Origin of the sequence: Nostocoides jenkinsii Ben 74, assembly GCF_001046875.1 — a bacterium.
Taxonomy (GTDB): Bacteria; Actinomycetota; Actinomycetes; order Actinomycetales; family Dermatophilaceae; genus Nostocoides_A; species Nostocoides_A jenkinsii.
Genome location: NZ_HF571038.1, coordinates 693,609 through 751,279, shown reverse-complemented (window position 1 = coordinate 751,279; position 57,671 = coordinate 693,609). Strand labels below are relative to the sequence as shown.

The following is a 57,671-nucleotide window of genomic DNA, read 5'->3' as shown; positions in this document are numbered from 1 at the left end:
CCCGCTCGACCATGCGCCGCAGCCGGATCATCAATGCGATCGGCGCCGCGATGTCGGGCACCGTCTTGATCGTCGTCCTCGCGACCAAGTTCATCCACGGCGCGGGCTATGCCATCGCCGCCATGGCGGTGCTGTTCGCGATCATGACCGCGATCCACAAGCACTACACGATGGTGGCCCGGGAACTTGAGGTGACCGACGCCGCCGCTCAGATGCTGCCCGCCCGCGTGCACGCCCTGGTCCTGGTTTCCAAGCTCCACAAGCCGACGCTCCGCGCCCTGGCGTATGCCCGAGCCACGCGACCCAACACCCTCGAAGCCATCACCGTCGATGCGGACCCCGAGGCGACGCACGCCTTGCAGGAGGAGTGGGAGCGGCGCGGCATACCCGTGACATTGAAGGCACTCGAGTCGCCCTATCGGGAGGTGACGAGCCCGATCGTGAAATACGTGAAGTCGATCCGGCGCGCGTCGCCGCGCGAGTTGGTCGTCGTCTATGTCCCGGAGTATGTGGTCGGCCACTGGTATGAGCAGATCCTGCACAACCAGACGGCGCTGCGACTGCGGACGCGACTGCACTTCACTCCCGGGGTGATGGTGGCGTCGGTTCCGTGGCAGTTGCGCAGCTCGGAGGGTCAGGAGGAGCGGCTGGCATCCGACGGCTCCTCCGCGCCCGGCTCGGTCAGGATGGGCCGGTGACCGCACCCGCGCCTGAGCCCGGCCTGAGCGTCGGCGAGGTCGTCACCGTCGACATCGGACCGATCGCCCATGGCGGGCACTGCGTGGCCCGGCACGAGGGGCAAGTGCTGTTCGTGCGGCATACGTTGCCAGGGGAGCGGGTTCGGGCGCGTGTCACCGAGGTGGGGTCGGGGTCGCGTTTCGTCCGGGCGGACGCCATCGAGGTGGTGTCGGCGTCGCCCGATCGGGTGCCCGCCCCGTGCCGGTATGCCGGTGTTTGCGGCGGCTGCGACTTCCAGCACGTCGACTTGGCGGCGCAGCGGCGGTTGAAGGCCACCGTCGTTCGCGAGCAACTGCAGCGGCTGGCCCGGCTGGATATCCCGGTCGAGGTCGAGGCGCTGGCGGGGCATCGGGACGGACTGCGCTGGCGGACCCGGACCGAGTTCGCGGTCGGCCCGGAGCGGGAGATCGGGATGCGGCCGCACCGCTCCCATCACGTGTTGCCGGTGGATGACTGCCTCATAGCCCGGGAGGAGGTCATCGCCACGGGCGTGCTGCACCGTCCGGCCGAGCGGGTGCCTGCCGATGTCGTTGCCTTCGACGTGATCGCGCCGAGTGTGGGCGAGCCGGTAGTGGTCCCGGTGACGGCCCAGGGGGCCACCGAGGCTGCGGTGGCCGTGACGGAGGTGGTCGAGGCCGGCGGATTCCGCGGCGAGTTCGAGGTGGCGGCCCGCGGCTTCTGGCAGGTGCACCCCGGCGCCGCCGGGCGCTTCGTCGAATTGGCTGTGGAGATGCTGGCGCCGCGGGCGGGCGAGCGGGTCCTTGACCTCTACAGCGGGGTCGGCGTGTTCGCGGCCGCGCTCGCCGAGGCGGTGGGCCCGACCGGGGAGGTCATCGCGGTCGAGTCCGACGTGGAGGCGAGCGCGCACGCCCAAGCCAACCTCGCGGCATACGACAACGCGGTGGTGGTGCGGGCTCGCGTGGACGAGGCGTTCGGCATCACCGCCCGCCGCTCGCGCGGTCCGCAACGTCGGGGGAGCCGAGGGGGTCGGGGGCGCCCCGGCACCCGGCACCCCCTCATCCCGCCCACGGCCGATCTCGTCCTGCTGGATCCCCCGAGGACCGGGGCCGCTGCCGACGTATGCCGCGCCGTCGCCGCACTCTCACCGCGGGCGATCGTCTACGTCGCCTGTGACCCGGCCGCCCTAGCCCGGGACCTGGCTACCTTCGCCGACTCCGGGTATGCCGTGCGCACCCTCCGCGCGTTCGATGCCTTCCCGATGACCCACCACGTGGAGTGCATCGTCTTGTTGGAAAGGTGACCGGCAGGACCGCCAACTGGTCCGCGGCGCGAGCTGAGGTCAGGGCTTCCGGTTGAGATGGTCGGGCCCTGCCGTTGAGTGGGCCCGGGGAATGCGGAAGGATCGACAGCAGGACCCCACCTGAGATATCTTGACGTCAAGATACTTCAGGCAATTGACGCGTGGCGTCGGAAGGAGCCAATGGTGGCCAGCACGAATAGCTTCGGAGCCCAGGGCGAGCTGAAGGTCGGTGAGCAGAGCTATCAGATCTTCCGCGTCAACACCGTCGAGGGACACGAGAGCCTGCCCTACAGCCTGAAGGTCCTGCTGGAGAACCTCCTGCGCACCGAGGACGGCGCGAATATCACCGCCGACCACATCCGCGCCCTCGGCGGCTGGGACGAGAACGCCGAGCCCGACACCGAGATCCAGTTCACGCCGGCGCGCGTGATCATGCAGGACTTCACCGGCGTACCCTGCATCGTCGACCTCGCCACGATGCGCGAGGCCGTCGCCGACCTCGGCGGCGACCCGGCCAAGATCAACCCGCTGGCCCCCGCCGAACTGGTCATCGACCACTCCGTCCAGATCGACGTCTTCGGGCGCGCCGATGCCTTCGCCCGCAATGTCGAATTCGAGTACCAGCGCAATGGCGAGCGCTACAAGTTCCTGCGCTGGGGCCAGACCGCCTTCGACGACTTCAAGGTCGTCCCGCCGGGCACCGGCATCGTCCACCAGGTCAACATCGAGCGGCTCGCCCGCGTGACGATGGTCCGCGATGGCCTCGCCTATCCCGACACCTGCGTCGGCACCGACAGTCACACCACGATGGTCAACGGTCTGGGTGTCCTCGGCTGGGGCGTCGGCGGCATCGAGGCCGAGGCGGCCATGCTCGGACAGCCCGTCTCGATGCTCATCCCGCGCGTCGTCGGCTTCAAGCTGACCGGCGAGATGAACCCCGGCGTCACCGCCACCGATGTCGTCCTGACGATCACCGACCTGCTGCGCAAGCACGGCGTCGTCGGCAAGTTCGTCGAGTTCTATGGCCAAGGCGTCGCGGCCCTCCCGCTCGCCAACCGCGCCACCATCGGCAATATGAGCCCGGAGTTCGGCTCGACCTGCGCGATCTTCCCGATCGACCAGATCACCCTCGACTACCTGCGCCTCACCGGCCGCTCCGAAGAGTCCATCGCTCTCGTCGAGGCGTATGCCAAGGAGCAGGGCATGTGGCTCGACCCGCAGGCCGAGCCCCGCTTCTCCGAGAAGCTCGAACTCGACCTCGGCACTGTCGTCCCGTCCATCGCCGGCCCGAAGCGCCCGCAGGACCGAATCGTGTTGTCCGACGCCAAGTCTCAGTTCGCGCTCGATGTCAAGAACTATGGCGTCGACGGCGACCTGCGCGAGGAAGCGGTCACCGGACCGACCGGGGCATACGGCCTGAAGGATGGCGCCGTCGTGATCGCCTCGATCACCTCGTGCACCAACACCTCCAACCCGAGCGTGATGATGGCCGCGGGCATGCTCGCCAAGAATGCCGCCGAGAAGGGCCTGACCGTCAAGCCGTGGGTCAAGACCTCCATGGCGCCCGGCTCCAAGGTCGTCACCGGCTACTACGAGGCCGCCGGCCTGTGGCCCTATCTCGACAAGCTCGGCTTCAACCTCGTCGGCTACGGCTGCGCCACCTGCATCGGCAACTCTGGACCGCTGCCCGAAGAGGTCTCGGCCGCCGTCAACAAGGGCGACCTCGCCGTCACCGCGGTGCTCTCGGGCAACCGCAACTTCGAGGGCCGTATCAACCCCGACGTGAAGATGAACTACCTCGCGTCCCCGCCGCTGGTCATCGCCTATGCGCTCGCCGGCACGATGAACTTCGACTTCGATCTCGAGCCGCTCGGCCAGGACGAGGCCGGCAATGACGTCTTCCTCAAGGACATCTGGCCCTCGCCCGAGGATGTCGAGGCCACCATCGGCGCCTCCCTCTCGCGCGAGCTCTTCGAGAAGGACTATGCCGACGTCTTCGCCGGCGACGAGCGCTGGCAGGGCCTGGAGACCCCCGAGGGCGACACCTTCGCCTGGGAGTCGGACTCGACCTACGTCCGCAAGCCTCCTTACTTCGAGGGCATGGGTATGACGCCCGCTCCCGTCGCCGATATCGCCGGAGCGCGCGTGCTGGCCAAGTTGGGTGACTCGGTGACCACCGACCACATCAGCCCGGCCGGCTCGATCAAAGCGGACTCGCCGGCGGGGGTCTACCTCACCGAGCACGGCATCGACAAGCGCGACTTCAACTCCTACGGCTCGCGCCGCGGCAACCACGAGGTCATGATCCGCGGCACCTTCGCCAACATCCGCCTGCGCAACCAACTCCTGACCGATGTCGAGGGCGGTTTCACCCGCAACTTCCTCGAGGCGGACGCGCCGCAGACGACGATCTATGACGCGTCCGCGGCATACCAGGCAGTTGGCGTCCCGCTCGTCGTCCTGGCGGGCAAGGAGTATGGCTCGGGTTCCTCGCGCGACTGGGCGGCCAAGGGCACGGCGCTGCTCGGCGTCCGTGCGGTCATCGCGGAGTCCTACGAGCGCATCCACCGCTCCAACCTGATCGGGATGGGCGTGCTGCCGCTGCAGTACCCCAAGGGCCAGAACGCCGAGTCGCTCGGCCTGTCGGGCACCGAGACCTTCTCGGTCAGTGGCGTGGAGGCGCTCAATGAGGGCGCCACGCCCAAGACGGTCAAGGTCGTCGCGACCCGCGAGGACGGCTCGACCTCGCAGTTCGACGCGGTCGTGCGCATCGACACCCCCGGTGAGGCCGACTACTACCGCAATGGCGGCATCCTGCAGTACGTCCTGCGCCAAATCAGCGGTAGTTGAGCTGGCCAACTCCAGAACGAGGCATCGGGACGCTGACACGCCCGGCGTTACTCACTTGAGATTCTCGCACCACGCGCCCCGTCAGGCTTCGGTCTGACGGGGCGCGTGGTGCACCCACGGCGCACGAAGCCTTGGCTCAAGGGGTTCGAATCGGCCCCCAAGGAGCCAGCCGGCCTGAGATCCTGTTGCGGGGACGCCTGGTGAGCACACAATCGACATTGGCCAAGCCCGTCGGGGAACTGAACCGACCGACTTAGCTGGGGGATTTCGCATGATGCTTCGTAGACTTCGGATCGAGCATTTCCGCGGTATCGAGCGTGCGGATTGGAAGATCGACCGACGGCTGGTGGCACTCGTCGGTGCGGGCGACAGTACTAAGACGACGCTGCTGGATGCGATCGGACTGGTGCTCAGCCCGAGCTACAACCCACAGTTCACCGACGCGGACTTCTACAACTTCGACTTGGCGAGTGAGATTGTTATCGAGGCAGTCGTTACCGAGCTTCCGGACAACCTGGTCAAGGAGAGCCAGCTCGGCAAGGACCGCTCGGGACTGATGCCTGATGGCAAGCTCGTACATGATCCCGTCGATGATGCCGAGGAGTGCCTCGTCGTTCGATTGACGGTGACTCCGGATCTCGACCCCATTTGGGAAGTCATACGCCCTCAGTCCGATGACGCTCGCCCGATCTCGGCGAGCCAGAGGCGGCAGCTCGGCTTCTTCCGGCTCGGTGAACGACCCGATTTCCACTTCCGGTGGGCTCGTGGTTCGGCACTGTCTGGGCTTACCGCCGGCGGCGATGGCGCTTCGTCGGTGATTCTCGATGCGCATCGCGACGCGCGCACTGCGGTTTTCAAAGCTGAACCGAACGCGCTCCACCAGGCAGCCGCGGCAGCGCAGGAGTCGGCCAGCACCTTCGGGGCGGCGTCGTTTGGTGAACTGCGACCCGGCCTTGAGCCGGGCTCCTCGACTTCTACCCACGCGCTGCTTTTGCACGACGGTGAGGTGCCACTGTCGAGCCTTGGGCTCGGGACTCGACGGCTGACGAGCCTGGCCATCCAGGACAAGTCTATGAAAGATGGCTCGATCATCGCGATCGATGAGATCGAGCACGGGCTTGAGCCTCATCGACTGGCTCAGGCCCTTCACCGTCTGCGGCAGCGAACGCAGGCCGACAAGCTCCAGATCATCATGACGACCCACTCGCCCGTAGCGGTGACGGCCCTGAGTGCTGTGGACATCGAAGTCGTCCATGCCGATGGGGCCGGTAGCACCAGTTGCAGGTCTGTTCCGGATGACCTCGACAATGTCCAAGGAGCGCTGCGAAGTGCGCCGGATGCACTGCTCGGCCGACGAGTCATGGTGATGGAAGGAGCGACAGAAGTCGGCGTCCTGCGGGCTCTGCTTCGGCACTGGGACGAGCAGCGTTTGAGCGCGGGAATGGACAGCTCAGTGGCCACAGGTGCCGTCCTCGTAGACGGCGGAGGTGGAGCCCAGTCGCTGCAGCGAGCCCGGAACTTCCAGTGCCTCGGCTACCTAACGTGTGCACTGCTGGACAATGACGACCGGGGGATCGACCCCCGCGTAACCAGCACCGAGGCGGCGGGAGTCGCAGTGCATCGATGGTCTGAGGGTTGCAACATCGAGCACGAGATTGTCCGGGTGCTCCCACTAGCGGGAGTCCAGGAAGTGGTTGATCTCGCAGTGGAGTTCCGAGGCGAGCAATCTGTAGTGGCCGCAGTTGCTGCGAAGCTCGACGGCGCTGGGCTGACAGGAACCCAAGTCGCTACCTGGCTGCAACAAGCCCTAGGTGACGAGTGCGCGCTGCGTTCGGCGATCGCCGACGCGGCGGTCGTGAAGAAGAAGGAGTGGTTCAAGAGACAAGACCGCGGCGAAGAGTTGGCCGGCGTCGTCATCGCGCACTGGGCTGAGCTGGCTGATACGCACGTGATGAGCGTGTTCGAGGGGCTCCGTGACTTCGCGTACCCGGACGCTGCCACCTCTGGTGCCGCAGACTACGTGGTTCCGTCCTCCGATGAATGACGACCCTTGCATCGAAGATGCCGTGGCAGCCGTGCTTGCTGTGCAGCCCTGCTCGGTTACGCTGCCTGCTGGTGCAGGGAAAACCGAGCTCATTGCCGCGTCCGTCGCGGAAGCCGTGCACCGTGGCGGGACGAGTCTGGTCCTCACGCACACGCACGCCGGAGTGGACGCGCTTCGTCGGCGTATGAAGAAGTTCGGCGTGATGAGGGACCGGTTCGTCGTCCGGACGATCGACTCGTGGTCTTACGACCTGATCGCGCATTTTCCTGACTTGGCCGGCCTCGCTGTGCCGACGATTCCAGATTGGACCAGGTCCACTGAGTACCACCTCGCCGCTGCTCGGGCGGCGGGCACCCCTGCAGTGGCCAAGATGTTGCGGCTCAGTTACACGAACTTGTTCGTGGACGAGTATCACGACTGTGTGCTCGATCAGCACAACCTCGTTCTCTCGCTGTCTGGCTCGATACCAACCACTGTCCTCGGCGATCCGCTCCAGAGCCTCCTGACGTTCGGTGAGACGCCGCCCGTGGACTGGGACTCGGACGTGCTTCCAAACTTTCCCGAAGTCGTCGTGGACCACCGGCCGCGTAGGTGGGAGCCGGATCATGCCGAGCTCGGCCAGTGGCTCGTCGACATTCGAACCGAGCTGACGGACGGGATGCCGATCAGCTTCAGCGGAACGCCTGTCCGTTGGGTGCGGAAGTCGGATGATCGGACCTTCGTCTCTGAGTGCATGAAGGCGCTCGGACAAGAGGGCACTATCGCAGTGTTGGGCCGATTCCGTCACGACTGCGTCTCGGCGGCGAGCAAGCTGAGCGGTCGCTACACAGTCATGGAAGCACTCGACGAGAAGGCGACCTTGGCATTCGCGGCGAAGGTGGATACGGGAAGCGGGGCCGCGGTCGCCCATGCAGTGGTCGAGTTCGCCGCAAAGTGCAGTGTTGGCATACCGACTCACATAAGCTCCGCCAAGCGCAAGCGGCTCCTCAACGGCCTTTCCTTCGTCACGCGGGACGAAGATCTGAAACCCACCTACGAGGCCGTAGTCCGTGTCCGCGAACAGCCCACTCCCACAACAGTGCGCACAGCCTTCGAGCTGCTCGGCGATCTTCAGGGAGTCTCGATTCACTGCCGTGAAGCGTGGAACGAGGTCTCCCGCTCACTCGCCGCCGCGGCCGCGGACGGATGCACGGTGACCGAGGCGCTCCACCTGGCGAGGAGCCATACAAGGGCCGCCGGTCGCCAAGCAGCAGCGAGAGTGGTCTCCCGGCCGCTACTCGTCAAGGGCCTCGAATACGACCATGTGATCATTCTCGACCCGACGGCGTACGGAGCGCAGGAACTGTACGTAGCACTCACAAGAGGGTCGAAGTCGGTGACGGTCATAAGCGACTCCAGCACTCTTCCGGTCGCGCGCATGCAAGCGCACAAGAAATCACCAACCCGCGGCTGACCTTGTTGCACTCGACGTTCGGGGTGGCTCAGTGCACGGAGATGTCCGTGACGAGAGTGCCGGGTGCGTGGCCTGATGTGATCAACTTTCCGCGCGACGCCAGGGCGCATCGGGATCGGCGAGCGTCTCGAGCATGAGCTGGCACCAGACTTGGGCGGCCCCGACGACGAGGCGGGCGTGTCGCGGGCGAACCCATCTCGGTACCTCTTCCGCTCCGTGGTCGATGCCGACGCTGTTCCTGAGCTCGGTGACGCTCTGGGTGAGCGTGACCAGTGACTGGAGGGCCTGGCGGAGCGCGCGGTCTTCGTCGCTGACCGACTTCGGGGCGAGGCCGAGCGAGTCCTGGGCGGCGTTGACCAGGCCGGGGACTTTCGCTGCCCTGGTGTAAGTCTGCCCGCGGGCGGTGAGCACGCACTTGGCGGTGGACTCGATCAGTGCCTTGGCCGTGCTTACGGCGAGCCGCGGATCCGTGTCGACGCTGTCGCCGAGCCTGTGCAGGTGGTCCTGGATGGACTGCGGGTCGGGGAGGGCGTTGAGCGCGTGCTCGGTTAACTTCGTCCCGGCTCGGCCGAGGCGGACTGTGCCAGTAGCCTCGTCGACTTCAAAGCCATCCTCGCGCAGGATCCGGACCCATTTCTCGCGCTGGCTGTTGTCATTGCCCCAGCCAACCGACCCATCCTGGATGATTGTCTGCAGCATGTCGCCGAGCACGGCAGTCAGCCGCTGAGCGTCAGCGGCGTCGCGCAGGTCCAGGGTGACGAGGTAGCGGCGCATCCGCTCGCGCCGGATGCTCTCGTCGTTCTCCATGGGCTGCGGCGGGCCGAGGGCGACGCCTCGGTCGTCGAACAGTGCGTCTATCTCGCGCACGGACGTGCCGGTCAGCTGGTCGGAGAGTAGTCGCATCACGCGCGGGGTGAAGCTTCCCATTCCCGCCTACTTCGTCTCGTTGGGGTGTGCAGTGTGGATCTGTTCCAGGTAGACGGTGTTGCCGTCGACGTAGAACCACACTCGTGCGGTGCCCTTCAGCGTGGGCTTGTGCTGCCAGCGCTGGAAGGTCCGACCGCTCCGGGTGATCACGCCCAGCGGCCCCTCGAGCGGGTAATTGGTCGGAGTCCTCATCAGGGGCGTGCGAGTGAGAAAGTCCCAGGTCTCGCTCATGGAGTTCCTGATCGTGGCCACGAGGTCGCGCCAGCCCTTCTCGGACTGCTTGGTGGCGTATTTCAGCACGTACTCCGACTTCTTCGCTGGTCGGGGGACCGTGGACTCCTTGGACATGCTTAGGGGCGCTCTACGACCGTGTCGGCGGAGTCGTAGTCCTCGTCGAGCCACTCGACGGGCTGCGTGCCCAGGCCGGCGGCGATAGCCGTGGCGGTCTCGCGCCAGCTGGTGAGCTGGGCGATCGCCAGATGCGGCTGCTGCGTCGAGAAGGACGCCCTGGCTGCGTCGATGAGATCCCGGGCACACTGTTCCCGGTCTTGGGCGCTGAGCGCGTACATCCACGGGTAGCGACTCGCCATGCGCTCGGTCAGGGGTCCGTCTTCGAGGGTGACCGAGATGAGCGTGGCGGCAATGTGCAGGAGCTCGGCGCGCGCGTCGGCCTCGCGCTGGGACATCAGGACCAGCGTCTCGCCGTCGCGGCGGGTCACCGTGACGGGGTGGTCTTCGGCCTCGGCGAAGACCTCGGCCGAGTGCTTGCTCAGGTCCGATGAGCGCCGGGTGGCCTTGGGGGAGTCGGCTGCGATGGTCATGCCACCCATCGTATTCGGAACGTATTCGGAAGTCCATCCAGCCCAGGGCTTCTCACAGTTCGTACGTATCGACTTTCCTGCACAGCTCCTCGTTGCGCGCTGATGCCGGCGATGTTGTCAGGGGGCCCATTCATGAGTCTGCTGGTCTTGTCCTGTGCGGTAGCCAGACGGTCAGGCAAGAGAGAGCGCAGCAGCTTCCCGTCGATGGGTTCGGCCCGTCAACGTGCTGCCCTAGCGGTACTGGGTCGATATACCTCTGACCTGGGCGTTTACGAAATCGAGTCTGTCTGTGAGCCGTCCAGGGGCCCGAACTTCCGCTTACGGAAGCAGGTCGCAGTACGTCCTCCGCTCGTTGGTGAGCTGACACCCCGCCCAAACCTCGGTCGACGGGCAGAGACACGCCGTATGTCGGGACGACATACGGCGTGTATCTGCCCGTCGACCTGTTTGTGGCGACCTGTTTGCGGGAGCGGCATCTGCCCGCCCTCGTATGCTGCCGGACATGAGCGAGTACCAGCAGATCCCGGTCCCGCAGCAGCCCGGCTCGTCCACTGGCAGTGGGCCCGCCCGTCGTTCGGACGCTGCCGTATGCCCGTGGTGTAGCGGTACGAACTTCGAGCCCGGCTTCGTGGAGGACACCGGTCAGTCCGCTCAAGGATTCGCCCGCTGGATCCCGGGCGAGATGAACAAGGGCCTATTCGGCGGCGCGCAACGCTTCGGTCGCGAACGCATCGACATCACTGGGCAACGCTGTATCGCCTGCGGCTACCTCTGTCTGTTCGCCCGCTAAGCCCTGCCGAGAACCCCGGACCAAGGAGAAACCAATGGCTGACGTCTTGATCCCGCACTCCGCCCTCGGCCTGCGACCCGCAGTGGCCGCGCTGGCCGACGACCTGCGGGCAGCCGGCCACGCCGCCACCGCGCCAGACCCTTTCGAAGGTCGCACTTTCGAGGGTGGCGAGGCCGGGTATGCCGAGGCAGTCGCCTTTACCGGTGGCCGCCGGGAGGAGATCCAGGCGGCGGCGGACGCGGCATACGACAGCATCACGGGACCACGGATCGTCCTCGGCTTCTCCATGGGAGCTGGGATGGCGCAGGAGTATGCCCAGCAAAAGCCCGAGGTTGTCGGCGCGATCCTCGTCGGCGGGGGCGGCTTCTATGAGGGCTGGACCGAGCCCGTGTGGCGCGCGGGGGTGCCGCTCGCGCTGCACCATACGATCGATGACCCGTGGATGGACGGCGATGTCGCCGGGATGGTGCAGGTGGCGACCCGCGCGGGCTCGGACGCCTCGGACTACACCTACCCCGGCAATGGTCACCTGTTCTTCGATGAGAGGCTGCCTCTGGAGTATGACGCCGCTTCCGCCGCCCTGCTCCGCGCCCGCCTTCACGGCTTCCTGGGGCGGTTCGACAACGAGCTGCGGGGCGGGGCCATGGGCGGGATCGCGCCCGCCAAAGACCCGACGAAATCTCTCGCGGGGTTGGCCGAGCCCGAGTCGTGGACAACCTCCGAAGCCATTGAGGACCTGCGCGGCGATCGGTGACAGCGAGCGACAGGAGTCAGTAGGCTCGGCGGGATGCCCACGTACATCGCCTTCTTGCGCGCGATCAATCTCGGCGCAACGCGGAAGTTCCCGAAAGATGCGGTCAAGCTGGCCACCGAGGCTGCGGGCGGGACCGACGTCGAGACCTATCTCAACACCGGCAACGTCCGGCTGACCTCCACGCGGCGCTCCGCCGCCGCCGTGGCCAGGGACCTAGAGCAGGCGTATGCCGCAGACCGCGGCTTCGAGGTGCCAACCGTCGTTTTCACCCCAGCAGAGGTGGTCGCGATCGTCGCCCGCGCAACGGCTTTGGCCGATCAGTACGGCCCGGTGAAGAATCACTACATCGCGCTCTACGCGGACGCGCCGAGCGCCGCTACGGCCACCGCCGTTCAGGCCCTGGAGGTCGAGGGGGAGCGGTGCGTCGTAGACGGACGCGCCGCACATGCGCTGCTCCACGGTAACATTCACTCGGCAAAACTCTTCCGCGCCAAGCAATTCAGCGCGCTTGGGGTGGGCACGTCCCGCACCCGAGCGGTCCTGACGACCGTTGCCGAGAAGTGGTGCACCGATGTCGACTGACTCGACCGACGAGGCAACGCATGCCGATCTGATCCGCGGGGCCGCGGCATACCTCAATCCGATAGAGATCGCTGGCCGGCTCTTCGGCAATGTCGCCGCCATCGCCGAGACGCCGGACGGGCGACGCTTCCCGGGAGTCTGCATCGACACGCCATGCGGCACCGGCTTCTGCGCCGAGGCGGCGGCCATTGGGGCGATGGTCACGGCAGGCGAGCAGCGGATCGCCCGCATCGTCGCGGTCTGGCGCGACCCAGGTACCGGCCGCCTGCATGTCTTGCCGCCGTGCGGTCGGTGCCGGCTTTTCGTCAGCCAGGTCCACCCCGACAACCTCCACCGGACCCGCGTCATCCTCGGGGACCACGAGGCGACGGCTCTGGCCGACCTCATCCCCAGCCACGAGTGGCCCGCGCCACTGGACGCCGCGTTCTGACTGCCCGGGCGGACTAGATTCGGAGAAGCCACTCACGGACGAAGGAGTCCCGCAATGTCCATCCCCCACCGCACCGTCGGCCACGGCCCGAAGACGGTCTTCCTGCTGCACGGCTGGCTGGGGTCGGCCGACGGTTGGGGGCTCTTCCCCGACTATCTCGACCCGGAGGCCGCGACCTGGGTCTTCACCGACAATCGGGGGTATGGCGCGCGCCTCGCTGAGACGGGCGACTTCACCCTCGACGAAGTCGCCGATGATGTCCTGGCGCTCGCGGACGAGCTTGGCGCGCAGACGTTTTCGCTCGTCGGCCACTCCATGGGTGGCGCGGAAGTGCTGCGCGTCCTGGCCAAAGCGCCCGAGCGCGTCGACAAGCTCATCGGGATCACCCCGGTCGGCGCCGCCCCCACCCCCCTGGACGAGGCCGGTCACGATCTCTTCTTCGGCGCGCCGGACGACGACGGCAAGCGGTTCAGCATCGTCGACTTCACGACCGGCAATCGCCTGACGCCGCAGTTCATCCAGTCGATCGTCAACTGGTCCCGGGAGCACTCCACGGTGGAGGCATTCCGTGGCGCCGTCGACGCGTGGGTCAACGCCGACTTCCTCGCCGAGGTCGCAGGTGATGAGACGCCGATTCTGGTCATCCCCGGCGAACACGACCCAGCCCTGGGCGCGGAGACCGTCAATCAAACGTGGAAGCCCCACTTCCCCAACGCGACGGTCGACGTTATGCCCAACGCCGGCCACTATCCGATGTTCGAGACCCCCGTCGCCCTCGCCACCCGGGTCAACGCCTTCATCGCTGACTGAGACCGCGCGCCCGTAATGCCTCCCGGCGGCGGGCCTGGGCAGCCAGCCAAGTCTCGACGGTCGCCCTCACCCACTCCGGACGGTGCATGACGTCGGTCCAGACGAACGGCAGGACGTGCCAGCCGAGCGCGGTCAGGCCGGCATAGCGTCGCCGATCGCGGACGAACCCGGATGGGTCGCCATGGTGCTCGTAGCTGTCGGCCTCCAGCACCAGGCCCACCGATGGGTCCGCCAAGTCGACCACGGCCAAGAAGCCCGCACTCTCGATGCGGAGTTGCGGCTGCAGCCGCAGCCCCGGAATCCCGATGCCGATCGCCCGCAAACACGACTCAAAAGGATTGTCGGCGCGGCCATCGACGTGCTGTGCCACCAGGCGAACCTGCCCACAGCCCGGTCCTCGGGTACGCACCGCGGCGCGTTGGAACGTGGCAACCTCGACACTGCCGGACCGAACGGCCGAGTCCGCCACCGCCAGGGCTTCGTCGAAGGGCAGGATTCGGGCACAGTCGATCACCGTGCGCAGCGGCGACGTCAGTCCGTTCGCCCGCTCCCACGGGCTGGTGGGCGAGTGCCGGAATCTCGCGACGCGCGGATCACGAACGACCCTGCCCGGCGGGACGATCAACCGAGGCAGTGCCGGCGGAAACGTCACTTTCCACGACCACGCCTGGGCGGCGCTCAAGTCCGACAAGACTGCCGTATGCCGCTGCGCCACCACGGCGTGTCCCGCGATAGCCGCGAGCGCGTACCGACCGTGGCCGGTCCGCAGGATCCCCTCGCCGACCAATGCCGCCCGGATCTCCCGGCGCGAGTGCACGGCATTGAGTTCGCCGAAGGAGGCGAGCCCGCCCATCCGCACGAGGGTGTCATACACGGCCATACGACAAGAGTGGGCCGGGGAGCGCCCCGGGTCACCCTCTCCCGCCGCCCCCTGTGGACAGCCGCCAATCCTCGCCTCCCGGACTCTGGGGACAACTGCCCGGACATTTGGAATACGTATGCCGCGCCGTCGCCTCCAGGGGCGCGGCGGCGCGGCATACGGACGTGCATTGGTATCCCAAATGTCCGCGATAGGTCGCGCGCGGGGCAATTTGCGCACTATAGTTCTCATCATGAGCACTCAGGCGGTACTTCCCCCCTTCCACCTGGCCATCCCCGTCGGCGACATCGATGCCGCCCGCGCGTTCTACGGCGACGTCATGGGCTTCGGCCGCGGCCGGTCCGACGAGCGCTGGACCGACTGGAATGTCGACGGCCACCAGGTCGTCACGCACATGGTCGACGACTACACCGCGCCCGTCGCGGGCCACAACTTCGTCGACGGGCATCAGGTGCCGGTCCCGCATTTCGGCCTCGTCCTCAGCGTCGAGCGCTTCCAGGAACTCGCCAGCCGCATGACCGAGCGCGGTACCGACTTCGTCATCAAGCCCTACGTCCGCTTCCAAGGCGAGCCGGGGGAGCAGTGGACGATGTTCTTCCTCGACCCGTCCGGCAACGCGATGGAGTTCAAGGCGTTCGCCGACCTCGACCAGCTTTTTGCCGTATGACGATTCCCGCCTCCCCGGGCCGGCTCCAGAACGATTTTCTCACCCTCGTCGGGAGCCGGATCCGGGATCGGCGCAAGCTGGCCAGCCAAACAGTCCAGGAACTCGCGGATCGGGCCGGGATCAGCCGGCGACTGCTCACCCAGATCGAGCATGGGCAGGCCAACCCCAGCCTGGTCACGGTGACTGGGATTGCCCGAGCCCTCGGCGTCGACTTCACCGACCTGCTTGACGAAGGTCCCGCCGAGTCGCCGGTCACTGTCGTCGGGGCAGCACACCACCGGCTGGTGTGGCACAGCCCGGGTGGGAGCGCGGCCTACCTCCTCGTCGCCACGAGTGGACAGCGGACCGCGGACCTGTGGCACTGGAGGCTCGCTCCGGGTGAGTCCTATTCGGGCCGCCCCGACCCCACCGGGTCACAGGAGTTGTTCGCGGTCCTCAGCGGCACCCTGACCCTGGTCGCGGAGGGCGCAGACCAGCGCGTCCACCAAGGTGAGTCGGCTCGCCTGCTGAGCGACCGGGCCTACGCCTATCGCAACGACACGGACGAGGCCTATCGCAACGACACGGACGAGGTGGTCACCTTCGTCCGTGTCGTTGCGCTCGCCCCGCCGTCCGACAGGGCCGTGACCTGATCAGCCCTTGTCGGCCCCCGCATTGGCGCCCTGGGTGAAGAACCGCTGGAAGACGATGAACACGATCGCGGTCGGAATCGTCATGATCAACGCCCCGGCCATCTTGATGGGGAACTCCGTGCCCGAGCCCAGACCGCCGGTCGTGAAGCTGGCGATGCCGCGGGTCAGGGTGTAGAGGTTCTCCTTGTCGGTGGCAATGATGAAGTGCCCCAACTCATTCCACGATCCTTGGAAGGACAGGATCGTTAAGGTGATCAGGGCTGGCTTCGCCATCGGCAGCACGATCGACCAGAAGGTTCGGAGGGTCCCGGCCCCGTCGATGCGGGCGGCCTCCTCCACTGACGGCGGGATCGACTCGAAGAACTGCTTCATGATGAAGACCCCGGCGGCGTCACACATCAAGGGCACGACGAGTGCCGCGGGGGTGTTGTAGATCCCGAAATACTTCAGCGCCAGGAACTTTGGCAGCAGGAGCACGATCCCGGGCACCGACATCACGGCGAGTATGGCCGTGAACAGCGCCTCCCGTCCGCGGAACTTCAACCGCGCCAGCGCATAGCCGGCCATCGAGTTGAAGAACACCCGCGCGAGGGTCACGATCACCGCGACCCACACCGAGTTGAAGAACCACATCGGGAAGTTGGTTTGGAACAGCCGCTCGATGGCCCCTGTCGTGAACGGCTGCGGCACCAGGTTCAGCGGGTGCTTGTCGGCATCGGAGTTGGTCTTGAAGGAGGTGACCAACTGGATGATGAACGGGAAGATGTAGGTCAGCGCGAAAATGACCAGCATTGTGTAGAAGAGTGCCTTCTTGGTCCCGCTGGAGCGGTTGGCGACCTGCCCCCCATCCACGGCATTGCTGGTCTTGAGGACCGCCTGGGTCTCGGCCGCGACCAACTTCGCGTCTGGTGCCATATCGCTCATGCCGCCACCGCCTTCTTGGCCGCCTTGGCCTGGGCCTTGGCGACCTTCTTGGCCGCCGCTTCGTCCTTGTCGCGCAACAACCAGCGCTGCGCCTGGGTCATGAGGAAGATGAGCAGGAACAGCAGGAAGGCCATCGCCGCGCCACGGCCCCACTTCTGGGACTCAAAAGCTGCCTGATACGACAGATATGCCGGGGTCAAGGTCGTCTTCGCCGGGCCACCCTTGCTCATGACGTACATCTGGTCGAAGACCTGCCAGGTGCCGATGATGCCGAGGGTGATGACGAGGAAGATCGTCGGGCGCAGGTGCGGGACGGTGACATTCCAGAAACGCTGGCGCGCGTTGGCGCCGTCCACCATGGCGGCCTCCTCGACCTCGGTGGGCAAGTCCTGCAGCGCCGCGAGGAACATCAGCATGAACGTGCCAGCAGTGGTCCAGATGACCTGGAACATGATGGCGCTCATCGCGACGCTGGGACCCTTGACCCACTCCCAGAGCGACAGGTTCATGATTTTCGTGTCGGCCAATCCCGACGGCGGCTTGTTCATGTCCCACAGGCCAAGCCCGTCACCGGCAAGGTGAATCAGGCCACGCGGGTCCTGGAACCAGTTCGGCCCGTGCACCCCCATCCAGCTCAGCATCGCATTGACGGCCCCGGAGCCGGCGAAGAGGTACAGGAAGACCAGGGAGATCGCCACCGATGACACAACCGACGGGAAGTAGAACGCCGTCCGGAAAAAGGTGCGCCCCTTGAGCCACTTCTGGTTGACCAGCACTGCCAGCAGAAGCGCCAACACCGTCTGCAGCGGCACGACGCCGATCACGTAGTAGAAGGTGTTGCGCAGCGACATCATGAAGTCTTGCCGCGCGAGGCCCTGACGGGTCAGCAAATCGGAGTAATTCTTCAACCCGATGAACTGGGTGTTACCGCCGAAGGGGGTGCCGCGGCCGGACCAGTTGCTGACCGAGACCCACAGCGCCATGAAGATCGGCACGACAAGGAACAGGCCGACGATGACGATCATCGGCGTGACAAACAGCCAGCCCGCAGCGGGCTGACGCATCGGATCGCCGGATTTGGTTCGGCTCATGGGGGACTCCCGAGGGACAGATCACGGGTGGGGGCTGATCGCGGGGCCCAGGGAAGGACCAACGCGACGGTATGTCGCTGGGGGACCACGCCGGGCCGGTCCGCAGGGGAAGGCCGGCCCGGCGTGGCCGTGCGGGGGCGTCAGCCGCCGAGGGCGGAGGCCGCGTTCTCGTCGAAGGACTTGGTCACTGCGGCCAGGTCCGCGTCGCCGAACTTCTCCAGCTGGCTGTTGAGGTCGGCGACGACCTCCGTCAGGCCGGGAACGTTGATCGGGCCGTGGCCGTACTCGCCACCGGCGACGAAGGCGGCGTCATCCGGGTACTTCGCCTTGTACTCCTCGGCTGCGTCGGTGCGCGACGGCATGACACCGAAGGCGTCGGCGAAGGCCATCTGCTGCTGGGACGTCGTCAGGAACTTGATGAGGTCCTTAGCCGCGTCCTTGTTCTTGCTGTCGGCGGCCAAGCCCCAGCACTGCGTGAACATCAGCGTGCCCTTGCCGGCCGGGCCCGCGGGGAGCTCGACGGACTTGTACTTCACGTTGGGGGCGTCGTTCTTGAGCGCGCCCTTGATCCAGTTGCCCTCGATGACCATGGCGGCCTTCTCCTTGGTGAAGGCCTCACCGCCCCAGCCGACGCCGAGGTCGTTGGACATCTTGAAGTTGCCGGCCTTGACGTTGTCCTGGACATACTTCAGGCCGTCGACGACCTTCGCGTCGCCCGCGGTCGCGGTCTTGCCGTCCTCGGACAGCCACCAGCCGCCGTTCTCGACGACGAACGCGCCGAGACGGTCGATACCGACACCGATGCCGAGGCCCGCGACGTCCTTGGTCGTGAGCTTCTTGGAGACCTCGGTGAGCTGGTCCCAGGTGGTCGGGATGTCAGCGTCGGTCAAGCCGGCCTTGGACCACATGTCGGTGTTGATCTGCAGGGCGAGGGCCGAGAAGTCCTTGGGCACGCAGTACTGCTTGCCGTCCCAGGTGAAGGTCTTGCGCAGGGACTCGAAGAACTTGTCGTTGTCGGGGAAGCCGTCGCCGTAGGCCTCGAGCGAGCCCTGCTGCGCGAAGGTCGCGAACTTGCCGGCATCCATGTACATGACGTCGGCAGGGTCGCCACCGGCGAAGCCCTGCGCGAGCTCCTGGTCCATGTTGGAGGCCGCAGTGACCTCGACGGTGTTGCCGGTGGACTTGCCCCAGGCGTCCGTCGCTGCCTTGACCGCAGCGGTTTCGGCGTCGCCGGAGGAGGCGATGAGCATGCGCAGCGCGACGCCGCTGGGCACCGCTGCGGAGGTCTCGCTGGACGAGCCCGTGGCGCTGGAGCTCGCCCCGGCGGAGGTCGTGGAGGACAACGAGCTGTCGAAGCCGCCCCCGCCGCACGCGGCCAGGGTGAGGCTGCCGGCCGTCGCAAAGATGAGTGCGGCGAAGCGGCGGTGGTTGCGCATCATGTGGTGTTTCCCATTCAGGGCGGTGCGTTGCGGCATCGAGGACCCGATGCCGCGGGTGGTGGTGGGGAGAAGGTCGCTCAGGTGTTGGGATCGGACGAAGCCCGCGTCACCAGCGCCGGCCGGAACAGCGCCCCGGACTCCGGCGGCGGGCCGCCTTCGAGCCGTTTGTGAACCAGGCCGAGCAGGTAGTCCGCGATCGTGGTCACCGGCTGCGACACGCTGGTGAGCTTGAGCATGCCGGCGTAGCTCGAGTCGTCGATTCCGGTCATTCCGACATCGCGACCGGGCACCCAGCCCCGCCGTCGCGCGGCGCGCTCCACACCCATGGCGAGCAGATCCGAGGCGCAGGCGATCGCGCCACCCCGGCCCACCTGCTCGATCAAGTCGTATGCCGCGTCCGTCGCCGCGTCGAGGTCCTGCTCTGCCTGCGCCTCAGGACCGAGGGATCGGCCCGACGCGGTCGTCGCCTCGATCCAGCCGCGCCGGCGTTCGTCGCCGATCGAGGAGCCGAACGGCCAGCCGAGGTAGCCGCCCTGGGCGTATCCCACCGCGAAGAGATGGTTGGTCGCGTCGCGGAGGCCGGCCGCGCCGTCCACGTCTGCCCACGACGTGATGTCGGGGCGACCCCAGACCCGGCCGAACGCGGCATACGGCACTCCCGCCTTGTCGAGCCAAGCCGGGCGCGGGTCGCCCTTGTGCGTGTCGGCGATGATGAAGGCGTCGACCACTTGGGCGCGAATCATGTCCTCGTAGCCCTCGGTGGGGCTCTGCGCACCCGCCGCGCTGAAGGTGACAACGTGGCAGTTGTGGCCGATGGCCATCTCGGACAAGGCGACTGTGAACGGGTAGATGATCTCGTTGCGATTGGCCGAGCCGATCGCGAGCAATTCGAAGCCGACGGCTCCGGTGCGCTGAGAACGCAGTGACTGCGCCGCGCTGGAGGGGCGGTAGCCGAGTTCCGCGATGACGCTTTGGACCTTCTCCAAGGTCGGGGCCTTGAGCCGCTCCGGGTGGACCAGGGCATTGGAGACCGTCTGCCGTGACACTCCAGCAGCCTCGGCCACGTGGCGAATAGTCACCCGGCTAACGGTCACCCGTGCTCCCTCTTCATTGACGGATCGCAGGCTATGGTCCAAATTTGGCTCTGACTCTGAGGCGTTCAAACACTTTTCCGCGGTATTTGAACGATCAGATTTGCTCACTTTGGACCGTCCGTGCCCGTCTGTCAAGCCCCCTTGCGAGAAGAGTTCCCGTGTCTGCATCGGCCCGCCAACCTGGCTGCACGCCCTCGAGATCGCCGTCGACGGCCCGGCCACAATGCTGTCGGCACGCACCGGCAGCTTGCGGCAACCGGGTTGCGGGCTGATGGTCGACGACCGACGGGTTCTCAGCCTCGACGAACTCCACCTGGACGAGGAGGCGCCGGTCGCTATCCAGGCGGCCTCCATGGGCAACCGCACCCGCATCTGGAGCTGCGCGCGTAATGTCGGCGCCGAGAGGCCAGATCCGAGCGTCGAGGTCCATGTCGACCGGGGGCTGGCCTGGCCGGTGTTGACCGAGACCATCACGCTGATCTCCCGCGCCGCCGACCTGGTGAGCACCACACTACGTCTGGAACTGGGCGGCGACGGGGCGGAGCTGTCCCGGATCAAGGGCGGCTACCTGCGAGGCGAGCTGTTACCGGCGACTCTGGTCACGCAAGGGGACGGGTTTGCGTTGACGTGGGCGGACGCGCGGCATACGACCACCGTTGCCGTCGATCCGGTCCCCGCCAGCCACGCACTCGGCACCGCCGACGCTCCGTCGGTAGTGGAGATTCCGCTGCAGCTCACTCTCGGAACTCCAGTCACCGTCACCGTGACGGTGACTGCCGAACGACGCTCCGGCTCGCACTTCGACGCCGATGCGGGCTCAAGTGAAGTCGACTGGTCCCAGGTTGCCGTGGATTCGGATGACCGGCGACTGACGCAACTCTTCGCGACCAGCCTCACCGACCTGCGCCACTTGCTTCTGACCGACCCCGAGGCACCGGACGAGGTCTTCGCGGCAGCCGGAACCCCTTGGTATCTCACGCTTTTCGGCCGCGACTCCATCTGGGCCGCGCGCTTTCTGCTGCCTTTCGACACCACCCTCGCGAGAGGGACCCTGCGCACCCTCGCGCGCCGGCAGGGCACGGTCGTCGACTCGAATGCCGCGGAGGAGCCGGGCAAGATCCTGCACGAAATCCGGCGGGGACAGTTCGTCGACCACGGCGGCGGCCTCGACCTCACGCCGACCTACTACGGCACCGTGGACGCAACCCCCTTGTGGCTGATCCTCCTGCACGACGCCTGGCGCTGGGGCTTGGCCGACGACGACGTCCGGGCGCTGCTGCCGAACCTGCATGCCGCCATGGAGTGGATCATCGGTGCCGCGGACAACGACCTCGGTCTGCTGCGCTACGTCGACACCACCGGTCACGGCTTGAGCAACCAAGGGTGGAAGGACTCCGGCGACTCGATGCGCTTCCATGACGGCCGGATCGCGTCCGCGCCGATCGCGCTTCTTGAGGCGCAGACGTATGCCGTGGAGGCCGCCCGCGGGGCCGCTGCCCTCGTCGAGGCGATGGGGGAGGGCGACGCGAGCGCGTGGCGCGCGTGGGCGGACGCGCTCGCGCAGCGGATTCGGGAGAACTATTGGGTCGACCGCGACGGGCAGCGCTTCCTGGCGATGGCGTTGGATGGCGATGGGCGGGCCATCGACGGACTCGGCAGCAATATGGGGCACGCTCTCGGCAGCGGCGCGCTGACTCCGGCCGAGGCGAGCTCCGTCGTGGAGATGTTGTCGGCGCCGAATCTGTTGGGAGAGTTCGGGATCAGCACCTTGTCGCGGGACAACGCGGCATACAACCCGATCGGTTATCACACGGGTTCGGTGTGGACGCACGACACGGCAATCGCGCTGTTGGGGATGGTCAAGGAGGGGCTGTCGACGCAGGCCGCGCCGATCGCCCTCGGGCTGGTTGCCTCCGCCGTTCCGCTCGACTACCGGGCGCCGGAGTTGTTTGCCGGAGACGCCATCGGTCACAAGCCCGCGCCCTATCCGGCGTCCTGCCGGCCGCAGGCCTGGGCCGCCGCCTCGGCCGCCACAATCGTCACCGCGGTGCTCGGCATTTCGGCCGACGTCCCCTCCGGTCGATTGCGACTGCGCCCGATGCGGCCGAGCCCGTTTGGGACGCTCCGGGTCGACGGGCTGAGGTGGGGGGCGACCCCCTTCAGCGTCGAACTGGATCGGCATGGGGTGCCGACCGTGACCGGGTTGCCGGACGAGGTCAACGTCGACATCGCCTGATCGTTGCCAGACTGTCAGCGGCGCGCGGTAATATCGATGTTGTGTTCGACAGTCGACCGCAGGCGGGACCCCCGGGGTGGCCCGGCGCCGTGCCCCCACCGCAGGTCGAGGGGTGGGAGGTCCCGGCGGTCTCCTGGCTGCTCGATCACTGTCCCGCCGACTACCGGGCGTATGCCGGGTGGCGCCGCTACCCGGTGGCCCTTGCCTGGTTGACGGGTCGGCATATCGATGCCCAACTCGTCGCGATGCGGCAGGCCTACCGCGAGGCCCGCGTGGAGATGGCCGATTTCGTGCCACCTGAAGGAGTTGCGGCGTTGATGAACGGACTGGAGCACGAGGGCGTGCGCCTGCTCGCGGCTGCTCGTGGTGCTCGGCTGATCCACGAGGCCTTGCAGGGCAAGAGCTTTGTGCCGAAGTTGTGAGGAGCGTGGGCGAACTCCGTGCCGATTGCGCGGCTTGGGGCGCGGTCGCCATCGGGTGACGACCGGGTGAACCTAGACTGAACTGGTGAGTTTGTTGGAGCAGATCGGCGGCCCGGCCGACCTCAAGGCCGTGCCCGCCGACCAGATCGGTGACCTGGCCCAAGAAATCCGAGACTTCTTGGTCAACGCGGTCTCGCGCACGGGTGGCCACCTCGGGCCCAACCTCGGCGTCGTCGAGTTGACCATCGCGCTGCACCGGGTCTTCGACTCCCCGCGCGATGCCATCATCTTCGACACCGGCCATCAGTCCTATGTTCACAAGATCCTCACCGGACGGCAGGACTTCTCCGCACTGCGCAGCCGAGGCGGCCTCTCGGGCTACCCGAGCCGTGCCGAGTCCCCGCACGACGTCGTCGAGAACTCCCACGCGAGCACCTCGCTCTCCTGGGCCCACGGCATCGCCAAGGGGCGCGCCATCGCCGGGCACCGGCGGCATACGGTTGCCGTGATCGGAGACGGCGCCCTCACCGGGGGGATGGCCTGGGAAGCCCTCAACAACATCGCCGCCGACAAGTCCCTGCCGCTCGTGCTGGTGGTCAACGACAACGAGCGCTCGTATGCCCCGACGATCGGCGGACTCGCCGAGCACTTGTCGACGCTGCGCACGACCCAGGGCTACGAGCAGTTCCTCGACTGGGGCAAGCACACCCTTCGGCGGGCGCCGGTGGTCGGCGGCGCCATGGAGCGAGCTCTCCATGGGGTCAAGAAGGGCATCAAGGATGTCGTTGCGCCGCAAGGACTTTTCGAGGATCTGGGGCTGAAATACATCGGCCCGATCGACGGGCACGACAGTGCGGCGCTCGAGGCGGCGTTGCGCCGGGCCAAGGCCTTCGGCGGCCCGGTGCTGGTGCACGTCCTGACCCAGAAGGGCCGCGGCTACGAGCCGGCCCGCCAGGATGAGGCCGATCAGTTCCACGCGGTCGGGGTCATCAACCCCGAGACCGGCCTGCCCTTCGAGATCGCCGGGCGCAGTTGGACCGACGAGTTCAGTGACGCGATGGTCGAGATCGGCGCCGAGCGACGAGATGTGGTCGGCGTGACCGCCGCGATGCTCATCCCGGTCGGGCTCGGTGCCTTCGCCAAGGCCTACCCGGATCGCATCATCGACGTCGGCATCGCCGAGCAGCATGCGGTGACGATGGCCAGCGGTATGGCGTTTGCCGGGCTCCACCCGGTCGTCGCGGTCTATGCGACCTTCCTCAATCGCGCCTTCGATCAACTCCTGATGGACGCCGCCCTCCATCAAGCGGGAGTGACGATCGTCCTCGACCGAGCCGGGATCACCGGCCCCGACGGCGCCTCGCATCACGGCATGTGGGATATGTCGATTTGCGGGGTCATCCCGGGGCTGCGGCTGAACGCTCCCCGCGACGGACAGTCGGTGGCCCGGGCCCTGCGCGAGGCCGTCGATGTCGCCGACGGGCCGACGGTCATCCGCTTCCCCAAGGGAAGTGTGGCTGCGCCGATCGAGGCGGTGCGCTCGATCGGGCCGTTGGATGTGGTCGCGGATCACACCGATGGCGCCGAGGCGGACATGCTGATCGTGGCGGTTGGGTCGATGGTGGCGACCGCGATCACCGTGGCCGGCAAGCTCGCGGCCGAGGGCCAGAAGGTCATGGTGGTCGATCCCCGGTGGGTCGTCCCGGTGGCCCCGGAACTTGTTGACCTGGCGCGGGGCGTCGGTCGCATCGCGGTCATCGAGGACAACGTCGCGGTCGGCGGCGTGGGGGAGCAGGTCGTCGCCGCGCTGCGCGCCGACGGCAACCCCGCGACCACGTCCGTCTTTGCGATCCCGCGCGAGTTCCTGCACCACGCCACCCGTGGTCAGGTGCTCGACCAGATCGGGCTGACCCCCGACGCGATCGCCGCCGCGCTGGCCCGCTGACCGATGTGGTACTGGTTCTTCAAGTTCGTCGGTCTCGGTCCGCTCGCCTGGTGGTTCCTGGGACTTCGCTGGCGGGGGCGGGAGAACCTGCCGAAAAGCGGGCCCTTCATCCTGGCGTCCAACCACATCGCCTTCATCGATCCGGTCGGGATCAGTATGGGCGTGCCGCGCAAGGTCATCTTCGTTGCCAAGTCGAAGTACTACTCCGGCAAGGGAATTGGCGGTCGATTGCTGGGCTGGTTCCTCTCGGCGATCGGTCAGGTGCCGATCGACCCGCAGAGCGCCAGCGCCGCCAATCCGGCCCTGGAGACCTCACGACGACTGCTGGCCGAAGGCGGTGTCGTCGCGATCTTTCCCGAAGGAACCCGCTCACCTGACGGCCGGCTCTATCGGGGTCGAACCGGGGTCGCCCGTCTCGCGCTGCCAACGGGCGTGCCCATCGTTCCCGTCGGGGTCACCGGCACCCGGGACGTCCGGCTCCCGGGCAGCAAGGGCGGCATCCGACGCGGTCCGGTCACCATCGACTACGGCACGCCGCTGGACCTGTCGGCGTGGGCGGGCCGCGAGGAGGACCCGGCGGCCTGGCGCGAGGTAACCGATCTGCTGATGAGCCGGATCGCCGGCCTCACCGGTCAGGCGCAGGTCGATCGCTATCCGAGCGACGAGGAGACCCGGGCGCGCGACGCTGCCTAGGGAGTGCGCACCTCGATAGCCTGCGCCCATGACGGATTCGGCCCTCCCTGACGGAGTAGCACTCGACGAGAGCGGGGGCAGCGCCCGACTGCGCATCGCCACTCCCGCTGTCGCCGGAGAGATCAGCCTCAACGGTGCCACCGTCACCTCGTGGCGACCGACCGGCCAGTCCGCGGACGTGCTCTTTGTCTCGCCGCACACGAGCTTCTCACCAGGGAAAGCCATCCGCGGCGGCATTCCGCTCTGCGGGCCGTGGTTCGGCCCGGGCCGCAATGGCGACCGGACCCCGGCCCACGGGTTCCTGCGCACCTCGGCGTGGCGCGTCGCCGACGTCACCCGGGACGAGGACGACGTGCGCGTCATCCTGCGCCTCACCAGCGGTGAGTATGCCGCGGCGCCGGGCGGCGCGGCATACGACCAGGACGCGGTGTTCACTCTCTCGGTGACGATGGGGAGCACGCTCACTGTGGTGCTCGCCGTGCAGGCGGGGGAGCGGGCCCTCGACGTCGAGTGGGCGCTTCACACGTACCTACGCGTGGGTGATGTGCGCGACGTCCGTCTGGACGGTCTCGATGGTGCCGGCTACGTGGACAAGGTGGCCGGGGGAGTCCGGAAGCGGCAGGAGGGCCCCGTCGTGCTCGTGGGCGAGACCGATCGGGTGTATGCCCGGGCGACCCCGGTGAGCGTGCACGACCCCGGACTGAGTCGGACTGTGCTGGCGACGGGGGTCGGCAATGCCCAGACGGTGGTGTGGAATCCGTTCGGGGACAAGGCAGCCGGGATGGCCGATCTCGGCGACGCGTGGCCGCACTTCGTGTGCGTCGAGTCCGCCCGCGTCCTCGACGACCACCTCACGGTGGCGCCGGGGACGCGCGCCGAGATCGGCCAGCGACTCAGCGCCGAGTGACCTGGACGATGCTCGGTCGGGGGCCGGCGAACTTCCCGGCCCCCGGGGGGGGTCGAGCCCGGGGTGACGAAGTCGGGGAAGAGCGACTGTGGTGCCTCCCACGAGCCGTCCTCACCGGGGTGCTGCACCGCCACGAAGACAGACCCATCCTTGTCGTGGATCACCGGACCACATGTCTCGGCGCCAGCGGGGACCGCCAAGAACTGACGGACGCGGCCGCGTTCCGGTCCCGCGAGTGCGACGTGGTGGAGGGCGTCGGCGAGGCCGATCGACCCCGGCTGACCGTCGGTGCTGATCCACAGGTGACCAGTGGAGTCGAAGGCCAGATTGTCGGGGCAGGAGATCGGCGACACCGGCCCGGTGTAGCCACCGAAGTAAGTGCCCGCCGACAAGGCGTCACCACAGATGAGCAGCAGGTTCCACCGGAAGGTCGAGGCGGTGTTGGAGTTGTTGGTCTCGATGATCTCGACGATGTGCCCGTCCTTGTTAGCCGGCCGCGGGTTCGCCTCATCGATATCGGTGGCGGTGCGCTTGCTGTTGTTGGTGCAGGCGACATAGATGCGCCGGGACTTCAGGCTCGGCTGCACGTCCTCCGGGCGGTCCATCTTGGTCGGCATGACCGTGTCGGCCGCCAGGCGGGTGTAGACGAGGACCTCCTCAATCGACATACCCGGCACGACGGACGCGCCGGCCTTCGTGAGCGGCAACCACACGCCGGTGCCGTCGCTGATGCCGTCCTCGAGGCCATCACCGGTGAAGCGCGCGACGAACAAATCGCCATTGCTCAGCAGGCGCTTGTTCTTGGCGCGCGCCGCGGCCGTGCCGGAGCCGTCGTAGCGGTCGCGCGAGACGAACTTGTAGACGTATTCGAAGCGCTCGTCATCACCCATGTAGGCCACGACCTTGCCATTCGCGGCGATGATGACATTGGCGCCCTCGTGCTTGAGTCGGCCCATCGCCGTGTGCTTGACCGGGGTCGACGTCGGATTCTGCGGGTCGACCTCGACGATCCAACCGAAGCGGTTGGGCTCATTGGCACCGGCGGCGGATGTGGCGTCCCAGCGATGGTCGAAGTCGCGCCACCGGCGACTGTCACCGGAGGTGCCGAGGCCATAGCGGGCTTCTTGGGGCGTGGTGCCGGCCGCGTAGAAGTACTGGTGGAAATTCTCTTCGCCCGAGAGCACCGTTCCCCAGGGAGTCGTGCCGCCGGAGCAGTTGTTCATCGTGCCGATGACGGCCTTGCCGGTCGGGTCTGCCGGAGTCTGCAGCAGGGTCGACCCGGCCGCCGGACCGTCGACGGCAAAGGTGGTGCTGTCCAGGGTGATCCGGCGGTTGCGGCGACCGCCCACGACATAACGCCACGGCTTGCCTGCAGCGGCGCGACGCAGTTCCACGACGGACAGGCCATGGGCTGCCCAGGCCGTGCGCGCGATCGTCTCGGCGTCAGTGTCGGGCGCGAACATGATGTTCTCGTTGGTGTATTCGTGATTCGCCACGAGCACGGCCTTGGTCGTGCTGCCCTTGTCGACGATGATGTCGAGGTAGTCGCAGTTATAGCCGAACTGCTTGGCTTGATCGGCCGCGGTGGTGCCGGTGGCCGTGAGATTTGGGACGCCCGGGAACAACGGGTCGCCCCAGCGCAGGATCGCGTCCCAGCGATAGCCACGCGGGACCGTGACGTCGTCAACGTCGGCGGCCACCGGAGCGATGGTCGCGAAGGCAAGCGGTGCGGCTGTGCGCTGATCCTCGCTGGCCATGGCCGGGGCGGCGAGCAACGACAGGCTCAGGCCGCCCGCTCCGGTCAGCGCCGCTCGGCGGCTGAGGGCGGATGCCGCGATGTCGCGGAAGGTTGGGTTGCTCGTCGGGTTGGGCGCCGCGTGGGCGCACTGGTTGCCGCACCGCAGGGCACAGGTCAGCGGGCTGCGCTTGCCGTGGGTCAGACCGGCCATGGGCAGGTCGCGGCGAAGGGGAATCGTCATGGGATGCCTCCGAAGGGGGACGGACGGGGCCGAAGTGGCCCGGTCAGCGTGTCAAGAAGGCGGGGTCGAGGTGGGGAACGGAAAATGACACGCGGGCGGCAACCGGTTGACGTTTTCTGTCAAACTCGGCCACCGCCCGCGTTGGGCGGAGCAGGCGATCAGATGTCGCGGAAGGTCTCGATCGTCGCGCCGAGGGCGTTGAGACGCTGGGCCAGATCCTCATACCCACGGTTGATGACGTAGACATTGCGCAGCACCGACGTACCGGGCGCGGCCAACATCGCCAGCAGGACGACCACGCCGGGACGCAGGGCCGGCGGGCAGACGACCTCGGCGGCACGGAACTTCGGCGTGGGGCCCGAGATCATGACGCGGTGGGGGTCGAGCAACTGCACCCGCACGCCGATTTTGGTGAGCTCGGTGAGATAGATGGCGCGGTTCTCATAGACCCAGTCGTGGATCATCGTCGTGCCATCGGCCTTGGCGGCTATGAGGGCAAAGAACGGCAGATTGTCGATATTGAGACCCGGGAAGGGCATGGGGTGGATCTTGTCGGCTGGCGCCTTCAGCGGCCCCGGCACGGTGGTGAGATCCACCAGGCGCGTATGGCCGTTCGCCGAGGTGTATTCGGGAGTCACCTCGTATTGCATCCCCATCGTCTCCAAGGTCGCCATCTCGATCTCAAGGAACTCGATGGGGACGCGCTTGATGGTGATGGCGGAATCGGTGACGACCGCGGCGGCTAGGAGGCTCATCGCCTCGATGGGGTCCTCGCTGGGCTGGTATTCGACGTCGACGTCGATCTCACGCTTGCCGTGCACGGTCAGCGTCGTCGTGCCGATCCCGTCGATCTGCACCCCGAGCTTCTGCAGGAAGAAGCAAAGGTCTTGGACCATGTAGTTGGAGGAGGCGTTGCGCAAGACGGTGACACCGTCATGGCGCGCCGCCGCCATCAGGACGTTCTCGGTGACCGTGTCGCCGCGCTCGGTGAGGACGATCGGCTTCGCCGGACCGGCGCCGATATCGGCACTGCAGTCATAAAAACCGTGTGTCGCAACGACATTGAGTCCGAAGTGACGCAGTGCGATGAGGTGCGGCTCGATGGTGCGGGTGCCGAGGTCGCAGCCACCGGCATACGGCAGGCGGAAAGAGTCGAACTCGTGCAGCAGCGGCCCGAGGAACATGATGACCGTGCGGGTGCGACGAGCCGCGTCGACGTCGATCGCGTCGAGGTCCACGCGCGCCGGCGGGATGATCTCCAGGTCGCTGGAGCCCGGGAGCCACCGCGTCTTGACTCCGATCGAGCCCAGCACCTCGATGATCCGGTTGACCTCCTCGATGCGGGCGAGGCTGCGCAGGGTCGTGCGGCCCTTGTTGAGCAGCGCGGCGCAGAGCAGGGCGACCGCGGCGTTCTTGGAGGTCTTGACCTCGATCGAGCCGGACAGCTGTGCCCCGCCGACAACGCGAAGGTGCTGCGGCTGCGAATGCCCGAGCGAGACGAACTCGCTGTCGAGCGCCTCGCCGATGCGCGCGAGCATCTCCAGGCTGAGGTTCTGGCCACCCTGCTCGATGCGCGCAACGGCGCTCTGGCTGGTGCCGAGTGAGGTGGCGAGGTCGGTCTGGGTCATTCCCTTATGACGCCGCGCATCCCGGATGAGGTTGCCGATGCGGTTCAAGTAATCGTCGGACACAGTCACCAAGCATACCTCACATATGAGATTGGCGCCGTGACCTCGCCTATCGTGGCGTCGCGCCCCCGCCCCCGCACGCTCGCCCCTCCCATCGAACTTGAGCACGCCTTACGAACTTGAGCACGTCTTCCAAGACGTGCTCAAGTTCGTAAGGCGTGCTCAAGTTCGGGTCCGGGGGGGCGAGCGACCTAGCCGGCGGGGACGCTGGCCACTCCGGCGGGGAGGAGGCGACGGCCGAGTACCTTTTCGGAGACGCCCTCCCGGTCCAGGAGCGGGCAGATGCCGCCATTCCAGAACTGGAATCCGGCGCCCGTGATCATCGCCAGGTCGATGTCCATCGGCGCCTGCGCGACGCCATCGGCCAGCATGATGCCGATCTCGTCCGCAATCGCCGACAGGATCCGCTCGCGAGCTTCCGGCGAGCTCAACTCGACGGGCGACTCCGCCGGCACCTGCATCGACACATCGAAGGTCGGCTTCTTGGCCGCCACCAGGGCCTCGATGGTTGGCGAGATATAGAAGCGGTCACCGAACGCCCTGACCAGCGTCTGTGCGTTGTGCAGCGCGATCGCGGGTCCCACCAGGCCAAGCAGCACGTATGGCGGCATGGGTGCGATCCCCGCGACCGCGCGGTCGGCGGTGGCCACCGGGGTGCCCTCGTCGACGATGCGGCTGTATTCGCCCATGAATCGCCCGAGCAGGCGGTTGACGATAAAGCTCGCGCTGTCCTTCACGCGGATTGTGGTCTTGCGCAGCGCCTTCCCGACCGCGAACGCCGTGGCCAGGGCGGCATCGTCGGTCTGCTCGCCCGGGATGATCTCCAGCAGCGGCATCACCGCAACGGGGTTGAAGAAGTGGAAGCCGACGACCCGCTCCGGGTGCACCAGGTCCGCGGCCATCTCACTGATCGACAGCGAGGAGGTATTGGACGCCAGCACGCACTCGGCGCTCACGACGGCCTCGACTTCGGCGAAGACCTGCTTCTTGACGCTCATCTCCTCGAACACCGCTTCGATGACGAAGTCGGCGTCCGCGAAGCCCGCCTTGTCGGTGGCGCCCGTGACCAGGGCACCGATCTTGTTGGCGGTGTCCTGACCCATTCGGCCCTTGCCGACCTGATCGCTCAGTTGCGCGGCAACATAGGCCAGGCCCTTGTCGACGCGCTCCTGGTCCAGGTCGGTCATCACGACCGGGACCTCCAGGCTCTTGGCGAACAGCAGGGCCAACTGTGCCGCCATCAACCCGGCGCCCACGATCCCGACCTTCGTCACCGGCCGCGCGAGCGCCTTGTCCGGCGCTCCGGCCGGTCGCTTCGCCCGCTTTTGCACCAGGTCGAAGGAGTAGAGCCCGGCCCGCAGCGGGTCTCCCATGAGGAGGTCGGCCAGCGCCTCGTCCTCGGCTGCAAAGGCGTCGGCGCGCTCGGCCGTGCGCGCCGCGGAGACCAGCTCCAAGGCGCGGTATGGCGCGGGCGAAGTCCCGCCCGTCTTCACATCGACGAGGGCTTTGGCCATCGCGACGGCGGTATTCCAGGTGGTTTCGTCACGATCAACGGGCGCCCGCTCGACGGTCACGGTGCCGGCGAGAACCCCGGCTGCCCAGGCGATCGAGGCCTCGAGGAAGTCGGCCGGCGCGAACATCGTGTCGGCGATCCCAAGCTTGACCGCCTCGGGTCCCTTCATCATCTTGTTGGTGTTCATCGGGTTCTCGATGATCACCTTCAGTGCCTTCTGCGCGCCGATCAGGTTAGGCAAGAGGAAGCACCCACCCCACCCGGGCACGAGTCCGAGGAATGCCTCCGGGAGAGCCAGCGCAGGGACTCCGGCAGAGATCGTCCGGTAGTCGCACGCGAGCGCGATCTCCACGCCGCCGCCCATGGCTGCACCGTTGACGAAGGCGAACGTCGGCACCGGCAGATCCATGATCCGCGCGAACACCGCGTGCCCGGCTTGGGCGATCTCCAGCGCCTGGGCGCGTTGCGTGATGAACGGGACGCCCGTCAGGTCGGCCCCGACAGCGAAGATGAACGGCTTGCCCGTGATCGCAACAGCCGCGATCTCGCCCGCACCGGCCCGCTGTTCCAGGGTGGACACGACCTCGGCGAGCCCGGCCAGCGTCGCCGGCCCAAAGGTGTTGGGCTTGGTGTGATCGAACCCGTTGTCGAGCGTGATCAGGGCGAGCACGCCACCGTCACCCGGCAGTCGGACGTCCTGCACCAGCGCCTTGGTCACCACCTCGCCCGTGAAGTCTGCGGCAGCCTTGTCAGTCGTGGTCTGGCTCATGGCTCAGGCCTCCTTGCCGTAGTCGGGGTGGTTGACGTTCTCCCAGATGACGGCGCCGCCCATCCCGATGCCGATGCACATGGCGGTCATCCCATAGCGCACCTGGGGGTGCTCCTCGAACTGCCGCGCCAGCTGCGTCATCAGCCGCACCCCGGAGGAGGCGAGGGGATGACCGGTGGCGATGGCACCGCCATACGGATTGACGCGAGGATCGTCGTCGGCGATGCCGAAGTGGTCGAGGAAGGCGAGCACCTGGACGGCGAACGCCTCGTTGAGCTCGAACAGGCCGATGTCGTCGATGGTGAGGCCTGCCTTGGCCAGCGCCTTCTCGGCCGCGGGGACCGGACCGATGCCCATGACCTCCGGTTCAACGCCGACGAAAGCGAACTCCACCAGCCGCATCCGTACCGGGAGGCCGAGTTCCTTCGCGGTCTCTTCCTCGGCCAGTAGGCAGGCGGTGGCACCGTCATTGAGGCCGGCGGCATTGCCTGCGGTGACCCGACCGTGGGCCCGGAAGGGAGTCTTCAGCGCGGCCAGATCCGCCATCGTCGTGCCGGGGCGGGGTGGCTCGTCGGCGGTCGCGAGGCCGTAGCCCTTGGTGGCGCTTCGGGTGGCCATCGTCACCAAGTCGGGCTGGATCTTGCCCTCGGCGTATGCCGCGGCGAGCTTGTCCTGCGACGCCACGGCGTACGCATCGCAACGCTCCTTGGTCAGCTGCGGGAAGCGATCGTGGAGGTTCTCGGCGGTCTTGCCCATGACGAGCGCGGAGGGATCCACGAGCTTCTCGGCGACGATCCGCGGGTTGGGGTCGACGCCCTCACCCATGGGGTGGCGGCCCATGTGCTCGACACCGCCGGCGATCGCAATATCGATGGCGCCGAACGAGATTGCGCCCGCGGTCGTCGTCACCGCCGTCATCGCGCCCGCGCACATCCGGTCGATCGAGTAGCCCGGGGTGGTCTTGGGAAGCCCGGAGAGCAACGCGGCGATGCGTCCCAGCGTCAGGCCCTGGTCGCCGATCTGCGTGGTCGCCGCGACGGCGACCTCCTCGACGCGCTCCGGCGGCAGTTGTGGGTTGCGCGCCAACAGCTCACGAATGCACCGGACAACCAAATCGTCCGCGCGGGTCTCGGCATACATGCCATTGGCGCCGGCCTTGCCGAACGGGGTCCGAACCCCGTCGACGAAGACGACCTCACGACGTTGACGCGCCACAGCGCTCCTCCTCGTTGGGATTGGTCCGGGCGCACAGGGGCGTCCCCGGGTTCATCCCGAGGATACTAAGCGATCGCTTAGTGCGGGCCTGGTGCCACGGTGACGACGCTCACGTCCACGACTGCTGCAAGATCGGTACCACAATCTCTCGCTGCCAGGCACGCACGCCCTGGGCGGCGAGCGCGGCATCGAACGCACCGGCCTCGGGGGCATCGTCCGGGGGTGACCACACGACCCGCCGCAGCGGTTCGGGGGAGCAGACATTCTCGATCGGTATGTCGTGCTCCTCCCCGAACGTTGTCAGCAGCGCCCGGGCTTGGGCGAGCCGGCGGGCCGCGACCGGATTCTTGTCCGCCCACGCGCGCGCGGGCGGGGGCCCGTCGTTGGGCAAGGACGGCGGGGGCAACTCGCTTTCGGGCAGTGCATCGGCGCGGTTCAGGGCGGCCAGCCAATTGTGCCGGGCACGCGCGATCGAGCGCGGCCCGTCGGGAAGGGTGCCGGGGGAGGCGACCGCGTGGTGCGCAATTTCCAGCAGCACCGCGTCGGGGGTCACCCGCCCGGGTGCGGTGTCGCGCTCGGCCGCCATCCGGTCGCGCTCGAACCACAGTTCACGGACGTAGGCCAGCCCGCGGGCGCCGCGGACCTTGTGTAGCCCCGAGGTCCGGCGCCACGGGTCGACCTTGACGGCCGGTGCCCACGTGATCAGCGCGGCGAACTCCTGCCGGGCCCACTCCGCCTTCCCGGATCGAGCGAGGTCGACGCCCATGAGGTTGCGCACTTCCCCGAGGACTTCGACGTCGAGGGCCGCGTACTTCAACCAGTCCGTCGGCAGGGGCCTGGTCGACCAGTCGACGGCCGAGTGCTCCTTGGCGAGGGTCAGCCCGAGATAGTGCTCGACGACGGCGGCGAGGCCGACGCGCGGCATACCGAGAAGTCGGGCAGCCAACTCCGTGTCGAACAGTTGCTTCGGACGCAACCCGACCTCTGCCAGGCAGGCGAGATCCTGGGTGGCCGCGTGGAGGATCCACTCAGCGCCGTTGATGGCGGTGTTGAGCGGAGCCAAGTCGGGGACGGCCATCGGGTCGATCAGCGCCGTGCCCGACCCCTCGCGCCGCACCTGCACGAGATAGGCCCGCTGGCCATAGCGATAGCCGGACGCGCGCTCGGCGTCGATGGCCACCGAGCCCGATCCCGCCGCGATCGCGGCAGCCGTCTCATCGAGAGCCCGTTCGGAGGCCACGATCGCGGGCACACCGTCCGCGGGCTCGGCCAGCGGCCGCACGGAGTCCGCGGGCGGGAGCGTCGCCGAAATCGGAGGTTGGGTCATCTGGTCACCGGCGCCTTCCCGGAAGGGCGACGACTCCCTCCGGCAGCGGCGGGAGTCCCGCGATGGTGCACAACAAGTCACTCCAGGCCTCAAGGTGGGCGGCCGGGTCATCGTCCGTCGGCGTCCAGGATGCCCGGACCTCTAACTCCACCACCCGGGCGCGCTCGCGCAGGCCGCCGAAGCTCTCCGAGACCACGGTCGTGACGGTGCCGGCCTCCGCCGTGAACTCCACGGCATACGACTCCAACGACTCGACCAGCCACGACCAACCGACCTCGCTGAGGAACGGATCGATGCCCATCTCGGGCTCCAATTCCGCGCGCGCGAAGGTCACGATGCGCCAGGGCCCGCCCCACGGCTCCGGGCACGCAGGGTCGTGAAGCAGCACGAACCGGCCAGACGCCAGGTCATCGTCGTCGTCAGAGCCACCGATCACCTCGGCCGTGAGGGCCACAGCGTGCGGGGCGATCCGGGCCGGGGGTGGCACCTCGGTCAACCGCAACTCGGGACGAATCCGGGCGGCACGCAAGGACGCCAGCGCCGCGGCGAAGGCCGCCGGCGCCGCGGAAGGAAGGGAGCGGCTCGCCACATCTTGCAGGTTAGGGCGTGTCTTCGGCCCAGCGCCGGTATTGATGAAACGAGCGGCAGCGTGTCGCCGGCCACCGATAACCTCGCCCGGTGACCGCGTTGCTCGCCCTGTTGTCCTCACTCGTTTGGGGGACATCGGATTTCGCCGCGGGCCTGGTGGCGAAGCGCCGCCCCGCGGCCGCCGTCGTCGGCTGGTCGCAGGCACTGAGCCTGGTGGTGATGACGAGCCTCGTCGTCGCCTCGGGGGAGTTGCCCGACGGATCCTGGCCTGTCTGGGCCCTGCTGTCGGGGTTCAGCGGGGCCTGCGCCCTCGTCTGCTTCTATGCCGCCCTCAGCACCGGCACGATGGGCGTGGTCGCCCCGATCGCCTCCCTCGGCGTCGTCGTCCCCGTCCTCCTCGGGGTCCTCGGCGGTGAAGAACCCTCGGGCGTCACCTGGGGGGGTATGGCGCTCGCCGCCACCGGCGTCCTGCTCGCCTCCGGCCCGGAACTCGATGCGGGCCTCGCGCGTCGCCCCGTCCTCTTGGCCTGCTGCGCCGGTCTCGGTTTCGGGATCACGCTCTACAGCCTCGACCGTGGCGGCCGCTCCTCCATCATGCACACGCTTTGGGGTATGCGGCTCACCTCCGTCCTGCTCTTCGCCATCGTCGCGCTGGTGTTGCGTCGTGCCGGCGGGATGACCCGCCGCGACGTTCCGGCCCTCGCCTTCATCGGCCTGGCCGACCTGACTGCCAACGCACTGTTCGCCTACGCCTCGTCCCATGGCTATGTCAGCGTCGCCGCCGTCCTCGGCTCCCTCTATCCCGTGGTCACAGCGCTGTGGGCGTATGCCGTGCTCCGCGAGCGCCTCCGCCCCATCCAGACCGCGGGGGTCGTCGTGACGATGCTGGGCGTGGTCCTGATCGCCGCGGCTTAGCCGCCCGCCAGCTGCCTCAGTCCCGGCCTTGTGCCACCCCTCCCGGGCGTACGATTCGGGCCGTGACTTCCGGACCCACGCTCGACGCGACCGCCCCTGACTTGACTACACCTGACGTGACCGCGCCCGGCACCCCAGCTCGCGATCGGCTCGCCGACGCCCCGCTACTGCGCGCCGCGCGGGGGGAGGCGACGCGGCATACGCCCGTGTGGTTCATGCGCCAGGCCGGACGCTCGTTGCCGGAATACCGCGCGCTGCGGGAAGGCGTCGCCATGCTGGAGAGCTGCCGCCGGCCAGACCTGGTCACCGAGATCACGCTGCAACCGGTCCGCCGGCACGGCGTCGACGCCGCAATCTTCTTCTCCGACATCGTCGTTCCCGTCGCGGCGGTCGGGCTCGGCATCGACATCGTCCCCGGGGTGGGTCCCGTCGTCGCCGAGCCCATTCGCACACGCGCCGACCTCGACCGGCTCCCGCCGCTGACCCCCGACCTGGTTCCGGACATCACTGAGTCGGTGCGACTCCTGGTCGCCGAACTGGGCGAGACCCCCTTGATCGGCTTCGCCGGCGCCCCGTTCACGCTGGCCAGCTATCTGGTCGAGGGCGGCCCAAGCCGCAATCACGTCAAGACCAAGGCGCTGATGCACGGCGACCCGCAGCTCTGGCATGACCTGTGCGAGCGGCTGGCGACGATCTCCGGGGCCTTCCTCACCGTCCAGGTCGAGGCCGGGGCCAGCGCCGTGCAACTGTTCGACTCCTGGGCCGGCGCGCTGTCCCGCGCGGATTACGATCAGCACGTGCGCCCCCATAGCGCGCGCGTCCTCACCGAGATCGGCCGCCTCGGCGTGCCGCGCATCCACTTCGGCGTCGGCACCGGGGAGTTGCTCGAATCGATGGCGACCGCCGGCGCCGATGTCATCGGCGTCGACTACCGCGTGAACCTTGGCGAGGCGATCGGTCGCGTCGGCGGCTCGTATGCCGTGCAGGGCAATCTCGACCCGGCCCTCCTCTTCGCCCCGTGGGAGGTGCTCGAAGCCCAAACCCGGCGGATCCTCCACGAGGGCGAGGCGGCTCCGGGCCACGTCTTCAACCTCGGCCACGGCGTGCTGCCCGAGACCGACCCGACGGTCTTGACCCGCCTGGTCGCCCTCGTGCACGAACTCACGAACCGCGCGTAGCCGATTCGGCCGACTCGGTCGCCTCGGGCGACGTCTTCCTCGGCGACGTACCCGGCTGCGGTGAGGACGCCGCATACACCCGGCTGGGCTTGGCGGCCGCACGCCGGCGCCGCCACACCCAGGCGAACGGCAGCGCCACGATGCCGAGCAGGATCAGGAACGGCAGGACGGCCCCGAGCACGGTCAGCAGCGCGACCATGGAGGCGACGAAGGCCTTCCATCCCTTCTTCAGGCCGCCGAGGAATCCGCTGGCGGGCGTCTCTTCGACCTCGACCAGCGTGGGGTCGGTGGTCACATTGATGGTGATCGGCGAGCGGGCCGTCTGCCGCTCCAGGCTCGCCAGCCGCGCCTGAATCGCCTCCAAATTGGCCTGCCGGGTCGAGAGTTCGTCCTCAAGCCTCACCAACTGGTCGATATTGGACGTCTTGTCGATGAGGTCCTGGATGCGCGCGACGGACTTCTTCATCGAGGTGACGCGCGCCTGCACATCGACATACTCCTCAGTGACGTTCTCGGTTTCGGAATGCCGGTCGAGGACGGTCCCGATCGCCTGGAGCTTGTCGAGCGTCGGATCGAGGGCATCGACCGGGACCGAGATCACCAGCACGGCGTAGGTGCTCGGGTTGACTCCTACCTTCGAGGGGCTGTCGGAGGTACTGCTCGCCGGGTAGCTGCCGATGTTCTCCGACAGGACGAACCCTTGGGCCGCGAGATTGATGGCGCGCACCTTGGCGGTCGCCTCGCCGATGTCCTTGACCTTCAGCGACAACGTGGCGGTGCGCACGAGTTTCTGATCGGCGACGTCGACGCCACTCTCCGTCTTTGTGTCACCGTCCTTGCCCACTGCCGAACCGACGGCCGACCGGGTCGCGTTGTCTTGGGCGTATGCCGTATTCGGCGATGACGCAGCGGCTCCACCAACCGATGCACTCTGGTCTCCGCTGCCGCTGCAGCCACCAACGAGGGCGACGGCGGCCAGGATCGCGGCGGCTCCGGCAAGGCGGGGACGGGTGGACGATGCTGATCGGGTCATGGCGGAGGCTCCCTAGTCGCGGTGCGATGGCGGCGGTGATGGAGAGTCGACGTCAGGCCGGGGGTCGGCGGTTCCAGCTTCGCGTGCAATCGTGGGGTATGTGCGTCGAATCGTTATCGTCGGTGGTGGCATCGCCGGGCTGAGTGCGGCCTGGGAACTCGTCTCGCGGTGGCGAGGCGACGTCGACGTCACCGTTCTCGACGGCGCGGACCGGGTCGGCGGGAAGCTGCGCCGGGAAGTCATCGGTGGTCGGTTGGTCGACGTGGGGGCGGAGTCCATGTTGGCGACGCGGCCGGAGGCCGTGGACCTGATCACCGAAATCGGTGCCGCCGACCTCTTGGTCACGCCCGCCACGTCATCGGCGTCGGTCCTCTCCCGTGGCCGCCTCCATCCGCTGCCGCGCGGCACCCTCATGGGCATCCCCGGCGATGCCGCAGATGCCCGCGGCATCCTGGATGAGGCCGAGGAGGCGCGGGCGCGGGACGAGTGGCCCCACCCGCGCCTCGACTCCGATGTCAGCGTCGGCGACTTCGTCGGCGCCGCGCTCGGCCCCGCCGTGGTCGACCGGCTGGTCGAGCCGCTCCTCGGCGGGGTGTATGCCGGGCATGCCGCCTCCCTCTCGCTCGCCGCGACCATGCCGACGGTGTATGCCGCGGCCTCCCGTGCCCGGCCTCTGCTCGACCTCGTTGCCGAGCACCGACAAGCCGTCCTGAGTGGCACTGGAGCGAGTCCGTTTGTCGGGATCCGGGGAGGAGTGGGTCACCTGCCTGGTTTGGTCGAGCAGGCCATCCGGGACGCAGGCGGAGCCGTTCGCTCTCACCAGATGGTCCGCGCGGTGGAGTCCACCGGCTCGGCGTGGCACGTGACGTCCGGACCGGTTCCGGATGCCCGGGTGACCGAGTGCGATGGCGTCATCCTCGCCACGCCGGCCGCGGCGACCCGACGGCTGCTCGGCCCGTTGGCTCCGTCCGCTGGCGAGGCCTTAAGTGAGATCGAGACGGCCTCGGTGGCGCTGGTGACCTTCGCCTTCCCGACAACCGGGACGCCGGAACTGTCCGGCTCGGGCTTCCTCGTCCCGCCCATCGAAGGCCTCGCTATCAAGGCCGCCACCTTCAGCAGCCAGAAGTGGGGCTGGCTGGCCGACGCCGCACGAACGGTGCGCTACGTCCGCGTGTCCCTCGGCCGGCATGGAGACGAGGCCGACTTGCAGCAGCACGACGACGACTTGGCCGATCTCGCGCTGCGCGAACTGGGTCAGGTCACCGGGCTGAGCTTCCCGGCACCGCTCGACATCCATGTTCAGCGGTGGGGTGGGGGACTGCCGCAGTATGCCGTCGGTCACCTCACCCGCGTCGCCCGGATCCGGGCCGCCATGTCGGCGCTGCCACGGCTCGAGGTGGCCGGCGCGGCATACACCGGGGTGGGAATCCCGGCCGTCATCGCCTCCGGCCGCGAGGCGGCCCGGGCGTTGGCCACCGATCTCGGGTTGAGAGACTGAGGCCATGTCGAGCAGTCCCAACCCCGCTACGTCCACCCCTGCCAAGCCCAATCCCGGCAAGCCCAGCCCCGCACGCATGCGCGAGATCAACGACACCATCCGGTATGCCATGTGGTCGGTCTTCGCCGTCGACACGCCCATCGGCGAGGGGGATCGCGACGCCTTGGCACTGGAGGCCGAGACCTTCCTCGGCGCCCTCGCCGCCGAGGATGTCGTGGTCCGCGGGTGTTATGACGTCGCCGGGTTGCGGGCCGACGCCGATCTGATGATCTGGTGGCACGCGGAGGACGCCGAGTCGCTGCAGCGGGCCTACAAGGCGTTCCTGCGCACGGGTGTGGGGCGGCACCTGAAGCCGGTGTGGTCCAACCTGGCCCTGCACCGACCCGCGGAGTTCAACAAAAGCCACATCCCGGCCTTCCTCGCCGACGAGCACGCCCGCAACTTCGTGTGCGTCTATCCCTTCGTCCGCTCCTACGACTGGTACGTGCTTGAGGATGCCGAACGTCGCGACATGCTGCGGGAGCACGGGCAGATGGCCCGCGACTATCCCGACGTGCGCGCCAACACGATCGCGTCCTTCGCGCTCGGTGACTACGAGTGGGTGTTGGCGTTCGAGGCAGACAAACTCCACCGCATTGTCGATCTCATGCGCGAGTTGCGAGCCTCGCGGGCCCGCCTGCACGTGCGCGAAGAGATCCCGTTCTTCACCGGCCCGCGCCGCGAGATCACCGATCTCGTCCGCGAGTTGCGTTGAGGCGCAACCCGGTTCGCGCGTCGCTCAGTCGGCGCCGGCGTCGCGGAAGGTCATCGAGATCGAGTTGATGCAGTAGCGCTGGTCGGTCGGCGTCGCATACCCCTCGCCTTCGAAGACGTGGCCGAGATGGCTACCGCAGTTGGCACAGCGCACCTCGACCCGGGGGCGTCCGGGCAGGGACCGGTCCTCGATGTATTCGACCCGGTCCCCGGCCAGCGGGGCATAGAAGGACGGCCAACCGCAGTGACTCTCGAACTTCTCGGTCGAGGTGAACAACTCCGCGCCGCACGCGCGGCAGGCGTAGACGCCCGAGGCCTTGCTGTCCGTGAACTCGCCGGTGAAGGGTCGCTCGGTCCCGGCCTCCCGCAGGACATGGAACTCCGCGGGGGTCAGTCGCGCCCGCCACTCGTCCTCGGGAAGATTCACCGCATACTGCTTGCTGCCGCCCGCCAATCCGCTCATAGCACTGCACAATAGATTGTTCATGGTCGTGGCGGGCCTCGGCGTAGCCGCCGCTTATCCCGGGAGGCGCGATGCCCGATTCGCTGCTCGACGGTGACAACGGAGCAGTCGGCAGACCCATCGGTCGCCTGGTCGCCGGAGCGGCCGCGCTCTCGGCGGGGGCGGTCGTGGGCACCGGTGCTGCCTCCCTGGCCGGCGCGGCCTACTTCGCCCGCAAGGTCCTGACCCCGGATCGCCACCGACCCGATGACGTCGAGATTGCGAGCGTCACCTCGGCGGAGGTCGAGTTCGTCGCTGGCCCGGAAACCCTCGTCCCCGGTCGGTATGGCGTGTGGTTCGACGCCGGCGCCGGTCATGCCCGCGTGGGGGAGATCCGGTGGACGTCGGCGGATGGGACCCGGGTTGCCCGGGACCTGCTTGCGGTCGATGCCGGTGAGCTCGCGCCCGGGCCGGCGCGCTGGAATCCTTACTTCTATTGGGGTCCACCTCCGGTCAGCCTGGGCTTGGCAGCCGAGGACGTCCTGATCGACAGCGACGTCGGGCCGATGCCCGCCTGGCTCCTGCCGGGGGAGGACCCGCAACGATGGGCGATCCTCGTCCACGGCCGCGGGGCGTTGCGGGAGGAGTGCCTGCGCGCGGTGGCGCCGCTGCGGGCCACGCGGCATACGATCCTCATCCCTGCCTATCGCAACGACGAGGACGCCCCGCCCGGCCCCGACGGGCGCTACAACCTGGGCCTGTCCGAGTGGCGCGATATCGACGCTGCTTTGGCGTATGCCGTGGCCCACGGCGCGCGGTCAGTCGTCCTCGTCGGGTGGTCGATGGGCGGTGCCATCGTCCTGCAGACCCTCGACCGGTCGGAGTTGGCCGCGATGGTGAGCGCCGTCGTCCTCGATGGGCCGGTGGTCGACTGGGGCGACGTCCTGCAGCACCATGCCCGGCTCAACCACGTGCCCGCGCCGATCCACCACTTGAGCCATACGATCATGGGCCGGCACTGGTCGCGACGGATCGTCGGGGTGCACGAGAGCGTCGATGTGGCGCGCACCAATTGGGTGGCGCGGGCGGCGGAACTGCGGCACCGCATGCTGCTGATTCACAGTGCGGACGACGAATTCGTGCCGTTCGGACCGTCGCTGGCGCTGGCCAGGGCTCGGCCCGACCTGGTCACGTGGGTTCCGTGGGACACCGCCCGGCACTGCAAGGAGTGGAACACCGACCCGCAGCGCTGGGATGCGGCAGTGACAAGCTTCCTCGACGACCTGGCTCAGTAGCTCACGTCCCACAACCCGATCAAGGTCCCATCGATGTCGAGCAGGTGGCGACGCGTGAGATGCGCGTCGCTCGGGCGCCCCTCGGTGATGCGCGGGTGATGGTCGCCGCTGATGAGCCGCGCGACATACGACAGGGCCAACTCGTCAACGAGCCCCTCGGCGAGCAGTGCGGAGAAGAACCGCGGACCGCCCTCGGAAAGGATGCGCGTCCAGCCCGCGGCCACGAGCCGAGCCTTCATCGCGGCGAGGTCGACCTCGTGGTCGCCGAGCACCCATACGTGCTCCTCTCCGAGGAGATCGCGAGCGTCCGTCAGCGTCGCGGCGTCGGCGCAGGTGACCAGGATCGCTCCGCCCCCGGCGGCGTCGGGGGAGGTGCGCCACTCGCGCGGGATGAGGCCGGAGCGGGTGACGGCCACCACCGGTGGTTCGCCGTCGACGGCTGGCCGGAATCCCTCGACATGCGCCGTTTGAGCCCCGACCAAAACGACCTGGGAGAGTTCGCGATTGAGGTTGTAGACCAGCTTGTCGGCGGGGTTGTTGATCGACCCCGACCGTCCGTCGCTGCCATTGGCGGCCCCGTCGAGGGTGGCCACGAAGTTCATCCTCAGGGTCGGGTGGTCGGGATACGCATAGAGCTCACGGAGGTCGTCCGTGCTGATCGAGGAGGCGTGCAGGAGTCTCAAGTCCATCTGGGCATTGTCTCGCGCGAGACCTGCCATGATGCCGCCATGGGCAAGGACAAGAAGGCCAAGAAGAAGGACAAGAAGAAGTCCCGCGAGGACAAGGTCAAGCTCGCGGCGGCCAAGGGCGTCGTCGAAGAAGTGGCGGCCAAGAACGCGGCCCTGAAGTCGGCTGCCAAGGCCGAAGCCAAGGCCGTGGTGGCCGCAGCCGCCGAGGCCGCCAAGGTCGCCACGACCAAGGCTGCCAAGGCCGCGAAGAGCGACTCCCCATCACCGGCCGATTTCGAGCGGGCGCTGCGGGTAGGGCCCGACTTCGTCCTCGCCGACCTCGATCCGGAATCCCACCCCGGGTTCGAGGGCGATCGGGCCGAGGGGGAGGCCATGATGGCCGGCCTCGCCGATAGGGTCGCCGATCTCCAAGAGCGGCTATATGCCGATTCCAAAGCCGGCGGCAAGCGCTCGGTCCTGCTCGTGGTTCAGGGAATGGACACCTCCGGCAAGGGCGGCATCATGCGCCACGTCGTGGGAGCGGTCGACCCCCAGGGCGTGGACATCACCGCCTTCAAGGCGCCCACGGCCGAGGAGCGCGAGCACCCGTTCCTGTGGCGCATCGAGAGGGCGCTGCCGACGCCCGGGGTGGTCGGGGTTTTCGACCGCTCGCAGTACGAGGACGTGCTCATCGTCCGGGTGCACGACTTGGTGCCGCGGGCTCAATGGGCGCGCCGCTATGCCCAGATCAACGCCTTCGAGAAGCGCGCCGCGGCTGCTGGCATCACGATCGTCAAGGTGATGTTGCACATCTCGAAGGACGAGCAGAAGGCCCGGCTCGCCGAGCGGCTGGCCAACCCGGAGAAATACTGGAAGTTCAACCCGGGAGACATCGACGAGCGCGGCCATTGGGACGCCTACATGGAGGCCTACCAGGCGGTTTTGGACAAGTGCTCGACGGAGGTTGCGCCCTGGTATGTCGTGCCGGCCAACGCCAAGTGGTACGCCCGCCTGGCCGTGATGAACCTCCTCCTCGACGCCCTGACCCGACTCGACCCGCAGTGGCCGGCGGCGGAGTTCGACGTGGCCGAGCAGCAGGCTCGGCTGGCTGAGAGCTGAATCGCGGGACGACTCAGCGGCGAGGCGTGGCCCGGTCGATCAGGATTCGACCGGGCGCGCCCGACGCGATCGCGGCGGGCAGCGTCCCGAAGGTCAGGCCGCGGTCCGGGCCGAGCCGGGTGAGCGCGAACGCCTCGGCAACTTCCGGTGGGGCGTAGCGCACAAGCAAGCTCGCCTGCAGGGTGAGGGCGAGCCGCTCGACAAGGGAACGTGCCAGCCAGGGCGCGTCCGCGGCATACGCCTGGGTGGAGACGCTCTCGATCTCGTCAATGGCGGTGTCCACCAACGAGATCGCTCCGCGAGCCAAGGCGCACTCCTTGGCGAGGGCAGCGAGGCTGGCGGGCTCACGCGTGATAGCCCGCAGGACATCGAGCGCGTTGACATTGCCCGAGCCCTCCCAGATCGAGTTCAGCGGCGCCTCGCGATAGAGGCGGGCGAGGCCGTTCTCCTCGATGTAGCCCAGCCCGCCGAGGCATTCCAGGGCCTCGGCGACGGCGGGGGAGGTGCGCTTGCAGACCCAGAACTTGCCGATCGCCACGCCGAGGCGGGCGAAGTCGCTCTCGCCCTCGTCGATCGCGTGCGCCAGGCGCAGCGCCAATAGCGTCGCTGCCTCCGACTCCACGGCCAGGTCCGCTAGGACGTTACGCATGAGCGGCTGGTCGATGAGAGTCGCGCCGAAGGCTGCCCGATGCTGTGTATGGTGCACCGCCCGCGCCAGCGCCTGCCGGATCGTCGCCGCCGAGCCCAGGATGCAGTCGAGTCGCGTCGCCGCGACCATGTCCAAGATCGTGCGTATGCCGCGCCCCGGCTCCCCGACCGGCGTCGCCCACGTGCCCGCGAACTCGACCTCGGAACTGGCGTTGGCCCGGTTGCCCAGCTTGTTCTTCAGTCGCTGGATGGCGAAGGCGTTGCGGGTGCCGTCGGGCAGAACGCGCGGCAGCAGGTAGCAGCCGAGCCCGTCCGGCCCTTGGGCGAGGACCAGGAAGCCGTCGCTCATCGGGGCGGAGCAGAACCACTTGTGCCCCGTCAGGCGGACGCTGTCCGAGCCCAGCGGGCCGGCGACGTCGGGGGTGGCCGTCGTGGTGTTAGCCCGCACATCCGAGCCGCCCTGCTTCTCGGTCATCCCCATCCCGACGATCGCCCCGGCCTTGTCCGCGACGGGGACCAGCCGCGGGTCGTACACCCGGGAGGCGAGCCGGGGGAGCCATTCCCCCGCGAGAGCCGGCGTATGCCGCAGGGCCGGCCCCGCGGCATACGTCATGGAAACGGGGCACAGGTGGGCGTTCTCCACTTGGGACCAGAGGTAGAAGCCGGTCGCGCGGCGCACGTGGGCACCCGTGCCCGCGTTCGCGAGCCAAGGCTCGGCGCCCAAACCGTGGCCCACGGCAACCGTCATGAGCGCGTGGTATGCCGGGTGGTAGTCGACTTCGTCGAGGCGATTGCCGACGGCGTCGTGCGTGCGCAGGACCGGGGGATAGGTGTCGGCTTGATCGGCCCAGCGCGCGGGGTCGGACGTCGCGGCAAGACGGGCCAGTTCGGTCACGTCGCCGCGAGACGGACTCCAGCGGTCTAGGGCTGCGACCAGAGCGGGATCGCCGGCAAGGAGGTCATAACCGCCGAAGGGTGGCGGCTGATTGCGGACCTCGTGCGTCGTCATGGGCGGACTATAGGTCGCGGCTGGTGGGGTGCGGCCGGCGAGGATGAGTAGACCGCCTCACGCGGTGGCGGCGGGACCGGCGCCAGGATCGAGGCATGAACACTCGGTGTGGTGCCTGGGCAGTCGGAGCGATCGTCCTGGCCGGGTCGCTGGTGGGGTGCGGCAACATGGTCCAGACGGAGATCACCGGCATCGTCGGGGTTGTGCTCGACGCGCAGGGCAGCCCCGTGCTGATGGTGGATCCGTGCGGTGCCACATTCGACCGGATTACGGTCGTTGCCCTCGACCGGCCGGAGAACTCGCCGGAGGCGACCAACACCTCCCTCCTGACCCTCACGTCGTCGTCGCCGCTGAGTTCTCGGTTCACCGTCGACCCGGGCGCGCCGACGGCGCCGTGGAGTGCCGATCGGCCGCTGCCCCTGCGAGACGCGCACCGGGCCGTTATCGACGTCTCCTCGACCTCCGCGCAGCGGGGGACGACCCCGGTGGAGGTGAGCGACGCGGCATACGAGAAATTGGTTCAGGGAGATGTCCTGGTGCGGCAAGGGGAGGTGTGGACGCGGGCCGAGTTCGACCAGCGCGCCTGCCGACCGGACACCTGGCCGGCGGTGAATGCATCGTGAGCACGGCCATGCCCGTGTGTCGTCCCAGTGGAAACACCTGTCACAGTTACCGTTGAACCTGTGGTCGAGAAGAAGCGCGCGCTCCGGCGGCTCCTCGCCCGGTTCCCGCGGGTGCTGATGTTCGCGCGCCTGGTCGCCGAGACCGTCCGCGTCTGCCTGCGTTATCGCGTCACCGGCCTCGCGGCCGAGGCGGGCTTCTTCGCGCTGCTGTCGTTCCCGCCCCTGGTGCTCGGCCTCTTCGGCGGCGTCGGCTACCTCGGCACGTGGATCGGCGACGTCACCATCGACTCGTTCATCCGGCAAATCCAGACGTATGCGGGGACCTTCCTCACCCAGGACATCATCGACGACCTGCTGCTACCGACGGTGAGTGACGTGTTCCGCGGTGGGCGCGGTGATTTGATTTCGATCGGATTCGTGCTCGCACTGTGGTCGGGTTCGCGGGCGCTGAACGTTTTCGTGGACACGATCTCGATCATGTATGGGCAGTCCGGCGTCCGCGGGATCGTGCGAACCCGCACGCTGAGCTTCACGCTCTATCTGGCGAGTTTGGTCATCGGCGTCATAGTGATCCCGTTGATGTTCATCGGGCCGACGTGGCTGGGTCGGATCCTGCCGGATCGGCTCGACATCCTGGTGGCGCTGTATTGGCCCGTGGTCACGGTGTTGGTCGTGGCCACATTGACGACGCTATATCACATCGCCACGCCGAAGAAGACCCCATGGGTGCGGGACCTGCCCGGTGCCGTCGTGACGTTGATCCTGTGGGCGCTGGCCTCGTATGTCCTGCGCGGCACCATTGCCGCCTCGCTTGGGGGCAGCTCGATCTATGGGCCGCTGTCCACCCCGATCGTGCTGCTGATCTGGTTCTACTTCATCGCGATCTCGGTGTTGATCGGGGCCGCCTTCAACGCCGCCACACTGCAGCTTCGGCCGGCCGAACGCGAGGTGGTCACGCTCCGCGAACGCATGCGCCGGCCGCTGACGCCCTTCCCCGAAGGCGCCGAGGAGGGCGGCGAAAACCCACGATTTGGGGAAGCGGTCCTGGATCGGTTAAGGTCTCTGAGCGCACGAACGAAGGCAACTTCGGACGTCGCCAGTGCGGATGTAGCTCAGTTGGTAGAGCGCAACCTTGCCAAGGTTGAGGTCGCCGGTTCGAGGCCGGTCATCCGCTCGGAGGGTTAATTTTGGCCCCCATTTGGTGGAGTGGCCGAGAGGCGAGGCAGCGGCCTGCAAAGCCGCGTACACGGGTTCAAATCCCGTCTCCACCTCGAGCAAGACCCTGGACGACCCCGGGCGATTGGCGCAGTGGTAGCGCGCTTCCTTGACACGGAAGAGGTCACTGGTTCAAACCCAGTATCGCCCACCAGCACAAAACGGTCCCTGACCAGCGGAAACGCCAGGTCAGGGGCCGCTCGCATTTCCGGGCCAATCGAGTTCGGGAGACTTCCCGGCGCTTTGGGAGACCTTCTGGCTGTCAGAAGGTCTCCCAAAGCGCCGGGTACTGGGATTGGGCGGGAATCCGGCAAGGGGGGTGGGCTCACACGGAGAGCGGGTGGCGCGTCATACCTGGTATGACTGCCTGCGTGACCGTGCCCGTGCATACCGTGATCGACTCGCCTATTGGGCCCCTGACCGCGGTCGCGGAGGGGGAGGCGCTCACCGGGCTCTATTTCGCCCCGCACCGGCGCCGGGACCGGCTGCCGGACTTCGGGCCGCTGGTGGAACCGGGGGAGTTGTTCCGGGCCGTGGAGAGCCAACTGCGCGACTATTTCGCCGGCCGCCGACGGGAGTTCGACGTTCCCCTGGCACCCCGCGGAGACGCCTTCTCCCAGTCCGTGTGGGCGCTGCTGCGCGGCATACCGTATGGCGAGACGCGCTCCTATGGACAACTCGCCCAGGCGTTGGGTCGCCCGGGCGCGGCCCAGGCGGTGGGAGCCGCAAACGGGGTCAATCCGATCAGCATCATCGTGCCCTGCCATCGCGTCATCGGCGCGGACGGGAGCCTGACGGGCTACGCGGGCGGCCTCGATCGCAAGCGCTTCCTGCTGGAGCTCGAGCGTCCGGAAGCCGAGGACGACGGCCGGCTCTTCTGAGCCGCAGTGGCTGCGGCTTTCCGGAATGCCGGAGCCACGGGAAACGTGTGACACCATGCCTGCCAAGGACAAGGCACCCTCGGGGGAGTGGACCACATACAAGAACCTGGACGGCACCATCGACGCGCCCTCCTTCGGCTCGCGATGGCCGGAGTCACCGCCAGCGCACTGGTGGCAACCGCAAGCGCGCCGGGAGGCGGAACGGCCGAGGCCGCGGCACCCCCGCCGCCCATTCCGGCGCGGAGCACTGCCGACTTCCTCGACTCGCTCGGCATCGTCACACACCTGAGCGATCGCGAATACCCCAAGGGCGAGGTCATCCTCGCGAAGTTGCGCGAGTTGGGGATCAAGCACGTCCGGACCAACAGCCATGTCATCCCCGGTGACCCCGGCTACGGCCGGGCCATCAAGACGTCGATTCTGTTGGGCAAGAACGGTTATGGGCTGCACTTCACCGCGCTGCGGCCGATGATGTCCGACCCTACCGAAGCCGACATCGAGGCCGCGATCGAGCTGCGCCTCAAATACATCATCGACAACGGTCTGACGCCCTACACCGAGGCCGTGGAGACCTTCAACGAGTACGACAAGGTCTATCCCCGGGTCAACAACTGGCCCGAGGCGCTGAAGGCGTCGATGATCTATCTGAATGCCCAACGCGGTCGCCTCGCCCCCGGAACTGACATCCTCGGTCCGGCGCTCGTCGGATTCGACCTGCCCAACACGGCCCCGCTCATGCAAACAGACGCTGAGGGGCGTCCGATGAACACCTACTTCGACTCCGGCAACCTGCACTCCTACTACATCGGGGCGAAGCCGGAGTCCGTCTTCAAGGACTCGACGCCGGAGGCTCGGCCAAGTCCGTTCAACACCTATCCGGGCAAGTTGACGAAGGCGATCAATCTGCGCCAGCGGATCCGCTCCTACGCCTACAACATCTCCAAAGACAAGCCGATCATGCTCACCGAGACCGGCTACAACAACGACCCCAACGGGCTCTACACGGGTCGGATCGACGAGAAGAGTTCGGGCACCTATATGCCCCGCGCCTACCTCGAGGCGTTCCGGATCGGCATGCAGCGCACCTTCATGTATGAGCTGTACGACGAGCCCAGCGCGATGCCGCAGTACCAGCGCTATTTCGGCTTTTACCGCCCGGACGGCTCCCCGAAGCCGCAAGCGGTGACGGTCTCGAAGCTGACGATCCTCCTGGGCGGGGGGACGGACTTCGCCACGACCGCGCTGCCCGTTCGGATCACCGACCTGTCGGCCGCCGGCGTGCAGAAGGTCCTCCTCCAGAAGCGACCTGGCGAGTGGTGGCTGGCCGTATGGCGCCCGGTGTCGGTCTGGGACTACCTCAAGTACGCCCCGATCCCGCGCACGGCCTCGCCGCTGCAATTGACCTTCGCCGCGCCGCAGAAGGTCGAGGTACACAAGGATGTCTCCCTCACTCGCGACACCACCGCCCCCTCCACGCCGGTGACCTCGCTGAAGCTGAACGTCGGCCCCGATGTCACGCTCGTCAAGATCACGGGATGACCCCAACGCCCTGATGAACGACAAAGGTGGGCCCGCCGTCCGACTGGACGGCGGGCCCACCTTTAGACGCGGCGTAGCCCACGTCGTGGTCGATCAGCCCTGCGTCAGGGAGTCGACCATCCAGCGCGATCGGCTTGTCGAGGGTGAACGGATCCGACTCGAAGCGCCGCTGGCTGGCGCTGAGGACACCGGCATAGTCCTCGAGCTTGTCGCAGAACTCGGAGTCGCCGCGCTTCAGGCTGGCGATGGCGCCCGCCTCGGGCTCGGTCCAGGCGAAGTTCACGACATCAAAGACATAGGCAGCGTATGCCGCAGCCCCCTTGGAGTCGTTCTTCTGCGGCGCTCGGCATCTTCGGAAGCTTCGGCGGCTTGGCCGAGGCGCTCGACGAGGACGACTCCGATGCGCTCGAGCTTCCGGACGCCGAGGAGGACGAGGTCGACCCGCTTGCCGAGGTGGAGCTGGCAGCGGAGGAGGAGTTCGATGCGCCGGCCGTGCTCACGGCGCTGGTGGAGGTGTCGGAGTCCGAGGTCGAGGAGCAACCGGCAGCGCCGAGCAACAAAGCGACGCCGACGGCTATGGTCCGAACGGAGGTGAGCGTGGTGCTCATGTGAGGGAGTCTTCTTGTGTGCGGGTGGGTGAAGTGACCTCTCGCCGAACGTCGCGATGCCCCCGGTTCGCGCACGAACCAGGGGCACCACTGCCGATCACCGTGAGTTGCCCGGTCAGGCCTTGGTCAGGGCTGGAATCGCAAAGATCGAGGTGTTGCCGATCGCGTCCGTCGTGGTCACGGTGATGGGCTTGTTCGCCGGCTGGCCCGTCGACGCGCTCCACGCGCCTGAGGAGCTGGCCGTGACCGTGGTCAGGTAGGTCTTGCCCATCCGGCCGAGCTTGTTGGCGGCCACGAAGACCTCGACCTTGCAGCCGGCGCACGTCGTGCCCGAGACCGTCCCGCCAGAACCGGCGACGATCGTCGGCGGCTGGATGTTGTCCTGGACCATCGTTGCCGCCGAGCTCCACACGAACTGGATGCCCGTGCCCGAGTAGGTGCTGTTCTGCGTGATGGTGTTCATCCACGTGCGCTGCTCCGGGCCGGTCGGGTAGCTGCCGGTGGAGGAGATGCGGATGCCGACGGGGTTGCCGGCGATGGTGTTCTGCTTGATCATCGTGCCGTAGACGCCGCGCTGGAGCTGGATGCCGGCAATGGCGTTGCCGCCCAGAACCCCGGCGGGCGTGACCCCGATGTAGTTGTTCTGCAGCAGGACGTGGTGGTGACCCTTGTCGATCAGGACGCCACCCTTCTTGTTGGACACGATGAGATTGCTCATGGCGGTGTTGTCGTGGGGGAGACCCTCGGTGACGCCGGCCTCCGTGCACCCAGCCGGGTTCTCCCGAGCAGGGTCACCACAGAACTTCGGCCCTTCGAAGCGAATGCCCCACAACGAGTTGGCCGCGTAGCTCGCGACGGTCCCGTCCGCGGCCGACCCGATCTTGTTGCCCAAGACGAGGTTGGAGTTGGTGTTGCGGCCGTGGGAGACCTCGATGCCGGAGCCCCAGTTGCCCGAGAGGACGTTGCCCTCATTGGCGTTGAGGCCGCCGACGATATTGCCGTAGGTGTAGTTGATGTCCACACCCTGCGAGCCGTTGGGGCGCGCCGCGGTGCCGTCCGGAGTCAACCCGATGACATTGTTCTGAACGTAATTGCCGGTCGTGGGCGCGAACGACAATGTCACGCCACGGTTGCCGCAGCCGGAGATGACATTGCGGTCGGCCAGGGCGGGCGTGCCGATGCGGTTGCCGCTCGGGCCCTGTTGCAGGAGGATGCCGAGGCTGAGGGCGTTGACCGTTGTCGTCCCGAACGTGCCGGCCGCATTGGTGCAGACGAAGTTGCCCACGATCCGGTTGTTGTCGGCAGGGTCGCCCATCAGGGAGATCTGCTTCCAGAAGTTGTAGATCGACAGCCCCGTCACCACATTGTTAGGCGTCGAGATGGCGATGCCGTCGAACGTGCCCGGCCCCTTGCCCTTGAGCTCGATCTTGATCTGGGCGTTGCTGACCAGGGCGTTGGTGTTGGCCGAGGCGCCCGGCTGGCTGTAGCCATTGATGGTGATCCCGGCGACATTGGTGAGCGCCGGGAGCTTGGTCGCCGGGGCGATGGTCTGAACGCCGCTGCCGGGGATGTTGAAGTTGATGATGGCCGAACCGGAGTTCTTGTTGGCTTCCATGATGGCGGCCCGAAGCGTGCAGTCGCCGGCGGACGTCGCGCAGACCCCGTCGGCCTTGGCATCCGCGGAGTCGAGCGTCGAGTTGACGACGAAAGTGGCCCCGGCGGCCGCGGTGGCGGTCGGAGCGAAGGCCGCGGCGGATGCCACGAGCGTCGTGCCAAGCGCGACGGCGAACGTCGCGCGCACCCCACGGCGGGCAGGGCGAACCGGGTTCAGCAAGGTGAGTCTCCAAGATTGAGTGGATTGGTCCCCCCCAATGGGGCCCGAGTGAGGATAGCGCACCTATCACAAAAGACCAGGCCGGGTGGCTGTTGCCACCCGGCCTGTTGTGCCAACCGTCGATCAACTCTTGAGCGTGACCGGGGTCTGGAACTGTGAGGTGTCCCGCGTCTTGTTGGTCGCGGTCGCCGTGATCGGGGAGCCGCTGGAGGCCCCCGACAAGGTGGCGCTGAAGGTGCCAGCGCTGTTGGCCGTCACGGTCGCCAAGTAGGTGCGCCCGGCCTTCACGCCGCTACCCGCGGCGACGAAGAGCTCGACGGTGCAGCCTGCGCACGTCTTGCCGGTGACCTTCTTGCCGGAGCCCGCGACCAGCGTCGGAGGCTTCATGCCGTGCTGCACCATCGACGCCGAGGAGACGTAGTTGAAGATGATGCCATTGGTGTTGAACATGCTGTTGCGGCTGATCAGGTTGCCGTAGGTGGTCTGCTCCTTGCCCGTGGGGTCCCCACCAACGCTGGAGATCTGAATAGCCGTCGGGCTGTTGGCGATGATGTTGCCCGAGATGGTCTGGTTCCAGGGGCCACGCTGCAGCATGATGCCGCCGATGGAGTTCCCGGCGTTGGAGCCGGACTTCGTCACGCCGATCCAGTTGCCGGTGATCGACACGCGGTTGTGGCCCTTGTCGATCATGATGCCGCCGGACCGGTTGGAGACGATGACATTGGCCCGCGCGTAGTTGTTGTGCGGCACGCCTTCGACGACCTGCGCGTCCGTGCACCCGCCGGGGTTGGGCTTGCCCGGCTTGCCACAGAAGTAGGGGCCTTCGAAACGGATACCCCAGAGGGCGTTCGCGGCATACGACGCCGCAGCACCCGTGGGAGTGGTCCCAAGGAGGTTGCCCACGATCTGGTTGTCGTGGTTGCCCTTGCCGTGGGAGTCCTCGACGGCGGAGCCACCATTGCCCGAGATGATGTTGGCCATGCCGGGACCATCGCCACCGACCAGGTTGTGGTCGGTGTAGTTGATGTCGACCGCGTTCGAGCGGTTCGGCCGCGCGGCCGCCCCATTGGGCGTCAGACCGACGATGTTGTTCTGGATGGTGTTGTTGACCGTGGGCTGGAACGACAAGACGATCCCGCGGTTGCCACAGCCGGAGACGACATTGCGGTCGGCGGGCGCGGGGGTGCCGACCTTGTTGCCGCTGGCACCCTTCTGAAGCACGATGCCGATCTGCTTGCCGCTCACGGCGGACTGCACCGTCGCGGCAGCGTTCGTGCACACGATGTTGCCGACGATGCGGTTGTTGTCGGCAGTCAGCCCCGTGACCAAGATCTGGTTGATGAAGTTGTAAATCGAGATGCCCCGCACCACGTTGTTGCTGGTGCCCTGGAAGACCAAGCCGTCGAACGACGTAGGACCGTTGCCGCGGATCTCGATCTTGATCTGGGCGTTGCTGACGACCGTGGAGGTGTTCACGGACGAGCCCGGCTGCGAGTAGCCGTTGATCGTCACGCCGGACTTGTTGGTCAGGGTGGGCAGGCGCGAGCCGATCTGGATGGTCTTGGTCCCGCTGCCGGCGATGTTGAAGTTGACGGTGACCGCTTGGGTCGCCCAGTTGGCCTCCATCAGCGCGGCGCGCAAGGTGCAGACATTGGTGGCCGTCTTGCACTGGCCGTTCTTGCCCGAGTCCGGGGGGTCGGCGGTCGAGTTGACCGTAAAGGTCACGGCGGGGCGCCGCCCCGGCAGTCGGGGCGACGGCCGCAGCTCCCGTAACCACGACGGAGGCACCGAGCGCCACCGTCGACAAACGAGTCACGGCGCGCGCCGAGGCCCGACGAACTGATCTGAACATTGCTACTCCCAGCATTGAGTGAATGGGGCGGACCGCGGCCCCCCGGGGACCCCGCGTGGCAGGCTACCGCACCAACCCGCATACGACACCCCCGTGTTCGCGGGGTGAGCGGGTCTGGTATGCCGTTTGCGCTGCTCACCGACGCAGCGCCACCGCCGGGGCGAACGGGGAGGTGTTCCCGGTTTTGTCCGTGGACGTGGCCGTGATCGGGGTGCCTTTCGTCCCGCTCAGGGTCGTCGAGAAAGACCCATTGGCCCTGGCCACGACAGACTTGAGCAGGGATTTGCCGGTTTCCCGGCCCGGGCCATCGGCGACGTAGAAGTCGACCTTGCATCCGGCGCACGTGGTGCCCTTGACGATGCGGTTGGGTGCCGACATAAGGGTGGGCGCGGCCATACCGTTCTGCACCATCTTGGCCCCGGAGGCGAAGGAGAACTGGATGCCCAGGGCGTCCCACATCCGGTTGTTGGTGATCCGGTTGTTGTAGGTGCGCTGCTCCATTCCGATGGGATACGCCCCCGTGGAGGAGATGCGGACGCCGACCGGATTGTGGGCCAACAGATTTCCCTGGATGAGCATGCCGAAGCTGCCCCGCTGAATCTCGACGCCGGCGACCTGGTTCGCCGCGGAGGCTCCGGACTTGGTCTCCCCGATCCAGTTGCCGAGGACCTTGACCTTGTTGTGTCCCTTGTCGATCAGGATGCCGGACTTGCCATTGCCGACGATGACGTTGGCGCGCGCCGTGTTATTGGTCGGCAGGCCTTCGGACACATCGGCGGCCGTGCAGCCATTGGGGAATGGCCGACCAGGAGTGCCACAGAACTTCGGGCCCTCGAAGCGGATGCCCCACAACGCATTGCCCGACCATGACGTGGCCTCGCCCGACGGCGCCGCACCGATGAGGTTGCCGGCGACCAGGTTGTCGTGGGTGTTGCTCGTGTGGGACACCTCGACGCCGGACCCGCCATTGCCGGAGATCACATTGCCTTGGCCCGGCTGCGTCCCGCCGATGGTGTTGTTGGACGTGTAGTTGATGTCGATACCGATGGAGCGATTCGGCAGGGCCGCGGTCGCCGAGGGGTTGAGCCCGACGATGTTGTTCTGCACGACATTGTTGGTCGTCGGCTTGAAGGCCATCGAGACGCCGCGATTGCCGCAGCCGGAGATGACATTGCGGTCGCCCAGGGCAGGCGAGCCGATGACATTGCCGCTTGCCCCCTTCTGCAGCATGATCCCGATCTGGATGCCCATCGGCGCGGACCCGACTGTCCCGGCGGCATTCGTGCACACAAAGCTGCCGACGACCCGATTGTTGTCGGCCCTATTGCCCCGGATCGAGATCTGGTTCGTGAAGTTGTAGAGCGAGATGCCGGTGACGACGTTGTTGGGGCTAAGGATCTCCAAGCCGTCGAACGTGCCGGGTCCCTTGCCCTTGAGCTCCACCTTGAGCAGGGCATTGCTGGCCGTAGGGGACGTATTGCGCAGCGTGCCGGGCTGGCTGTAGCCGTCGATGACGATGCCGGCCGGATTGGTCAGTGCCGGCAGCGCTGACCCGATCTCCAGAACACGAGCCCCGGTGCCGGGCATGCCGAAGTTGATGATCGCGCGATCCCCGGCCGCATTCGCCTCGGTCAGGGCCGCCCGCAAGGTGCACTTCTTCAATGCCGTCAGGCAGGTGCCGTCGCGCGTGACATCGGGTTCGTCCCCGATCGAGTTGACGACGAAGGTCACCGGTTCGCGCGCCCCGGCCGCCGGGCTCGCCGCAGACGCGATGCCCGCGGTTCCCAGTGCCAGAACGCTCGCTCCCGCTCCGACGAACGCCATGCCGAGAGCGCGTCGCATGGGCAAGGACAACAGGAACATGGTTCGTAAAGCTCCGCTCGAGTCAGCATCACCGGCGGGTCCGTGCCCGCCCACGGAAGGGAACTGCCCGCAGCGTTCCCGATGCCGCGACGGTAGCACGCGCGCCTGAGGAGCCCGGGGACGATCGCGGCTAGCAGGGGTGCCGAGTCGGGGCGCCCGGGGAGGGCACGGCCATACGTCCGCGCCATAGTCTGGGCGCGTGAGTCTCGTTGTGGGAGCAGACGGTTTGGGCCGGCCGTCGTGGGCGGCCCACGATCCGCTGTTGCGCGACTACTACGACACCGAGTGGGGTATGCCGGTGCGCGACGAGCACGGGTTGTTCGAGCGGCTCTCGCTCGAGGCGTTCCAGTCGGGGCTGTCCTGGGCCACGATCTTGCGCAAGCGTCCCGCCTTTCGGCGGGCCTTCGACGGCTTCGATCCGGACCGGGTCGCGGGTTATGACAAGGATGACGCCGCCCGGTTGCTGACGGACGCCTCGATCGTGCGCAATCGACGCAAGATCGAGGCGACCATCGCGAACGCTCGGGCCACCGTGGCACTCCGGGAGAGCGGGGGACTGGCCGACTTCATCTGGAGCTTTCAGCCCACCGAGACCCCGCGCCCACTGACGCAGGGCGACGTTCCGACGCAATCGCCGGAGTCCCTGGCGCTGTCGAAGGCGCTGAAGCGGGCCGGCTTCGCCCACGTCGGACCGACCACGATGTTTGCGCTGATGGAAGCCGTCGGCATCCTCGACACCCACCTGCTCGGCTCGCACCGACGCGGCACGTCCGGCGTGTGGTCCTGACCCTTACCGCGAGCGCAGCACCGCGCCGATCGTGGGGTTGGCGGCGCAGTAGTCGCGCACCAGCACGCGGGCGGTCGTGACAGAGTCGATCAGCGGGTGGAGCGCGAAGGCCCGCACCGCCGCCGCTCGGGAGCCGGTGGTCGCCGCCTCGATCGTCGCCCGTTCGACGTCCTTCACCTGAGCGACCAAGCCCTGCATGTGCAAGTCCAAAGGCGTGGTGGGTCGCGGCGAAACCCCGCGAGCGGTGACCGCGCACGGGACCTCGGCCACCGCGTCGTCGGGCAGCCCGACCTGTGCCCCCGCGCGGACATTGAGGATCAACTGCGCGGGTATGCCGCCCGCGAGCGCCCGCATGAGCGACAGTGCCACGCCTTCATACCCGCCGCTGACGAGGTCCTCCTCGTGCCGGTGCGCGTCCACCCCCCGGGCGGCCGCCATATAG

At 67.6% G+C, this 57,671-nt stretch carries 50 protein-coding genes, 3 tRNA genes and 2 pseudogenes (1 of these 55 only partly in view); 32 read left to right on the top strand and 23 right to left on the bottom strand.

From position 1 onward, the window contains the following. The 5 genes from BN13_RS03520 to BN13_RS03500 all read left to right on the top strand — a co-directional run. Positions 1-698, top strand: the final stretch of a protein-coding gene (locus BN13_RS03520) for an APC family permease (protein ID WP_048544473.1). Its footprint begins 1,309 nt before the window's first position; only the last 698 of its 2,007 coding nucleotides appear in the window; its start codon lies off the left edge, out of view; the stop codon is at positions 696-698. Further along, positions 695-1,999 carry a class I SAM-dependent RNA methyltransferase gene (locus BN13_RS03515; protein ID WP_048544472.1) on the top strand — a complete coding sequence of 435 codons (1,305 nt, stop codon included), beginning with the start codon at positions 695-697 and terminating at the stop codon, positions 1,997-1,999. The genes BN13_RS03520 and BN13_RS03515 overlap by 4 nt, the downstream gene beginning before the upstream one ends. Positions 2,000-2,179: 180 nt before the next feature. Beyond that, positions 2,180-4,849, top strand: a complete 2,670-nt coding sequence (acnA, locus tag BN13_RS03510) for an aconitate hydratase AcnA (protein WP_048544468.1) — start codon at positions 2,180-2,182, stop codon at positions 4,847-4,849. 271 nt (positions 4,850-5,120) lie between these two features. Then, positions 5,121-6,893, top strand: a complete 1,773-nt coding sequence (locus BN13_RS03505; protein WP_048544467.1) for an ATP-dependent nuclease — start codon at positions 5,121-5,123, stop codon at positions 6,891-6,893. Next, positions 6,886-8,346: an AAA family ATPase gene (locus BN13_RS03500; protein WP_084733542.1), complete on the top strand. Its 1,461-nt coding sequence runs from the start codon at positions 6,886-6,888 to the stop codon at positions 8,344-8,346. Before BN13_RS03505 ends, BN13_RS03500 begins: the two co-directional genes overlap by 8 nt. Before the next feature lie 81 nt (positions 8,347-8,427). Here BN13_RS03500 and BN13_RS03495 read toward each other — a convergent pair whose 3' ends face one another. From BN13_RS03495 to BN13_RS03485, 3 genes are read right to left on the bottom strand one after another with little or no spacing between them, the layout of a single operon-like run. Continuing rightward, positions 8,428-9,273: an abortive infection family protein gene (locus BN13_RS03495; RefSeq protein WP_048544464.1), complete on the bottom strand. Its 846-nt coding sequence runs from the start codon at positions 9,271-9,273 to the stop codon at positions 8,428-8,430. A gap of 6 nt (positions 9,274-9,279) precedes the next feature. Next, complete coding sequence (locus tag BN13_RS03490; RefSeq protein WP_048544461.1) at positions 9,280-9,621, bottom strand: hypothetical protein; 342 nt, start codon at positions 9,619-9,621, stop codon at positions 9,280-9,282. Between the two features lie 2 nt (positions 9,622-9,623). Then, positions 9,624-10,094, bottom strand: a complete 471-nt coding sequence (locus BN13_RS03485; RefSeq protein ID WP_048544460.1) for a prevent-host-death protein — start codon at positions 10,092-10,094, stop codon at positions 9,624-9,626. Between the two features lie 502 nt (positions 10,095-10,596). Between BN13_RS03485 and BN13_RS19125 the strand changes: the two genes are divergently transcribed. Genes BN13_RS19125 through BN13_RS03465 form a run of 5 tightly spaced genes read left to right on the top strand, consistent with a single transcriptional unit; the run spans position 10,597 to position 13,460 of the window. Further along, positions 10,597-10,884: a hypothetical protein gene (locus tag BN13_RS19125; RefSeq protein ID WP_157038410.1), complete on the top strand. Its 288-nt coding sequence runs from the start codon at positions 10,597-10,599 to the stop codon at positions 10,882-10,884. Positions 10,885-10,918: 34 nt separating this feature from the next. Beyond that, on the top strand, positions 10,919-11,638 hold the full coding sequence (locus tag BN13_RS03480) for a dienelactone hydrolase family protein (protein ID WP_048544459.1): 720 nt from the start codon (positions 10,919-10,921) through the stop codon (positions 11,636-11,638). 33 nt (positions 11,639-11,671) lie between these two features. After that, positions 11,672-12,220 (top strand): DUF1697 domain-containing protein, encoded by a 549-nt coding sequence (locus tag BN13_RS03475; protein ID WP_048544457.1) that lies wholly within the window; start codon positions 11,672-11,674, stop codon positions 12,218-12,220. Next, a complete protein-coding gene (locus BN13_RS03470) occupies positions 12,210-12,650 on the top strand; it encodes a cytidine deaminase family protein (RefSeq protein ID WP_053079707.1) in 441 nt (146 codons plus the stop codon). The genes BN13_RS03475 and BN13_RS03470 overlap by 11 nt, the downstream gene beginning before the upstream one ends. Before the next feature lie 54 nt (positions 12,651-12,704). Continuing rightward, positions 12,705-13,460: an alpha/beta fold hydrolase gene (locus BN13_RS03465; protein ID WP_048544455.1), complete on the top strand. Its 756-nt coding sequence runs from the start codon at positions 12,705-12,707 to the stop codon at positions 13,458-13,460. Here the strand turns inward: BN13_RS03465 and BN13_RS03460 are convergent. Continuing rightward, positions 13,447-14,340, bottom strand: a complete 894-nt coding sequence (locus BN13_RS03460; protein ID WP_048544452.1) for an endonuclease domain-containing protein — start codon at positions 14,338-14,340, stop codon at positions 13,447-13,449. The genes BN13_RS03465 and BN13_RS03460 overlap by 14 nt on opposite strands. Before the next feature lie 232 nt (positions 14,341-14,572). Here BN13_RS03460 and BN13_RS03455 point away from each other — a divergent pair, with 232 nt between their 5' ends. Beyond that, a complete protein-coding gene (locus BN13_RS03455) occupies positions 14,573-15,007 on the top strand; it encodes a VOC family protein (RefSeq protein ID WP_048544451.1) in 435 nt (144 codons plus the stop codon). Beyond that, entirely contained in the window at positions 15,004-15,639 is a 636-nt protein-coding gene (locus BN13_RS03450) for a helix-turn-helix domain-containing protein (RefSeq protein WP_053079706.1), read from the top strand. Before BN13_RS03455 ends, BN13_RS03450 begins: the two co-directional genes overlap by 4 nt. On the opposite strand, the gene BN13_RS03445 is transcribed toward BN13_RS03450, so the two are convergent. The 4 genes from BN13_RS03445 to BN13_RS19120 all read right to left on the bottom strand — a co-directional run bounded on the left by BN13_RS03445 (position 15,640) and on the right by BN13_RS19120 (position 20,172). Beyond that, positions 15,640-16,563, bottom strand: a complete 924-nt coding sequence (locus tag BN13_RS03445) for a carbohydrate ABC transporter permease (protein WP_407667833.1) — start codon at positions 16,561-16,563, stop codon at positions 15,640-15,642. Further along, a complete protein-coding gene (locus tag BN13_RS03440; RefSeq protein WP_048544448.1) occupies positions 16,560-17,654 on the bottom strand; it encodes a carbohydrate ABC transporter permease in 1,095 nt (364 codons plus the stop codon). Before BN13_RS03440 ends, BN13_RS03445 begins: the two co-directional genes overlap by 4 nt. Before the next feature lie 140 nt (positions 17,655-17,794). Beyond that, positions 17,795-19,129, bottom strand: a complete 1,335-nt coding sequence (locus BN13_RS03435; RefSeq protein WP_235433921.1) for a sugar ABC transporter substrate-binding protein — start codon at positions 19,127-19,129, stop codon at positions 17,795-17,797. Positions 19,130-19,170: 41 nt separating this feature from the next. Next, positions 19,171-20,172, bottom strand: coding sequence for a LacI family DNA-binding transcriptional regulator (locus BN13_RS19120; RefSeq protein WP_162199908.1), 1,002 nt, complete (start codon positions 20,170-20,172; stop codon positions 19,171-19,173). Here BN13_RS19120 and BN13_RS03425 point away from each other — a divergent pair. The 5 genes from BN13_RS03425 to BN13_RS18520 all read left to right on the top strand — a co-directional run bounded on the left by BN13_RS03425 (position 20,057) and on the right by BN13_RS18520 (position 26,390). After that, a complete protein-coding gene (locus BN13_RS03425) occupies positions 20,057-22,423 on the top strand; it encodes a glycogen debranching N-terminal domain-containing protein (RefSeq protein ID WP_084733541.1) in 2,367 nt (788 codons plus the stop codon). The genes BN13_RS19120 and BN13_RS03425 overlap by 116 nt on opposite strands. A gap of 41 nt (positions 22,424-22,464) precedes the next feature. Beyond that, positions 22,465-22,845, top strand: a complete 381-nt coding sequence (locus tag BN13_RS03420) for a hypothetical protein (protein ID WP_235433920.1) — start codon at positions 22,465-22,467, stop codon at positions 22,843-22,845. 85 nt (positions 22,846-22,930) lie between these two features. After that, on the top strand, positions 22,931-24,790 hold the full coding sequence (gene dxs / locus BN13_RS03415; protein ID WP_048544444.1) for a 1-deoxy-D-xylulose-5-phosphate synthase: 1,860 nt from the start codon (positions 22,931-22,933) through the stop codon (positions 24,788-24,790). Between the two features lie 3 nt (positions 24,791-24,793). Next, positions 24,794-25,483: a lysophospholipid acyltransferase family protein gene (locus BN13_RS03410; protein WP_048544442.1), complete on the top strand. Its 690-nt coding sequence runs from the start codon at positions 24,794-24,796 to the stop codon at positions 25,481-25,483. A 28-nt stretch (positions 25,484-25,511) separates the two neighbouring features. Next, positions 25,512-26,390, top strand: a complete 879-nt coding sequence (locus BN13_RS18520; protein ID WP_084733540.1) for a D-hexose-6-phosphate mutarotase — start codon at positions 25,512-25,514, stop codon at positions 26,388-26,390. A gap of 173 nt (positions 26,391-26,563) precedes the next feature. On the opposite strand, the pseudogene BN13_RS03405 reads toward BN13_RS18520, so the two are convergent. From BN13_RS03405 to BN13_RS03380, 6 genes and pseudogenes are all read right to left on the bottom strand, one after another. Beyond that, a pseudogene (locus tag BN13_RS03405) lies at positions 26,564-28,147 on the bottom strand (PhoX family protein); the annotation flags it as partial. Between the two features lie 380 nt (positions 28,148-28,527). Continuing rightward, a complete protein-coding gene (locus BN13_RS03400) occupies positions 28,528-30,060 on the bottom strand; it encodes a helix-turn-helix domain-containing protein (protein ID WP_048544440.1) in 1,533 nt (510 codons plus the stop codon). A gap of 188 nt (positions 30,061-30,248) precedes the next feature. Continuing rightward, positions 30,249-32,339 carry a 3-hydroxyacyl-CoA dehydrogenase NAD-binding domain-containing protein gene (locus BN13_RS03395; RefSeq protein ID WP_048544439.1) on the bottom strand — a complete coding sequence of 697 codons (2,091 nt, stop codon included), beginning with the start codon at positions 32,337-32,339 and terminating at the stop codon, positions 30,249-30,251. A 3-nt stretch (positions 32,340-32,342) separates the two neighbouring features. Next, complete coding sequence (locus tag BN13_RS03390; RefSeq protein WP_048544437.1) at positions 32,343-33,554, bottom strand: thiolase family protein; 1,212 nt, start codon at positions 33,552-33,554, stop codon at positions 32,343-32,345. Between the two features lie 109 nt (positions 33,555-33,663). After that, on the bottom strand, positions 33,664-34,881 hold the full coding sequence (locus BN13_RS03385; protein ID WP_048544435.1) for an HRDC domain-containing protein: 1,218 nt from the start codon (positions 34,879-34,881) through the stop codon (positions 33,664-33,666). 4 nt (positions 34,882-34,885) lie between these two features. Beyond that, complete coding sequence (locus tag BN13_RS03380; RefSeq protein ID WP_048544433.1) at positions 34,886-35,470, bottom strand: DUF3000 domain-containing protein; 585 nt, start codon at positions 35,468-35,470, stop codon at positions 34,886-34,888. Positions 35,471-35,559: 89 nt separating this feature from the next. On the opposite strand from BN13_RS03380, the gene BN13_RS03375 reads away from it, so the two are divergent. Both BN13_RS03375 and hemE read left to right on the top strand, forming a co-directional pair. Next, positions 35,560-36,384, top strand: coding sequence for a DMT family transporter (locus tag BN13_RS03375; RefSeq protein WP_048544431.1), 825 nt, complete (start codon positions 35,560-35,562; stop codon positions 36,382-36,384). A 101-nt stretch (positions 36,385-36,485) separates the two neighbouring features. Next, on the top strand, positions 36,486-37,562 hold the full coding sequence (hemE, locus tag BN13_RS03370; protein ID WP_407667889.1) for a uroporphyrinogen decarboxylase: 1,077 nt from the start codon (positions 36,486-36,488) through the stop codon (positions 37,560-37,562). Here hemE and BN13_RS03365 read toward each other — a convergent pair. Next, a complete protein-coding gene (locus BN13_RS03365; RefSeq protein ID WP_048544427.1) occupies positions 37,546-38,595 on the bottom strand; it encodes a DUF4349 domain-containing protein in 1,050 nt (349 codons plus the stop codon). The two genes, hemE and BN13_RS03365, sit on opposite strands and share 17 nt — an antisense overlap. 100 nt (positions 38,596-38,695) lie before the next feature. On the opposite strand from BN13_RS03365, the gene hemG reads away from it, so the two are divergent. After that, positions 38,696-40,093, top strand: a complete 1,398-nt coding sequence (hemG, locus tag BN13_RS03360; RefSeq protein ID WP_084733539.1) for a protoporphyrinogen oxidase — start codon at positions 38,696-38,698, stop codon at positions 40,091-40,093. 4 nt (positions 40,094-40,097) lie between these two features. Beyond that, positions 40,098-40,847 (top strand): hydrogen peroxide-dependent heme synthase, encoded by a 750-nt coding sequence (gene hemQ, locus BN13_RS03355; protein WP_048544423.1) that lies wholly within the window; start codon positions 40,098-40,100, stop codon positions 40,845-40,847. A 24-nt stretch (positions 40,848-40,871) separates the two neighbouring features. On the opposite strand, the gene msrB is transcribed toward hemQ, so the two are convergent. Beyond that, the gene (msrB, locus tag BN13_RS03350) at positions 40,872-41,309 is read right to left on the bottom strand and encodes a peptide-methionine (R)-S-oxide reductase MsrB (protein ID WP_048544421.1); all 438 of its coding nucleotides are present in this window, start codon (positions 41,307-41,309) and stop codon (positions 40,872-40,874) included. A 71-nt stretch (positions 41,310-41,380) separates the two neighbouring features. Here msrB and BN13_RS03345 point away from each other — a divergent pair, with 71 nt between their 5' ends. After that, complete coding sequence (locus BN13_RS03345; protein WP_084733538.1) at positions 41,381-42,583, top strand: alpha/beta hydrolase family protein; 1,203 nt, start codon at positions 41,381-41,383, stop codon at positions 42,581-42,583. Here the strand turns inward: BN13_RS03345 and BN13_RS03340 are convergent. Next, a complete protein-coding gene (locus tag BN13_RS03340) occupies positions 42,577-43,272 on the bottom strand; it encodes a dihydrofolate reductase family protein (RefSeq protein ID WP_048544419.1) in 696 nt (231 codons plus the stop codon). The two genes, BN13_RS03345 and BN13_RS03340, sit on opposite strands and share 7 nt — an antisense overlap. Positions 43,273-43,311: 39 nt before the next feature. Between BN13_RS03340 and BN13_RS03335 the strand changes: the two genes are divergently transcribed. After that, on the top strand, positions 43,312-44,370 hold the full coding sequence (locus BN13_RS03335) for a polyphosphate kinase 2 family protein (protein ID WP_084733537.1): 1,059 nt from the start codon (positions 43,312-43,314) through the stop codon (positions 44,368-44,370). Positions 44,371-44,383: 13 nt separating this feature from the next. On the opposite strand, the gene BN13_RS03330 is transcribed toward BN13_RS03335, so the two are convergent. After that, positions 44,384-46,027 (bottom strand): acyl-CoA dehydrogenase family protein, encoded by a 1,644-nt coding sequence (locus BN13_RS03330; RefSeq protein WP_048544417.1) that lies wholly within the window; start codon positions 46,025-46,027, stop codon positions 44,384-44,386. 95 nt (positions 46,028-46,122) lie between these two features. On the opposite strand from BN13_RS03330, the gene BN13_RS03325 reads away from it, so the two are divergent. The 7 genes and pseudogenes from BN13_RS03325 (at position 46,123) to BN13_RS03295 (ending at position 50,285) form a co-directional block, all read left to right on the top strand. Beyond that, positions 46,123-46,650: a hypothetical protein gene (locus BN13_RS03325; RefSeq protein ID WP_048544415.1), complete on the top strand. Its 528-nt coding sequence runs from the start codon at positions 46,123-46,125 to the stop codon at positions 46,648-46,650. Positions 46,651-46,767: 117 nt separating this feature from the next. Further along, a pseudogene (locus BN13_RS18515) lies at positions 46,768-47,556 on the top strand (YihY/virulence factor BrkB family protein); the annotation flags it as partial. A 195-nt stretch (positions 47,557-47,751) separates the two neighbouring features. Beyond that, positions 47,752-47,824, top strand: a tRNA-Gly gene (locus BN13_RS03315). 26 nt (positions 47,825-47,850) lie between these two features. Further along, positions 47,851-47,921 (top strand) — tRNA-Cys (locus tag BN13_RS03310). A 23-nt stretch (positions 47,922-47,944) separates the two neighbouring features. After that, positions 47,945-48,019, top strand: a tRNA-Val gene (locus BN13_RS03305). A 223-nt stretch (positions 48,020-48,242) separates the two neighbouring features. Further along, entirely contained in the window at positions 48,243-48,746 is a 504-nt protein-coding gene (locus BN13_RS03300; protein WP_407667888.1) for a methylated-DNA--[protein]-cysteine S-methyltransferase, read from the top strand. Positions 48,747-48,890: 144 nt separating this feature from the next. Next, the gene (locus tag BN13_RS03295; RefSeq protein ID WP_048544412.1) at positions 48,891-50,285 is read left to right on the top strand and encodes a hypothetical protein; all 1,395 of its coding nucleotides are present in this window, start codon (positions 48,891-48,893) and stop codon (positions 50,283-50,285) included. On the opposite strand, the gene BN13_RS03290 is transcribed toward BN13_RS03295, so the two are convergent. Next, positions 50,275-50,568: a hypothetical protein gene (locus tag BN13_RS03290; RefSeq protein ID WP_048544411.1), complete on the bottom strand. Its 294-nt coding sequence runs from the start codon at positions 50,566-50,568 to the stop codon at positions 50,275-50,277. The two genes, BN13_RS03295 and BN13_RS03290, sit on opposite strands and share 11 nt — an antisense overlap. 86 nt (positions 50,569-50,654) lie before the next feature. Between BN13_RS03290 and BN13_RS03285 the strand changes: the two genes are divergently transcribed. Continuing rightward, complete coding sequence (locus BN13_RS03285; protein WP_162199906.1) at positions 50,655-50,897, top strand: hypothetical protein; 243 nt, start codon at positions 50,655-50,657, stop codon at positions 50,895-50,897. A gap of 111 nt (positions 50,898-51,008) precedes the next feature. On the opposite strand, the gene BN13_RS03280 is transcribed toward BN13_RS03285, so the two are convergent. The 3 genes from BN13_RS03280 to BN13_RS03270 form a co-directional block, all read right to left on the bottom strand. After that, complete coding sequence (locus BN13_RS03280) at positions 51,009-52,727, bottom strand: hypothetical protein (RefSeq protein WP_157038407.1); 1,719 nt, start codon at positions 52,725-52,727, stop codon at positions 51,009-51,011. 123 nt (positions 52,728-52,850) lie between these two features. Next, the gene (locus BN13_RS03275) at positions 52,851-54,452 is read right to left on the bottom strand and encodes an Ig-like domain-containing protein (RefSeq protein WP_048544404.1); all 1,602 of its coding nucleotides are present in this window, start codon (positions 54,450-54,452) and stop codon (positions 52,851-52,853) included. Positions 54,453-54,714: 262 nt separating this feature from the next. Beyond that, positions 54,715-56,442 carry a right-handed parallel beta-helix repeat-containing protein gene (locus BN13_RS03270; RefSeq protein WP_048544403.1) on the bottom strand — a complete coding sequence of 576 codons (1,728 nt, stop codon included), beginning with the start codon at positions 56,440-56,442 and terminating at the stop codon, positions 54,715-54,717. Positions 56,443-56,641: 199 nt separating this feature from the next. Between BN13_RS03270 and BN13_RS03265 the strand changes: the two genes are divergently transcribed. Further along, a complete protein-coding gene (locus BN13_RS03265; protein WP_048544401.1) occupies positions 56,642-57,229 on the top strand; it encodes a DNA-3-methyladenine glycosylase I in 588 nt (195 codons plus the stop codon). Between the two features lie 3 nt (positions 57,230-57,232). On the opposite strand, the gene BN13_RS03260 is transcribed toward BN13_RS03265, so the two are convergent. Further along, the coding region (locus BN13_RS03260) for a family 4 glycosyl hydrolase (protein ID WP_456152381.1) at positions 57,233-57,671 on the bottom strand (439 nt) is incomplete at its 5' end.

Coding starts and splice junctions, on each gene's coding strand:
- msrB (WP_048544421.1), bottom strand. CDS start 41,309: ATGAGCGGATTGGCGGGCGGCAGCAAGCAGTATGCGGTGAATCTTCCC.
- BN13_RS03435 (WP_235433921.1), bottom strand. CDS start 19,129: ATGCCGCAACGCACCGCCCTGAATGGGAAACACCACATGATGCGCAAC.
- BN13_RS03495 (WP_048544464.1), bottom strand. CDS start 9,273: ATGGGAAGCTTCACCCCGCGCGTGATGCGACTACTCTCCGACCAGCTG.
- BN13_RS19125 (WP_157038410.1), top strand. CDS start 10,597: ATGAGCGAGTACCAGCAGATCCCGGTCCCGCAGCAGCCCGGCTCGTCC.
- BN13_RS03445 (WP_407667833.1), bottom strand. CDS start 16,563: ATGAGCGATATGGCACCAGACGCGAAGTTGGTCGCGGCCGAGACCCAG.
- BN13_RS18520 (WP_084733540.1), top strand. CDS start 25,512: ATGACGGATTCGGCCCTCCCTGACGGAGTAGCACTCGACGAGAGCGGG.
- BN13_RS03345 (WP_084733538.1), top strand. CDS start 41,381: ATGCCCGATTCGCTGCTCGACGGTGACAACGGAGCAGTCGGCAGACCC.
- BN13_RS03460 (WP_048544452.1), bottom strand. CDS start 14,340: ATGGCCGTGTATGACACCCTCGTGCGGATGGGCGGGCTCGCCTCCTTC.
- acnA (WP_048544468.1), top strand. CDS start 2,180: ATGGTGGCCAGCACGAATAGCTTCGGAGCCCAGGGCGAGCTGAAGGTC.
- BN13_RS03340 (WP_048544419.1), bottom strand. CDS start 43,272: ATGGACTTGAGACTCCTGCACGCCTCCTCGATCAGCACGGACGACCTC.
- BN13_RS03440 (WP_048544448.1), bottom strand. CDS start 17,654: ATGAGCCGAACCAAATCCGGCGATCCGATGCGTCAGCCCGCTGCGGGC.
- BN13_RS03270 (WP_048544403.1), bottom strand. CDS start 56,442: ATGTTCCTGTTGTCCTTGCCCATGCGACGCGCTCTCGGCATGGCGTTC.
- hemQ (WP_048544423.1), top strand. CDS start 40,098: ATGTCGAGCAGTCCCAACCCCGCTACGTCCACCCCTGCCAAGCCCAAT.
- BN13_RS03505 (WP_048544467.1), top strand. CDS start 5,121: ATGATGCTTCGTAGACTTCGGATCGAGCATTTCCGCGGTATCGAGCGT.
- BN13_RS03365 (WP_048544427.1), bottom strand. CDS start 38,595: ATGACCCGATCAGCATCGTCCACCCGTCCCCGCCTTGCCGGAGCCGCC.
- BN13_RS03465 (WP_048544455.1), top strand. CDS start 12,705: ATGTCCATCCCCCACCGCACCGTCGGCCACGGCCCGAAGACGGTCTTC.
- BN13_RS03425 (WP_084733541.1), top strand. CDS start 20,057: ATGACGCTTTGGACCTTCTCCAAGGTCGGGGCCTTGAGCCGCTCCGGG.
- BN13_RS03395 (WP_048544439.1), bottom strand. CDS start 32,339: ATGAGCCAGACCACGACTGACAAGGCTGCCGCAGACTTCACGGGCGAG.
- BN13_RS03335 (WP_084733537.1), top strand. CDS start 43,312: ATGGGCAAGGACAAGAAGGCCAAGAAGAAGGACAAGAAGAAGTCCCGC.
- BN13_RS03330 (WP_048544417.1), bottom strand. CDS start 46,027: ATGACGACGCACGAGGTCCGCAATCAGCCGCCACCCTTCGGCGGTTAT.
- BN13_RS03295 (WP_048544412.1), top strand. CDS start 48,891: ATGGCCGGAGTCACCGCCAGCGCACTGGTGGCAACCGCAAGCGCGCCG.
- BN13_RS03490 (WP_048544461.1), bottom strand. CDS start 9,621: ATGTCCAAGGAGTCCACGGTCCCCCGACCAGCGAAGAAGTCGGAGTAC.
- BN13_RS03450 (WP_053079706.1), top strand. CDS start 15,004: ATGACGATTCCCGCCTCCCCGGGCCGGCTCCAGAACGATTTTCTCACC.
- BN13_RS03480 (WP_048544459.1), top strand. CDS start 10,919: ATGGCTGACGTCTTGATCCCGCACTCCGCCCTCGGCCTGCGACCCGCA.
- BN13_RS03485 (WP_048544460.1), bottom strand. CDS start 10,094: ATGACCATCGCAGCCGACTCCCCCAAGGCCACCCGGCGCTCATCGGAC.
- BN13_RS03385 (WP_048544435.1), bottom strand. CDS start 34,881: ATGACCCAACCTCCGATTTCGGCGACGCTCCCGCCCGCGGACTCCGTG.
- BN13_RS03455 (WP_048544451.1), top strand. CDS start 14,573: ATGAGCACTCAGGCGGTACTTCCCCCCTTCCACCTGGCCATCCCCGTC.
- BN13_RS03325 (WP_048544415.1), top strand. CDS start 46,123: ATGAACACTCGGTGTGGTGCCTGGGCAGTCGGAGCGATCGTCCTGGCC.
- BN13_RS03475 (WP_048544457.1), top strand. CDS start 11,672: ATGCCCACGTACATCGCCTTCTTGCGCGCGATCAATCTCGGCGCAACG.
- BN13_RS03500 (WP_084733542.1), top strand. CDS start 6,886: ATGAATGACGACCCTTGCATCGAAGATGCCGTGGCAGCCGTGCTTGCT.
- BN13_RS03410 (WP_048544442.1), top strand. CDS start 24,794: ATGTGGTACTGGTTCTTCAAGTTCGTCGGTCTCGGTCCGCTCGCCTGG.
- BN13_RS03470 (WP_053079707.1), top strand. CDS start 12,210: ATGTCGACTGACTCGACCGACGAGGCAACGCATGCCGATCTGATCCGC.